A 57,671-nucleotide genomic window follows, 5' to 3' on the forward strand; every position below is an offset into this window, starting at 1 on the left:
AAAACAGCAAATATGCGTCAGAGCCAATTTTAAACGCCAATTGACACTCTTAGGCTCTGACATGGTGAAAATAACCGGTCCGTAGATGTTGATTTTCACTGAGAAGAGACCCTGGATCGGATGAGCATTAGGTTAAATTGATTGGCACTTCAGTATTAGTATAGGCATTTGGGTTTGATCTTTTTTAGATTTTCAAAGTAGCGATAAGCTCTACTGGAAATAGGATTTACCCCTTGTAGTTTTCGCCACGAAGGAGGCGGTGATTCTCGGGCTATCCTACAAACAGTGTCGACAAACTTCTCTGCACTCTTTTGGTTGGTCGTTGAGAGCATTAGAGCTAGAAAGCCCATCTCAACTGAATAGGGCAGCCTCGTTTTTTTGTTAAAAACTTTCAAAGTGAAAAGAGCCGCATCGCCAATCTCGTCAACAGAAGCATCAATAAGATATTCAAGCATTGCCATCTGGTAGAAAGTCATACCGTCAGTGGTCATGCGACCATTTCCGACAATTACTCGGCCATCCATCGCCAACTTTTTTGCTTCTGAAAACGCGCATTTGAATTTCTGACTATTAAAACAGTCAATAGCTCGATCCCATTGGCCAGCAGCTGAGGCAGAGGTTGCAAGCAAGATAAAAAGTACGCCTGTGATAAGGGATGTAAGATTAGCTCGATTACGCAAACCAGATGCTCTTTAAAGTGTGTTTGGTTGATATACAACTTTATTACGTTATACAGAACTAGTGCGCAACACGAATAGTGTCGCGGACTTGGTGTGGCCGATTGCTTGAGCCGTGAAGCCAAAACACGTAAGACTACGAAGCTCTAGAAAACAACAGCCCATTAAGAATATGCTTCACACGCAAAAGGCGGGAAATTCTCGTCTTTTGAATAACCGGTCATTGGAACGCACGGGACGAATGTCTACAAAGCCCTGTGTGGATGGCTCCCTTCTTGTAAGCCTTTTTTGTGATTGGTCGATTGTCAGAAGCAGTCTTGTGTCCTGTTAACGCAGCACACATGGCCGCTGGCCCTGATGGTTTCCAAAAACCAAGTCCCCTTCCGCGTTTCGAACAACAAGCGTTCGGGACTTTTGCCGGGTTCTCTTGGTTTTAGGACTGACATTGTTCCATCACCTCATTGGTCTTGCAATTTTTTGTTTTTGGTTGGTTCGGTTCAGATTGTTCTCACTTTGTAAGGTCTGTTATGTGTAAGCACCGCCCAAATCATTCGGGCTCTCTTGTTGGCCATGGCTATCGCAGCCAACATGCGTGGCTTGCGTAACAAGACATCAACAAACCATGGATCAAATTTCACAGGCTCTGCTTTGATCCTCCGCATGCGTACAGCTGTAGTCCCTTGCACCCAAATGCTGCATAGTGCACGAACGGCAGCTTTGACGAAGGAGCGATGCAGCAAATGACCGTCGACGAACGGCGGCTCTGGGCCGTCCTTAAATGACGAAGTAATATTGCACTAGCGAAGTCAGCATCATTCAAGGACGGCCCAGAGCCTCCTCCTAAATCCGCCATGAATCGATTCCGGGCCTGAGACATGAAACGGCTATTTATTTGCAGCTGCCTGGTCAGCGTGCCAGTCATCTCGCTTTCGATGATGCTCTCGGTCTGGGTGTTGCTGTCTGCGGTTCCATCACTCACAGAGACTGAATTGACATACCCCAGATTCTGGTACAGAGACCCGAAATATACATTCGCTTCCTCGCTTGCGGATAGCACGCTACCGTCAAATGAGACAGTCATGTCAACTTCAGACAGGCCGCAAGCGCTGGCGATTGTATCCAGTAGCAGTGAGACAGGTTTGTATGAGGCTATGCTATAATTGTGACTGCTTCCACCAGATGGGCATTGATATGCAATGTCGTAGGATGGGCTGACCGCATGAGCTGTGGAGCTGACACAGGTGATGGTTAAGGTCGCCAGAATAATGATTAAGGGATTAGATTTGGTCTTCAGTGATGGATACATTTAGGGTAGCCAATCTTAAAAAGTGATTCGTTTCAAAAACTTATGTTTTATACTGAAATAACCAAATACATTCCTTTAGCCCTCCATAATAAGTTGCATGATAAAGAATTAGTACCTATGAGGGTGTTGTGGAGACCAAAATACAACGGAGGTTTTATGCGTAGAACGTCCGGTGCCTTTTTAGGCTTTGCCTATGCGTCAGCAAGCTCGGTCGCCAGATGAGGGCTCGGAGTCGCCTAATGCATTGGGACAAACGGGGTATGTCCAGTTAGGGAAATCTGAGCTGGCGATGCAAGTGTATTTGCAGTCTGGAATGTGCCCATATTTGGCTTACAGATGCTCGGGCTGTGCGCGAGGAGACCAGACACAATCACACTTCTGCTATCGATTCCAAGATCGCCTCAGCAACAGTTCGTGGCGAGCAAACATTGAGCAAGATTGTCGTTCATGTCAGCCAATTTTGGATGCCGTTGTTATTGGCTCGCAAAAAAGACGTATTCATTGGCTATTCTCCGGCAATCAGGTACTAGCTGTAGTATATAGCTAACGCTTCAGAATCGCGCTCATCACTTTCCGACTTCTTTTGATGATGCGCCGGGTTAGCCAACGGGATTGTCAAAAGACAACGTCCTCTGCCTTTGGCCCAAATCGCAATCGAAAAATCGACGACGAATTCAAGGGGGGGAACACCTCCCGGAAATGGAACCAATATGAGCGAGCTAACCTTTGGTGTCATTGGGACATCCAAGAAGGAGGATGAGCGGCGCGTGCCAATTCATCCCGCACACTTGCCGAGACTCTCAGAAAAATACCGCAAGAAGCTGGTCTTTGAAGAAGGATATGGCCTGCCATTCGATATTTCGGATGCTGTAATCGCCGCGCAAACCGGCGGTGTCGCGCCCCGCAGCGCACTATTATCAGACCTTGGAAATGTAATTGTCGCCAAACCCACACTCGCCGATCTTCAGGATCTGCGAGTAGGAGGTATTCTTTGGGGCTACCCTCATTGCGCCCAGCAACGCGCAATCACTCAAGCTGCAATTGATCGCAAGCAGACCCTTGTCGCTTTTGAAGACATGTTTGTTTGGGCTCCGTCCGGGGAAGTCGGAAGACACACATTTTATAAAAACAACGAAATGGCAGGCTATTGTGCCATTTTGCATGCTTTGCGCCTGAAGGGCATTGATGGTCACTATGGCAATCAGCGTAAGACCATCATTTTCAGTTTTGGAGCGGTGAGCCGCGGTGCTATTTACGCCCTCAAAGCGCATGGCTTCAGAGACATCACCATTTGCATACAACGCCCTGATCATGAAGTTCGCGAAGAGGTTCTGGATTGCGACTATGTCCGCATTCGCGAAGGCTCCGAAGGAGAGGCGCGTATGCTGGTCGTCGAACATGACGGCAGCGAACGGCCGTTGACTGATCTGATCTCTGAGGCCGACATTATCGTCAACGGCACCTATCAGGACACAGATCATCCAATGGACTTCGTAACGGAAGCGGAAAAATCCTGTTTAAGGCCGGGAAGCTTGATCGTGGATGTCAGCTGCGATGAGGGTATGGGGTTCTATTTTGCCAAACCAACGACGTTCAGAGCGCCAATGTTTAAAGTTGAGAAGACCGACTATTATGCCGTGGATCACACCCCAAATTATCTTTGGGAAAGCGCGTCGCGTTCCATTTCTGCGGCGCTCATCGTGCACTTGCCTACGATGATTGATGGACGGGACTTCTGGCAGAAAAACGAAACCATTCGCCGGGCGGTGAATGTTAACTCTGGCGTTGTCGTTAAGCCGACAATCCTGTCGTTCCAAAATCGTCAAGAAGCGTATCCACACGCGGCACTTGCCTGAATTCGCACGTTGACGCCACGCCTAAATTTGACATGAATGCGAATGATTGTTGTCAATAAATATGGCATCTATGGTCTTTTAAAACCCCACCTTGTCTAAATGACAAGGTGGGGGGACCAAGCTGAAAATGCCTTGGTGGTATCTAACATGAGGCGGTGTCGTCTTTTGAATAACCCCTGGATTTGAAGACACCTTGTTCCCTAAAAATGAGGCAAGGAGACCATCATGTTCAAGGTCTACCATAATCCATGCAAGCTATTTGGCGTTGTGTGCTACAAGGGCACATCTTGCACGTGATCATGCGTGCCTGTTCCGACACTGATTGGACGTTAATAATGCAAATCCCTACTTGGACAAAACCTGCACTTTTGAGTGCGGGAGCGGGCGCTATTGCTCTTGCTGTCGTTGGGTTTAACTGGGGTGGCTGGATGACCAGCAGCTCGGCTAATGAACTTTCTGAAAAATCCACTGTGGCAGCGGTTGCCGCTGTCCTTATGCCTTACTGTTTGCAGCATTCAAAAACAGATCCCAAAGCTGTGGAAGTCATGGCTGAACTCAAAGCTGCCAGTTCTTATCAGCGCCGCGGGATTGTTGAAAAAGCTGGTTGGGCAACCCCTCTGGGTGGTGAAAAACCAGACCGTGCTCTTGCTCAGTCTTGCCAGGCCGAATTGACCAAAGATATGTAACGATTGTCGTTATGTGACCACCAATTGTTGCCTTGAGACATCGCTAGGCATGGCGAAAATAGCATATAGCCCGCTCTCACATCGATTGGGCTATATGCGATTAGAGGCGCGATATATCGCGAGCTCTCGGGATGAGCTTTCACGCTCTTGTCCTGCAATCCAGACGAAGACCTGGCCTGTGGCGACGACCACAAAGTGCAGCATCTCATTGGTTCTTCATCCGCACCATTCAGAATCGTCATTGTTTTGTCGGTGCGCCTCGTTGCCGATGCCATCGCCTCTGGTGTTTTACGTCTTGGGGTGGCCCAAAGCTTTCAATGTGACTCCAATATTGAGGCTCGTCTCGCGATCGCTAAGTCGCGGAAAATGCCCCAGTCTATGTTTCTGCGCGTATTCCTATCAGACAAATTTACCAAACTTACTCGGATTCCATTGAGTTTGATTGATCTGAGAGAGGTGCCTTAATGCCTTTCTCTACAGGTCAATATCACTCCGTCTTTGCATTCATTTGCAAAGATCAAGAAAGACAATAGAAAATAGGGAGTTACACGCCTGAAGATATCGCTCCATCGGACAATCCTATCCTGACCATTCAAGGAACGCGGGTATGCGAATAGAAATTGTAACAGCACAAAATGATTTACTCAAGGAAACCGGTTTTGGCTCTCTCAAGGCGTGTACGTCGATTATGAATTCCATCGCGGAATTGGATCACACTGCTGTGGTGACTGTTTGTTGCGATTTGGCCAACCTGAGGGAAATCGTAAATCGGCAACCATATTTCGTGGTCTTGGCAATGAAATATATTCCGTTGGAAAGTGGTCATCTGATCTGGCTATCTGAGTATTTTGAGACCCACGACATCAGCTACACAGGCTACAAAAAAGACACTCTTTATTATGATTCCAACAAAGTCGCCGCGAAGAAGCGGGTTGCCTCACAAGGCATTGCGACAGCGGATTTCTTCGTAACTTTACCAAATGAATTCAAAGCCGAACCAAACTTGCCATTTCCACTTCCCCAATTCATAAAGCCGTTGGATGCAGCAAATGGCAACGGTGTCGACAGAGCGTCCATTGCTCAAACTTTCCGACAATATGAAGAGAAAGTTGAAAAGCTTTACGCCGAGTATGGTGAGCCTGTTTCAGTGGAAGAGTATCTCGATGGAAGAGAATTCACCGTTGCGATCATCGAAGATGGTGGCCAGCTGATCGCGTCTCCGATTGAAGTCGTGCCACCTGATGAAGATGGCTATCGGCTTTTGGGTTCAAAGGTGAAATCAGAGAATACAGAATTGCTGAAACGGATTTCTGTTTTCGAAACGCATGTTGATGCTGTGAATCTTGCAAAAAAGGCCTTCATCGCGCTCGGAGCCAGAGATTTTGGGCGCATAGATGTGAAGATGGAACAATATGGAGAATGCCATTTTATCGAGGCCAATTTGGTGCCAGGCATGACAATGGGCTCGAGCTACTTTCCTCGGTCATGTGAGATCGATGCCAGCCTGAGTTACGATGAAGTGGTAAATTTAATGATACAGGGTGCTATAGCGCGACAAATTCCCAATATTGGCTTCCATTCGCCAACAGATGTGCTCGGTTCAGTTTATGGGCCGCCCATCAAACATACTCAGGTTTTCCATTGAACGATTGTCGGTTTCACACGGAACCTCGGACGAAAATTGGGATAGAATTTTGAAATACAATTTTAAACGATTTGACTACTCGCTGCACCCAGTAATTGTACTGGCACTTTTTGTTGTCGGCATCAATGCAAGCTTTGCCAAAGAAACAATGCCCGAAAATGCTCAGGAGAAGCGATATAGCGATGGATGGGAATGTGTTAATGGCTACCGCAAGAACGATAACCAATGCAAAGCCATCGTTGTACCGAGAAACGGATATTTGACGGAAAGCGCTTATGGTTCTGGCTGGGAATGCAAGCACGGCTTTGCGGAGGAAGAAATGTCTTGCAACATCATCGATGTTCCGTCCAATGCTTATCTCAAGGCGTCGGGAGACAGTTGGGAATGTAATCGCGGATATCGGGAAGCTGGGGAATCTTGCGTAATAATTAAGGTCCCCAAGAACGGATATTTGTCTGAGTATGCCAGCAAACAAGGTTGGGAATGTGAGTTTGGGTTTCGCCCCATAGGGAATGCCTGCGTTGCAATCAAGGTGCCGGTACTTGGCTTCATCACAGGTTCGTTCTATGGACTGGGATGGGAATGTGAACGTGGATATCGCGAAGAAGAAAATGATTGTGTTGCAATCCCGGTTCCTAATAATGGCTACCTTACAAACATATCTGATAGTCGGGGCTGGAAATGCAAGCACGGGTTTAGCAGAGTTGAAGAAGCCTGTGTCGCGATCAAGACACCAAAACACGGATATCAGTCGAGCTCTTCATATGGACCCGGCTGGGACTGCGAACGGGGATACAAAGCGACAGAGACTCAGTGCATTGCTGTAAAGATTCCAGAGCATGCACATATCAACCATGCTGGAAATGATTGGCAATGTGATCGCCCTTTTGAGCGTCAGCAGAATAAGTGTGTGATCAGTCGCTAGATTGGAGATCGCCGATTGTACAAAAGCTAAGCGTATAGAATACTTTTTGCTAATTTGTATTCAAAACGACCTAGCACCAATCCGCTACCATAGCCACTGCCCGGCTTTCCATTTATGACGGGCAATGGCGGGGATCGAACCGATGCGTTCTTCTGATGCATCAATGGATTCCACAACACACGTCGAAGTCACTCAGCAAGAGGAGGACTATCACCAGCCCGTCTCAAGTCACAATCCTCTGACAATGCCTGCGGAGTTAATGCGGGACAAGTTCAACTGTGTCACTTAGGTCAACTGGATCAGTGGTCATTGTTAAGCTCCTTTCATTGTGGTTGCATGTCTCCAGTTGCCCCTGAACCAGTCGAAAGCTTGTCGCTACTGAAAGTTTCATCTGGCTGCATTCTTCTCAGGAACTTGAAGAGATCGCTGTCAGTTGACAAAACGATGGTTGTCCCTTCCGAAATCATATCTTTGTAGGCCTGCATCGTCCGTGTGAATTCGTAGAACTTAACCGTCTGGGCATTTGTATTGTAGGCCCGTGCATAGATATCTGCGGCTGAGGCATCTGCCAGCCCACGAATTTCTTCAACGGCTCGGTAGGCCTCTGATTGTATTTTGTTGAGATCTCTCACCCTGTTGCCGCGAATACGGGCTGCCTCACCATTGCCTTCAGAGAGGAAACGTTCTGCAATTTGTCGTCGCTCCGATATCATGCGGTCGTAAATTTTGGGTCGGACACTCTCATTGTAATTGATCCGCTTGAATCTGATATCGAGAAGCTCTATGCCAAAGACGCGGACTTTTTCCGATGCAGCCTGAAAAATGTCCTGTTCTACAAGGGCGCGGCCCTTCTGGATGGGAACCAGAGATCCGATATCCTGAGCCAACTCATCTTCCGTCAAAAGCGTGTCTCGCAAGGGCGTGCGATCTTTTGTTGTGCGAATGATTTCGATGAGTTCATGCTTGGCGATCGCGTTGCGTGTTTCACTGCCGAGAATATCATCAAGGCGCGATTGTGCACTGCGTTCATCGCGCAGCCGCAGAAAATACTGTAGCGGATCTGTAATCCGCCAACGGGCAAAGAGATCAACCGAGATATAGAGTTTGTCCTTGGTTGGCATGTCCGATGGATTGCCGTCCCACTCAAGAACCCGACGGTCAATGGGATTGACCTCTTGAATGAAGGGAATTTTCAGCTTGAGCCCTGCCGTGGTGATGGGCTTGCCAACAGGTTTGCCAAACTGAGTGATAATGGCCTGTTCAACCTCACTTACCGTGTACAGAGCGCTTCCGGCTGAATAAGCTGCAATGATCAAAATCACTGCAAGAATACCGAATGTGATTTTCATGGCCGTGCCTCTTGTTGCTTGTCGAGATTCAACATCGGCAGAATGCTGCCGGTCGTCTCATCGACTATGATCTTGGAACGGATCGCGGGCAGAACGGCCTGCATTGTCTCAATGTAAATCCGACGCTGAGTGACCTCTGGGGCTTTTTTATATTCTGCGAACAGAGAGGTGAAGCGTGCCGCGTCTCCTTCGGCTTCATTGACACGTTTTAGCCGATACCCATCCGCTTCGCGTATGCGCTGGTCCTTCTCACCTTCAGCCAGCGGAATGACTTTATTATATTCTCGTCTTGCCTCGTTTATCAGGCTTTCCTTTTCCTGCTGTGCCTGGTTCACTTCGTTGAACGAGGATTGAACCGGACCGGGAGGATTGATATTCTTCAGCTGCACCTGATCGATGCTGATGCCCATGGCATATTTGGTTGAAAGCGCCTGCATTTTCAAAAGCGCCTCGCTTTCGATTTCCTGCCGTCCAACGGTGATGACCTCATCCACGGTCCGGTCGCCAACCACTTCGCGCATCACCGACTCCGAGACATAGCGCAGAGTTGCGCTGGGCTCGCGCACTTCAAAGAGATATTTAACCGGATCCGAGATGCGATATTGCAGCACCCATTCCACGAGCGCGGCATTGAGATCACCTGTCACCATTTCCGTCTCACGCCGTCCGTCTGTGGGGCTTTGATAGGGATCGCTGGCCCCCGGTGTTGTAAAACCGAATTCCTGCTTCAACTGGCGCTTGACTGGCACAATGGTTGCCGCGTCGATCCCGAAAGGGAGCTTGAAGTGAAGGCCCGGAGGAACTTCGGACGTATATTTCCCAAACCGCTGCATCACCGCGACTGAGTCGCTTGGAACGGTGAAGTAGGATGACCATGCAGCCAAGATCATCAAGACGACAGCTACAGCGAAGGCCATATTACGAATTGATGGCGGGCCTCCGGGAAACATGCCGCCGAATTGTGCACTTCCCTGCCGAAACAGTGCATCTATATCACCAGTGGCGGGATTTTGCTTGGAGCCCCATGGGCCCGGATCTTCAGAGCCATTGTTATGACTAGGCATGTTATTTCCTTTTATGGTGAGGTTTTGAGGGATGTCTGTGCCCATGATGTTGGTCGCAGCCACACATCCCTCAGCGAAGGGGTCCCAGAATTGGCATTCCTAGAATCTGGCAGCCTAAGCTTTGGATTTTTTGGCAGTCGGTAAAGCCTCTTTAGCCTCGGCATCGGATGTCTTGGGTTTGTCAGTTTGCTTCGCCGCCTCGTCTTGTTGCAGCTTTGTTGTTGCGGCAGCTCTGGTGGTCAGGTCCTTGAAAGACATTTGGAGTTCCTCTGATTGTTTGTTTCAGATTTTGAATTAGATCATGGTGTTTGGCTCGAAGGTTTGTGTGGGCGGTATATCTTCGGCACACCCACTAATATGCGCGCAATCAACAGCGTCTTGTTGCGAGGGGCAAAGACACTCAACTGACCGGAGAGATAACCCTCCAACCATGCCAAAAGGTCTCGGCAGCGAATGACTCTCGCTCTCCGATGTTGTTCAAATGACTAGGGCAGTGGCACGCCGGAATGCTCAGACAGCGGCAACCGCAAACACTGGGGCGTGAAACGAGACAGGCCCTGCGCCACGCCTCAGTTTGTAACGCTTGGTCACCCTAGGATCACTGAAGCGAGTTTTTCGTGTTCAATCTACCGACGACCATCGGGGGAGGACCTAGGGAGCTTTGAGATTAGATGCCGGAGTTTGGACCCAAGGTGTAATATGATTTCTTTGTTCGTTTGTAATTGCGCACTGCGGCGTCTTGAATGCGCGACCGCAAACGTTCGAAGGCTTGCCCGTAGCTAATATCCTGGCCATCTTTTCCCCCCATGAGTTGATCAATGGTGTCCGAGGACATGGTAAAGCGGATCTCCAATACACCATCGTATCCAGAAAACCGAATAGTCCCGGTATCTTCATCGATATTGCAAGTTTGATTTGGAAAGGCTAACACCATGGCGCGGCATGGCTGGCAAACCATCTCCCGAAACTGGATCCTGAGCTCATCTTGGCTACCAGAGACATCTTAATGTTCTGATGAAAACAGCTGTTCTTGTTGACTGGCGCGAGGACTTTTCCCTTCTTGCCGCAATGAAGCGCAGATCTCGCTTTTCCTTGGCAGAGTTCGTCAAGTATTTTCGACATAAATATCCCCGATGTTAAAAATTATTCTTCAATGCGGACGAGACCGCTGCCCAGTTCGACTCGTTCATGGTCAAGCCTGTTGTTTCTAATTCTGTACAGGGAACGCCCTTCAGAATTGGGAAGTTTGAGCAGGATTTTGAAACTTTTGGGCGTTGCGGGAGACAAACCTTCTCTGGATTTAAGAGAAACTGTGTCCCCTAACTGGAATTCTGTCTTGGGCATTGAAGCAAGCTTTCGATCTTTCATCTGTCCCACTCTATAATTGCAGTTAGTTCATCGGAAGCGATTGCATGCCGTTCTATTTGTGTTTTGGATGTCCCGATGGAAGGAATGTCTATGAATGTTCCTGTGCGCCGATAAGCCAACCATGAAACGCCTTCAATCAACTCGTCTTCCTGCGAAATGGTGTAGTCACCCGGCGGGCATACCTGTTTTGTTTCAGGAAGCATGAACTCGTGGTTTATATGAATGACTGATGTTATTATTTTGTTTTCCATATGTTCCTCCCGTAATTGCGTGTAATGCTAACTCGACACCCTATTTGTATTATTGAAAAATTAAACGGCCTGATTGGATCTACTCAGTTCGAATAGACCGTGACGGTATCGCCGCAGTAAAAGAAATAAGAGCAAGGATGGCGGGATTGAACGCACGTCGCCAAAGGATCTTGGTGAAAGGCATTATGCATTCCAATTGGGGTTTATTGAGGGCTCTGTTGCAAAGATTCCAAAGTTTTTGAGGAATTGTTGTATTTATTAGGCGTAGAGATGAGCTGTGACTTTAAGTAACGTCATTTTCAGGGTGAACAAATATTTAGCCTTTTTATTGGTATTGAGGTGCCCCTAGTTTCCCAGACACCCGCTGTGATTGTTTTCATAGTCAACCGGCGACAGCATTATTTGTAGAAGTTCAGACTTGATCTGACAGTTTCCACCCTCTATCGCCGTTGGCACCTGATCGGTCTAATCAACACCACGCTTGTCTGCAGCGCCGATATAGGCACTGAAGCGCAAGCTGACTATGAGACCCATGTCACACGACCACAGGCATTGATCTGAGAGCTGGTGGCACACCCGTCATCGGGCTTTTAACAGGCCCCGAGCGTGACCGGTTCAACGTCATCTGCGCTGACCGTAAGTTGGACGGCACCACACGCGCTGTTCGGGGAGTGCAGTCTGCCGGTCCGTTTATCAAAGCAATTAGCATTACCCCAAAGGCGTGACGAGGTTTAAAGAAAATCCGGACGGTTATCACACATGGACTGACTTCGAGATTGACAGGTTCGAAACACACCATGACAAAGGATCTACTGCTGTGATGGCCCTTAACCTCATGTTGTACACTGGAGCATCCCGTTAGGATGTCGCCAGAATTGGATGGCAGAACATTCGCAACAACAGGATCTCATACAGTAGGGGTAAAACTGGCCAGCTTGTCGACTTGCCCATCTTACTAGGCTTGTACGAAGCGACGGCCAACATGCCGCGCAACCAAATGCAATTCATCGGCCAAGAAAAGTCTGAAGGCGGGGGGGATACAACAGAATCATTTGGTAATTGGTTTGCTGATCGATGCACCGATGCAGGCGTGCCTGGCCGAGTTCATGGATTGAGAAAAGTTGGTGCAACGAGATTGGCCGATTCTGGGGCAACCGAATTCGAAGTCATGGCCTATTTGGGACACCGAACACAGCAAGAAGCGAAAATATGTTAAGAAAGCGAACTGGGCTAGGTTGGGAGATAGTGGCATGGCCAAGTTCGAAAACTTGTCCAACCCTGCCAATAGGTTGGACAAAAGCCCTCGCAACTAGTTAAGTTGCAAGGGCTTTTAGTAACCAATGGCATGCCCTACGGGACTCGAACCCGTGTTACCGCCGTGAAAGGGCAGCGTCCTAACCGCTAGACGAAGGGCACTCGCTATTGGTGAAGCGGTTTATAGGAAGCTTTAGAACAAAGCGCAAGGGCGGTTTTTATTGAAACTGTGAATTATCAGTCCGCCTGTGGAATAAATTCGATCCGACGCGATACAGAGCCTGTTTTCTTATCGATTTTGAGAACAGACGTCATGCCCTTTCCATCCACTAACAAAAAGACCTCACCATTCTCGACAATCATGCTGCGCACGGTTTCACCCGAATTCAACATGTGTGTAATCGGAACTATTTCCAGTTCCGCAACAGCAGGACTTTCCTTCTTGTTCACGCTCTTGTAGATAAGGACCCCAACGATGGACGAAATGCCCAAAACCATGATCATGAGCGACCAGAAAACCATCTTGCGCATTTTGCGCTGCATTTCCAGCATCTCTGGGCTCTGAAAAGGATCGTCGCCAGCCGGTTGCTGATCGATAGATTGTTGAACCATGTCTGCACCTAACGTAGAAGATGAAATCCTGAATTTCGAAGTCGATGAATACGAGATTGGCAAACGTCTTGATGCGTTGATCGCAGCCAAGGACGGTCGATACTCCCGCTCTCGCTTCAAAGTTCTGATCAAGGAAGGCCAGGTAACCCTTGCCTCCGGAGATCAGCCAGAGCGGACGATAGAGGAGCCAAATCACAGGGTCAATGTAGGAGATCGTATCAAAGTCACATTGCCCCCCCCTGAAGACCCCGTCCCCAAAGGGCAGGATATTCCGCTAGAAGTAGTTTTCGAAGACGACCATTTGATTGTCATCAACAAACCCACCGGTCTTGTTGTGCACCCTGCCGTCGGCAACTGGTCTGGCACTTTGGTCAACGCTCTCATCCATCATTGCGGCGATTCTCTGTCCGGCATAGGCGGCGTTCGCCGCCCAGGTATTGTGCACAGACTGGACAAGGAAACATCGGGTCTTTTGGTTGTTGCCAAGACGGATGCTGCCCACAAGGGTCTGTCAGAACAATTTGCAGATCACGGCCGCACAGGTCCGCTGGTGCGTGCCTATCAGGCTCTGGTCTGGGGGGCGCTGAGCAAACGCAAGGGAACCATCGACACCCAGATAGGTCGCTCCCAACACAATAGATTGAGGCAAAAAGTCCTCAAAGAAGGCGGTAGACAAGCGATCACTCACTATCAAGTCATGGAAGAATTTGGCACTGACGGCGATGTTTGTGCAACACGGGTTGAGTGCCGTTTGGAAACCGGCCGCACACACCAGATTCGCGTGCACATGGCCCATATTGGCCATCCGTTGATCGGCGATCCTGAATATGGTCAAGGGTTTAAGTCAAAGCTCAACACGTTGCCGGAAGATCTGGCCCGCAATATCGAGAAAAGAAAACGCCAAGCACTGCATGCAGGTTTACTCGGCTTTGCGCACCCGGTCACGGGTGAAGAGCTGGTTTTTGAGAGCGAAATGCCCAAAGATCTGATGAAAATAATGGAAGCTTTACAAAAAATGTAATCAAAATGGCAAGTTGGCCCTGTAATTGCCAAATTTATTTCTATATTCAAGAGACCCGCAGGCCAGTTGTGGCTGCGAAATTTGTCCTGCCTTATTGGGGGATATGAGGAAGTAACATATTATGGCAAAAGATTCTGGCAATATTCCAGTTCTCTCCAATTCAGGAGAAGGGCTCAGCAGATATTTAAGTGAGATCCGTCGGTTTCCAATGCTGGAGCCACAAGAAGAATATATGTTGGCTAAGCGCTATGTAGAACATGACGACAAGAAGGCTGCACACAAGATGGTCACCAGCCATTTGCGCCTCGTCGCCAAAATCGCCATGGGCTATCGCGGGTATGGATTGCCTGTCGGGGAAGTTGTCTCTGAGGGCAATGTGGGCCTGATGCAAGCCGTCAAACGGTTTGATCCAGAAAAAGGTTTCCGCCTTGCCACCTATGCCATGTGGTGGATTCGCGCCTCTATTCAGGAATATATCCTTCGCTCATGGTCCCTAGTCAAAATGGGCACGACGGCCAACCAGAAACGCCTTTTCTTCAACTTGCGTAAAGTAAAGGGCCAAATTCAGGCTCTTGAAGACGGCGACCTAAAGCCAGATCAAGTGGATTATATCGCAGAGAAGCTTGGTGTTTCCAACGAAGAAGTCATCTCCATGAACCGTCGCCTGTCGGGTGATTCTTCCCTCAATGCGCCACTGAAGGCAGACGGGGAAAGCGGGCAGTGGCAGGATTGGCTGGTCGACGATAGTGAAAGCCAAGAAACGGTTCTGGCCGATAAAGAAGAACACAACCACCGGATGGATTTGCTGACCGATGCTATGAACATTCTCAACGAGCGTGAGCGCCGGATTTTCGAAGCAAGACGCTTAACTGAAAAGCCCATTACGCTTGAAGAATTGTCAGAAGAATTTAACGTCAGCCGCGAGCGCATCAGGCAGATCGAAGTACGGGCTTTTGAAAAAGTTCAAAAGGAAGTCCAGACAGCTGCCGCCAAAGCACTCGGCAATCACTAGCGGTTTGAAACCTCAATTTCAAACCACCAACAACGATCATTGGTAGGATAAGATGTCCTGCGGTAGAGTGGACGGCAGCGACTGATTTGGTCATTACTGCATCGGGTGTAGTGTATGGGTCGAGCGAGAACTTTTGACGATCTAGACATCCTAGAGCGTGCCATGCGCCTGTTTTGGCGCAATGGCTACAACGGGACATCAATGCGCGATTTGATGGCAGAGACGGGTCTGGCCAAAGCCAGCATTTACAATGCCTATGGAAACAAAAAAGATCTGTTTCACTGCGCCCTGAACCATTATATCGACAAAAAACAACCCAAATCTTTGCAACTATTGACACAGGGCAGTGGACGCGATGGCTTGGAATCCTATTTTTCCAACATATTGCGCGTAACGATCGAAAACCACCAAACGCCGGGCTGTCTTTTGGTCAATACGGCAACAGAGCAGGGCATTCATGACGAAGCAATGCGCAGTATCGTCGAACGGGGCATGGAACGCGCTGAGAAGCACCTAGCCCTGACCATTGAAAGAGGCGTTGCAGACGGATCTATTGATCCTGAAACGCATCCAGAAACCGCAGCGCTCTGTTTGATCGCAACAATATTGGGTATCCGCGTCATGGCACGCAAGAGAGCCGATCCGTCAAAGGTTGAGACACTGATAAAAGCAAACCTCGACAAACACGCGCCGCGACACAAGCCTGCCGATGGCAGAAAACTCACTTTTCAGGTTTATGAAACCCGTTAGGTAGACAAGCGCACAAAATCAACGCCCCGCGTCTACCAAACAATGCGTTACTCGCTCCAAGCCTTGATGGCTTCATCAACCACACGTTCGCCGGTAACACCTTTTTCCAAAGTCAAAATACCGCGTCGACCCGTCGTATATTGGATCGGAATGTCAATCCAGCTGCGCAACGATAACAATTCCATATTATATTGAACTTCGCGTTCACCGGCAGTCAACGCAATCCAATGGAAATCATCTGCGATGCGCATGGCAGCGCCAACAAGACCTTCTCCACGGCTTTGCTCGGTAGGTTTGAGAATAAGACCCGGAATATTCGAGATCGCCTTATCAATGTCAGGATTGTCACGCACAGACGAAATCTCGATCAAATGCGATGCGGGCAATTCAGGATCTGAGTTTTTGCCAATCTTGATGGTAAAGGTCAGCCCTTGTTCAGGAATTTTGGCCGTCATCACGATCGTCGGATCAGCGGCTTCGCCTTCCAATGTCCAAAGAACCTCACCGACACTTGCCGCACCGGGTTCACCATTGGGGCCTTCTTCTTCATAAAGAATAGACCGTTGGGCAACGGAGACCGCCGCGTCGGGCTTTTCAGACACTTGCGCAGCCGGTTTGTTCTTTGTGGTTTCCGCAGCTGTATCACCGGCAGGGGAAGAACCAGGTGCCGTAACGGTTACAGTGCGAACTGGCTTGCTTTTGATTTCCTGATCTTCTCCAGTCGCTTGATCACCAGCATCAGGATCAGAAGCCTGAGAAGCTGGCTCATTTGCGGTGGTTTGTGCATCAGAAGAGAGTGTCCCCTCACCTGCATCATTGTCTGAACCCATGAAAGAACCGCGGTTCTCATAAAGCAGATAGCCACTGCCCCCAAGCACACCAGCCAACAAGAGCACACCAGCAATCATCCCAAATCTGCCTTTGGGCTCAGCGTCTTCATCCAACGCACTATCAGTCCGATGAGAACTGGGGATATCGTTGCTCGCAACGGTTCTTTGATAGGTTTTGGCGTTGGAAACCAACGTATCGCCAAGCGTTGGTTCGATTCGCGCGACATCATTATCACGCTTTTGTGCGACAGCATCACCAGCGTCTTGAGCAGATTTAACCGAAGCATTCGTCGCAGCGCCAAGCGCATTTGCGTCTCTTACCGCATTTTTCAGGACATCCTGTCCAGCCCGTCTAACCACTTTATCAGAAGAACTTGTGTCGTTTTCATCGCGCGTAATCGATGGCTGTTCACTCGCCACTGCACCATGACTAGAGCTGCCAGAACCGTCCCTATCAGGCGCAATGATTGTTACAGCAGGCGCTGCAACTTGAGGCGGAGTTGGTCCACCAGACGAGCTTCTCGCAGTCTCAGCAGCCGACTTGGAAACCTCATCAGGCGCAGATTTAGGCGATTCATCACCCTCAGGAGAAGCCGCGCTTTGCTCCGTTTCCAAACTCAAATCTCGCTCAACCACACGCACGGCTTCTTCCAAAGACATACGCTGTTTGGATATCTCGGAAGGCGCCAATGGCGGGTCCATATTTTGAAGCTGTGCCAAGAGCGCTTTACGCGCCTTGTCATAGATAGCCTGACGCCGCTCCCGACTTCCGTCCGGAAGACTGTCGACAGCACGCTTCAAAATTAAGTAATAGTCCGCCATATTCTATTCCATTAGAGCCTCTGTTAAGACGGACCCTGAACAGGCTCGTCTTAACAACGCATACCGATACCCTATCTTAGTCTTGATATGGGTCCTGAACAAGAATCGTATCATCCCGCTCTGGGCTGGTCGAGAGCAACGCAACCGGCGCACCTATCAACTCTTCGACGTGGCGGACATATTTTACAGCTTCAGCGGGCAAGTCCTTCCACGTTCGGGCACCAGCTGTCGTGCCGGTCCAGCCTTCGAGCGTTTCATAAATCGGCTCAACACGGGCCTGCGCCCCTTGTGATGCAGGCAGATAATCGATCCGTTCTCCATCCAGCATATAACCAACACAGATCTTGATTTCTTTCAATCCATCCAAAACGTCTAGCTTGGTCAAGGCTATACCTGTAATGCCCGATGTACAGACAGTCTGGCGCACCAACACAGCATCAAACCATCCACAACGGCGCTTACGCCCCGTCACCGTGCCAAATTCATGACCCTTTTCGCCCAAAAACTGACCAACTTCGTCATCCAGCTCCGTCGGAAATGGCCCTTCCCCCACGCGGGTGGTATAGGCTTTGGTGATACCCAGCACATAACCGAGCCGGCTTGGGCCAATCCCTGAACCGGCAGCGGCCTGCCCGGCTGTGGTATTGGATGATGTCACGAAAGGATATGTGCCATGGTCAACATCAAGCAAAGCACCCTGTGCCCCTTCAAATAGAATGCGTTTACCGGCTTTGCTTGCCGCATCCAGAAGGCGCCAGCTCTGATCCATGAAGGGCAAAATTTGACCCGCGACAGCCATCAACTCGTCATAGATCGCTTTAGGATCAATTTCTTCGGCACCCAAACCACGACGAAGCGGGTTATGATGGGCAAGTGCGCGATCAATTTTGGCTGGCAATGTCTGCGTGTTGGCGAGATCCATCAAACGGATGGCACGACGACCGACTTTGTCTTCATAAGCAGGACCTATGCCGCGCTTGGTGGTGCCAATTTTGGTACCAACAGCTGCAGCATTCTCGCGCATAGCATCCAATTCGCGATGCAGCGATAGAATGAGGGTCGCATTTTCTGCAATGCGCAAATTATCGCGCGACACCGTCACGCCCTGATCTGCAAGGCGCCCAATTTCGGCGACCAACGCATGAGGGTCAACAACAACACCATTGCCAATTACACCAAGTGTGCCTTCACGAACCACACCAGACGGCAAAAGGCTGAGTTTGTAGCTAACACCATCAATTACGAGCGTATGGCCCGCATTGTGACCACCTTGGAAACGGACCACAATATCGGCGCGCTCAGACAACCAATCAACGATCTTGCCTTTTCCCTCGTCGCCCCATTGCGATCCGACGACCACCACATTTGCCATCGATGCCAGCTCCTTTGATCTGTTTTTTGAAAAAGGGATCATTCCGAGTACAGATTGAGCACCCTATCCAGGTCCATGTTCAAATTGCCATGTGTCATGACATTTCGCCTATGCCTGATCCCTTCAATAAATGTGCCCTAAAAAGGCAACATACGACTCGCGCTCATGCCATTCCTCTTTAAAAGAAGACCCAGCCAAGCGCTCGGACTATAGACAATTCTATAAGGTGAAGCGAGACCGAAACCAAGCTTTCGCGCAACTCAATACAGCGGAATCGGCAATATCACCAGACCGAACATGCATAGTACCCTGACGATTGCCCCCAAACGTCAAAAAAGCCCACCCCGAACAAGCCGGAATGGGCATATCAATTCACAGATGTTAGGCGATTCTTATACCGTAAAGAGCATCGCTTTGGCTTGAACAACACCTTCCAAGGCTTCGATCTCGGAGATCACCGCATCGCTGATGACACCATCGATTTCGATCAGGGCAATTGCATCTTGACCAGCTTCTTTACGACCCAGATTGAAGGTCGCAATATTCAGCTCATGTTTACCAAGCAGACTACCAAGCCGACCAATGAAGCCCGGTTTATCCTGATTGGTGATATACAGCATGTTGGCACCCAGCTCGGCTTCCATATTGATGCCTTTGATCTGGATGATCCGCGGTTTGGCATCGCCAAACACAGTTCCAGCCACAGACCGCTCTTGACGCTCGGTCACCAGCGTAACACGGATATAGTTTTCATAGGCGCCTTGCTGCTCGCGGCGGGTTTCTTCAATTTGAATACCACGCTCTTTAGCAACAGCAGGTGCAGACACCATATTCACACTCTGGAGCAAAGGCTTGAGAACACCAGATAGAACCACGGCGGTTAACGCACGGGTATTCAGTTCGGCAACATCGCCTTCATATTCGATACGAATGCCCTTGAGGCTTGTTTCTGTCAATTGACCGGCAAAAGATCCAAGTTGATCAGCCAATTTAACAAACGGTGTCAAACGAGGTGCTTCTTCTGCGGTGATAGAAGGCATGTTGAGCGCATTGGAAACCGCACCATTGACCAAATAGTCAGCCATCTGCTCTGCCACTTGGATAGCGACATTTTCCTGGGCTTCAGACGTCGAAGCGCCAAGATGCGGCGTGCAAACGACATTGGGCAGACCGAACAGCACATTTTCCTTTGCAGGTTCTTGGGTGAAAACGTCAAACGCAGCACCGGCGACCTTACCGCTTTTGATAGCATCCGCCAGAGCAGATTCATCCACCAGACCACCGCGCGCACAGTTGATGATACGCACACCGTCTTTCATGGTGGAGATAGCTTGAGCAGAAATAATATTGCGGGTTTTATCTGTTAGAGGTGTGTGCAGAGAGATGAAATCGGCACGTTTGAACAGGTCTGCCAATTCAACTTTTTCAACACCCAACTCAACAGCGCGCTCTACCGACAGGAACGGATCGAATGCGATCACTTTCATTTTCAGCCCAACGGCGCGACTGGCAACAATGCCACCAATGTTACCACAGCCAATTATGCCCAAAACCTTACTGGTGATCTCAACACCCATAAATTTGGATTTTTCCCATTTTCCTGCCTGCGTGGACGCATCAGCGGCAGGGATCTGGCGAGCAACAGCAAACATCATCGCAATGGCATGCTCTGCCGTAGTGATGGAGTTACCGAACGGCGTGTTCATCACAATAATGCCGCGCTGGGTGGCCTGCTCGATATCAACATTATCCACGCCAATACCTGCGCGGCCGATGACTTTAAGATTATCAGCGGCGGCTATGACTTTCTCGGTCGCTTTGGTCGCAGAACGAATGGCCAGACCATCATACTGTCCAATAATTTCGAGCAACTTGTCTTTGTCCTTGCCAAGATCTGGCATGTAATCGACTTCAACGCCCTTGTCTTTAAAAACCTGAACAGCGGTCTCAGAGAGTTTGTCAGATATCAGAACTTTAGCCATGAGACTATCCTCGTCTTTTGCGGCGCGCGCTCACACGATGCAGCGCTGGCAGCCACGATAAAAGGTAATTTTGGGAATTAAGGTGGAGGCTCTGATTTACAGAGCCGCCTTTTCAGCTTCAAACGCCCAGTCGAGCCAAGCAGTCAACGCTTCCAGATCAGACGCCTCGATGGTAGCACCGGCCCAGATACGCAGGCCAGATGGAGCATCGCGGTACGCGCCAATATCAAAGGCAACGCCTTCTTTTTCCAGACGCGAAACCAACCCTTTAGCAAACTTGGCTTGAAGATCGGCATCAAGCGCGACAACTGCTTCATCAACAATCGTCATGCACACCGAAGTATTGGAGCGATTGGCTTTGTCTTTGGCAAGAAAATCAACCCATGAGGTTTTATCTGCCCACGTTTCCAAAACAGCAAGGTTGCTGTTGGCACGGTTCATCAAAGCGTCAAGACCGCCGATTTCCTTGGCCCAAGCAAGAGCATCAAGATAATCTTCGACACACAGCATCGATGGCGTATTGATGGTTTCACCAACAAACACACCCTCGATCAACTTGCCACCCTTGGTCAGGCGGAAGATTTTTGGCAGCGGCCAAGCCGGTGTGTAGCTTTCCAAGCGCTCAACAGCCCGAGGAGACAAGATCAACATGCCGTGCGCAGCTTCCCCGCCAAGCACTTTCTGCCAGCTATAGGTCACAACGTCGAGTTTGTCCCAGTCCAGATCCTGCGCAAAAGCAGCAGACGTAGCGTCGCAAATGGTCAGACCTTCTCGGTCCGCTGCGATCCAATCGCCATTTGGCACACAAACACCGGACGTCGTTCCGTTCCATGTAAAGACAACATCGCGGGAAAAATCAACGGCACCTAGATCGGGCAGATCGCCATATTCGGCTTCCATAACCCGAACATCGTCCAGCTTGAGCTGTTTGACAACGTCGGTTGCCCAACCTGCACCAAAGCTTTCCCAGACAAGAATGTCAGTGCCACGGGCACCCAGGATTGACCAAAGCGCCATTTCAACAGCGCCCGTGTCCGATGCGGGCACAATGCCAATCCGATAGTCATCAGGCACACCCAGAATCTCGCGGGTCTGATCAATAGCAGCCTTCAATTTGGCTTTACCGATTTTCGCACGGTGGGAACGGCCCAATGGCGCGTCTGACAGGTTGTCTAGAGACCAACCTGGACGCTTGGAACATGGACCAGAAGAGAATAGAGAATTGTTCGGCCGAAGGGCCGGTGTCGTAGTGTTGCTCATAAAGCTACCCTCACAGATAGTTGCCTCTCGTTGGGGAGAGGTGTCCCACTAATGGGGGTAGCCCAATTAATCCAGAGCGTCAAACGGTTTCTACCAGATGTGACGATAAATACGACCACAGATTAAGACGGCTCACCAATGGCTTCAATTAAGGGAAACAGAAAAAGGCGACCGTCATTAGACGGTCGCCTTTTTCGAGAGGATTCTCATCACAAAATAAAAACCCAAGAACCAAACCAAAACTTAGTTCAGATCGTAGCGAAGACCCACGCGGAAATCATGTGCGTAAAGATTTTCGAATTTAATCGCACTCTGTGATGAGTCAGTTGTTGGACGACCTGTCTCAGCCTTGCCCAAAGACACAAAGCGATAGTTGGCATCCAACTTCCAGCCATCTTCCAGATCCACGACACCACCGGCCATAACATTCCAGGCAAAGCTTGCCTTGCCTTTGTCCTTAAACACAAATGTGCCTGAACTGCTGGTTTCATGATCCCGAGTGTGAAGATAAGAAGCACCAACACCTGCACCAATATATGGTGTCACATATTTCCATGCAGCGAAGTCATAGTAGCCGTTAAGCATAAGGGTCGTTACGTCAAACGTACCTTGCTCATAGCTAAAACAAGTACCGCCACAATGGCCATCGACACCATAATTGAGGTTAATACGATGATCCAATGTTATATCAGCACGCCAGTTCTCGCTGAAATAATAACCGGCACCTACACCAATCACGCCACCTAAATCATATTTCTGACTTCTGAAATGCTTAGGTGTGCCGGTGTTATCCAACCAAGTCGCATCACCGCCCGAATAGGCGGCAAAACCGACGTCACCACGCAAATACCAGCCGGAGCCAATTTCAATCGGTGTCTCAGGTTCGTACTCGATGACCGGCGGAGCAGGCAGATCTGCTGCAAAAGCAGCAGTCGCTGACATGGCGGCCACGAACACACTCAAAAATACATTTCTTTTGAGGCTGCTCATCTCATTTCCCTCTCGATAGAAGTGTCGGAACACAAATTTAGAAATAAACTTAACGAGAACCATCACAGAATATCCTTAATACTGGATTAACTACGAATATTAAGCATGATTACATCAGAAAAAATGCATTTGGTAACATCGCATATATAAATTCATGCAAATTGCAAATTTTATTCTTAACAAAACATTACCAAACGCCCCATTTCTCTGATTGCATATAAGCGGTTGCTCCCCTATGTTCTGCCTCAAGCACAAAGATTGCTTCCTGCACACGCTCCTTCTTTGAATTTCAAGGGACAAATATGCCAAACCCTTCATTGCGCCATTGGCTCATGCTGGCCTTCCTTGTTTTCTCTTGGGGATCCGCCATCATTTTAACGCGAGTAGCCGTCAACGAGCTGCCCCCGCTTTGGGTAACAGCAGGGCGCTTGTGCACCGGTGCAGCTCTATTGTTTCTTTATCGTATCATTTTTGTGCGCAGGCCCTGGAGCCTCACTCGAAGACACGCACCATGGATACTCTGGCTCGCATTGCTAAGCTCCGCGATCCCCTTCTTGCTTATTGCTTGGGGCAGTCAATTCACCAGCGCTGCAATCGCAGGCATATTGATGGGCACAATTCCTCTTTCAGTATTGGGGCTTGCACACCTGTTGCTACCCGACGAGAAGTTGACGCGCAACAAAACCGTCGGTTTTCTAATCGGATTCATTGGAGTGGTACTGATCATCAAACCTGATGCATCCGCACTGGGCTCTTTCGATCAGACAGAAATGATCGGGCAGGTTGCCATTTTTCTTGCCAGCTTTTGTTATGCCCTCAACAGCGTATCAACCCGTCGCATGCCAGAGGCCGATAACATCGACAAAGCAACGGCCGTGGTGATTGTTGCGGCTATTTTGTTGCTTCTGGCATGCTTTGTGGCCGAACCATTCCCCGGCTTTGACAGTGCCCCACTGTCCAGTTGGCTGATCTTAATTTATCTGGGCTTCATTCCGACGGCTGTGGCAACACTCATACTCTTTGTCATGTTGTCACAAACCAAAGCCGGCTTTGTCGCTATGAGCAATTATCTCATTCCCGTTGTAACCGCATTGGGTGGCATCACCTTTTTGGGGGAACGCCTAGAGCCGACTGTCTGGGTCGGCTTTATTATCATCCTGATTGGCCTTGCCATAAGCGAGAGAAAAAACAAGCCTCAGCCCACCATATCCGAAACGCTTGGCTAGGATAAATGAGAAACACACAATAATAGCAATTTGAATCAAAAAGGCCGCTCATATGGAGCGGCCTTTTTGATTCAATAAATGATAAACGGATCAGGCACTGACCTTGCGCACTTCATCACAAATATCATCCACGACCTGAGCGACAAGATCGCCATCGTCCCCTTCAGCCATCACACGAATAAGCGGTTCGGTGCCTGAAGCACGAATGACCAAGCGACCGCTATTGGCCAATTTCTTTTCACCCGCTTCAATGGCCTTTTTGACAGTATCAGCCTTGAGCGGCGCGCCTCCAGTATAACGCACATTTTTGAGCAATTGAGGCACTGGCTCAAAACAACGACACACTTCGCTGACAGGTTTGTCCAACTTCTTTACCACAGCAAGAATTTGCAACGCCGCGATCAAACCGTCACCGGTGGTGCAGTAGTCACTGAGAACAATATGCCCTGACTGCTCACCGCCAACATTGTAATTGTGCTTGCGCATATGCTCGACGACATGCCGATCACCAACCTTGGTACGCACAAGCGACAAATCAATGCTGTTGAGAAAACGCTCAAGCCCAAGATTAGACATTACGGTAGCAACAATGCCAGGTGCCGTCAGACGATTATTTTTGCTCCAGCTTTGCGCAACAACAGCCAACAACTGGTCGCCATCAACTATATTGCCTTTTTCATCAACAATGATCACCCGATCAGCGTCGCCATCAAGCGCAATACCAATATCGGCCCGAACTTCCTTAACCTTGGCAACCAACGCTCCGACGGACGTGGAACCACAATTCTCATTGATATTGTAGCCATCAGGCTCAACACCGATCTTAATCACCTCGGCGCCAAGCTCCCACAGCGCATCAGGCGCAACGCGATAAGCAGCACCATTGGCACAGTCGATCACCACCCGCAACCCTTCAAGCGATAGTGCTCGCGGCATCGTGCGTTTGGCAAACTCAATATAGCGATCATAGACGCTATCAATCCTCTTGGTCCGCCCCAACCGTTTGGGTGTAACCAATTGGCTGGACATATCGGACTCAACCAGCCTTTCAATTTCAGCTTCGATCGCATCGGACAATTTATAGCCATCCGGGCCGAACAATTTGATACCATTGTCTTCAAACGGATTGTGAGATGCCGAAATCATCACGCCCAGATCAGCGCGCAAGGAACGGGTCAGCATGGCCACACCCGGCGTTGGCACGGGACCCAACAAAAACACATCCATACCCATAGCGGTCAATCCAGCAGTGAGCGCTGGTTCCAACATATAGCCGGACAAGCGCGTATCCTTACCTATCACCACCCGATGGCGGAAATCACCCCGACGAAAAATCTTGCCAGTGGCCATGCCCACTTTCATGGCAATTTCCGGTGTCATCGGAAAACTATTGGCACGTCCACGAATTCCATCGGTCCCGAAATATTTGGCCATCAGTCTCAATCAACCTTTCAAAAATGAAATCCGGCGATGACCCCGCACAAAAGAATGTGCCGGCGCTGCAATCACCCAGACGCTTCTAGTGTCACCGGCTCTGGACGGCCCTTTAACAGCGCCAATACCAAACCTATCAATTCTATTGTTATCTCTAGCGCTATTTTCTCACCAAATGTTCAACATTTGCCTCTTAGCACCTTCAAAAATTATTTCCCGTTATTACAACCAGTTGTCGCATAAGCATTGCGACCTGACACAAGAAGCATGCACCATAAAAAAAGCGCCCTCGCGGGGCGCTTTTTATAATCTCGACGCTAGTAAGTTCAGCCTTGTGGCTGCGGCTCCAAGCCATCGTCATTTTCGCCGCCTTTTTTAACAGCACCAGCGGTTGGTACTGCTGATCCTTTAGGCGCCGCAGGCTCATCATCATTTTCCCGAACGGGAGGTTTCCCGCTGATCAAATCAAGAATTTCTTTGCCTGAAAGCGTTTCATATTCAAGCAGTCCTTCAGCAATAATGATCAATTCGTCCTTATATTCGGTCAGAATTTCTTCCGCTTTTGCAAGCCCCGAATTAACGAAGCGCTTGACCTCACTGTCAACCAGCTTCTGGGTGTCGTCGGATACATGTTGCTGCCGAGCGACCGAATGGCCCAAGAACACTTCTTCTTCATTTTCAGAATAAAGCAAGGGCCCGAGCTTGTCGGACATGCCAAATTGCGTCGCCATGGCATGAGCCAGACGTGTCGCCATCTGAATGTCGCCCGATGCTCCAGATGTCACTTTGTCATAGCCAAAGATCATTTCTTCAGCGACACGCCCACCCATAGCAACAGCCAAATCGGCGTTGCACTTGGCGCGCGTCAGAGATACCTGATCTTTTTCCGGTAACCGCATCACCATACCCAACGCACGACCGCGCGGAATAATTGTGGCTTTGTGAATTGGATCAGACGCAGGCATTTTAAGAGCCACCAGCGCGTGGCCCGCCTCATGATAAGCAGTCAGTTTTTTCTCTTCATCGGTCATGACAAGGGTGCGGCGTTCGGCACCCATCATCACCTTGTCTTTGGCATCTTCAAATTCGCTCATAGATACAAGACGACGATCACGACGCGCAGCCAGAAGAGCGGCTTCATTGACAAGATTCATCAGATCAGCGCCGGAAAAACCGGGTGTCCCGCGCGCAAGCGTCTTGAGATCCACATCCGGAGCCAAAGGCACATTACGAATATGCACCTTGAGAATTTTCTCACGACCCGTGATATCTGGATTTGGCACAACGATCTGACGGTCAAAACGGCCCGGGCGCATCAAAGCAGGGTCAAGCACGTCAGGACGGTTGGTGGCAGCCACCAAAATCACGCCCTCGTTGGCTTCAAATCCATCCATCTCGACCAACAACTGGTTCAGCGTCTGCTCTCGTTCATCATTACCGCCACCAAGACCGGCGCCACGGTGACGACCGACAGCATCAATCTCATCGATAAAGATGATACAAGGGGCGTTTTTCTTGGCCTGCTCGAACATATCGCGCACGCGGGATGCACCGACACCAACGAACATTTCTACGAAATCTGATCCGGAGATCGAAAAGAATGGCACATTTGCTTCGCCCGCAATGGCTTTACCAAGAAGAGTTTTACCCGTGCCCGGAGGGCCCACAAGCAAAACACCACGCGGAATGCGACCACCAAGACGCTGGAACTTCTGCGGATCGCGCAAAAATTCAACAATTTCTTCCAAATCTTCCTTGGCTTCGTCCACCCCGGCAACATCATCAAAAACAACGCGCCCCTGTGCTTCAGTCAAAAGCTTGGCTTTTGATTTGCCAAACCCCATGGCTTTTCCACCGCCCTGCATCTGGCGCATGAAGAAAATCCAGACTGCAAGAATAAGAATCATTGGGAACCACGAAACCAGTGCGCCGAGCAATGAGAAGCTCTCGGTTAGAGGTTTTGCTGTCACCGCAACTCCGTGGTCTTTTAACAACGGAATGAGAGTGGTGTCATTTTGTGGCAGATACGTCTGGAAGTCACTGTTATCAGACAGTTGGCCAGTGACTTGCTGACCTGTGATCACAACTTCTTTGACACGCCCTTGCTCGACATCAGAAACAAACTGAGAGAAAGGAATCTCCTGAGAACTGGTGCGCTGCGTCGGGCTCTGGAATAGCTGAAAGAGTGCTACCAGCAAAAGGCCGATGATCACCCACAAAGCCAGACTGCGAAAATTCGCGTTCATATATTTTCCCTTACCTCTAACTCTTTCTGGGTCACAATCAAATTACACAAGCAGGTTCACTTGGGCACATCGCGATCCAGTTAATTCGGGCGGCCGCAAGGTTTTGCCCTGACACGGCGCCGATGGTTGTTTGAATTGAATTTAGGTTGTCAATGAAGTCTTGCCAAGGCAAGTCTTTCTCTTTCTTCCCAATTTTAGGCCCATGGTTTACATCGGCCCCCGATTAGGTACTGATCTTGTGTTTTTTTTCTCAATTTCAACCCTGACTCCCGCATAAGAAGCCACTTCTGGCCAATCAATCACATATTGTGGTCGGTTTTCCCACCAAATCGAGGGCAAGGCCTCTATCAACCCAGACGGAATCGAACCACACATAGTTGCTTTTGCAGGGAACCTTAAGCCAGCTTCGGTTAACAGAGCTCTGCCATCGGCACCAAGGTCGCGCAATTTCACCTCTAATTGTTGATCAACCTCGGGCCGATGAATTGTATACAGCCCGTGCCAATCAGTTGGATCATTGTTTTGCATCAGGATGGTTCGGGGATTGCGGCCCAGCTCGCGATAAATCCAGACACGGCCATCAGACCAGTCAAAGCAGCAGCCTCCCATAGTGCGTTTATCAAATATCTTAGTCTCTCGCATAGCCAGCAATGCAGCATCGATGGCTATCAGCTTCTCTTCGCGAGGCGGATAGGCAGGTCCCGCCACATGCACAAGCATCATGCGCAGCAGACGCAAACGAAACTCTTCTTCCAAAGACATAAAATCTGCGGGATCCATAGACAAGGCACAGCCCGGCTCCGGGCGCATATGCCGCAGGAAAAACACGGATGCCACCCCATCAAGCGCTGCGTCAGCACGTTGTAAACGACGCGCTGTCGCAGCCAATCGCGACGCATCGCCCCCTTCCTGCGCCAACTGAGGCAGCAATTTGCGCATTCGAACCCGCATATAAGCATCACTATGATTGCTGGGATCCTCAATCCATTGCAAATCACGAGCCCGCAAACTGGCAAGCAATCGAGACTTGGGAATATCAAGCAAGGGGCGAACAAGGGTCAGGTCACCAACCGGTTGCTTAACACGCATCGCGCCAAGGCCGGTCACCCCACTGCCCCGCAACAACCGCATGATGAAAGTTTCCGCCTGATCGTCACGATGGTGTGCAACGGCGATGGAACGACAACCCAATGATTTGGCATAGTCAGAAAGCAACTGATAGCGTGCATCCCGCGCCCGCGCCTGAATATTGGAAGCAGATACGTTGTTTCGCCAGGTCAGCGTTGCATGAGGCAAGCCACGCTGCGCAGCCAGTTCTGCAACAAGGGCACATTCATCCTTTGCTTCAGGGCGCAATCCATGGTCAACGCTGGCAACATATAAAGAAAGGGAAAGAGAATTTTCGATCAACCATTCATGACAAAGGATCATCAAGGCCAATGAATCGGCACCACCTGACACAGCCAGAATCAATCGGTTGAGAGGGCGTAAAACTTTAAAAGCCGTGCTCAGTTCGTGCATATCAAGAGGCCGTTCAGCCTCTTTCACAGAGTCAGCGGTCGTATCAACATTGGGCACTTTTGATCTCAGACCGTACTTTTTCGCGCACACCAGAAGACGCATTTGGAAATTTTTCCAACAATTCTTCATAAGTCGCGCAAGCGGCATCCCGCTCGTTAATTTTGCGCAGAGCCATGCCGGTTTTCAGCAACATGTCTGGAGCTTTTTGTGCATTGGGAAACTGAGAATACGCATCAAGGAACACTTCGATCGCTCCCGCATAATCCCCCTGTTGGAAGCGGCTCTCACCGATCCAATAGTGAGCATTCGGCGCTAGGCGGTCCTGAGCATAAGCGGCTACAAATTGGCGAAAAGCACTTTCTGCGGCCTTGTAGTTGCCCTGTAAAACCTGACTATAAGCAACATCATAATCTGTTGCAGGATCCCCCGTCAAAGAGGAACTTTGTCCCAAATTATCCGGTTGAGCCGGACCGGAAACAGATCCTCCCAGCATAGAGGACAGATCGATAGGGCCAGACTCGGGCTGGATAAGCGTAGGATCGTTACCAGCCAATCCTTGATCGGCGGGTAACTGATTTTGATTGAGACTGCCCAACGTCTGAGGAGGCGTGCCAAGCTGCTCGAATTGCTGCGTAGCAGGTTTGTTCACATCCGTATTGCTCGAGCTTTTGCGACGCGTTTTGCCTTTTTCTAAATCCTGAAAGCGGAATTCTGAATCTTCTTGAAAACGCCGTAGCTGTTCTTGGAGCTGACGAATATGAAAATTCAACTCTTCCACTTGCCCGTTATACTGACGCATCTGCGCCTCTAAACGGTCCACCCGAACAGCCAGGTCCGAAGCAGATTGAGCGACTTGGAGCCGTTCTTCAGCTGCGGGGATAGGCATAGGTGGAAGGGGCAATCCCCGTTTCTGGGCTTGATATTCCAGTGTATCCACCCGCGCAGCCATTTCGGAAAGCGAGGCGGGACTGGAGGCATGGGCCACGCTGATTACGCACCAGAATAGCGCAAACGTTGTGGTCAGAAGTTTGATCATAAAAATCCTCATTTGGTCGACAATAAGGAAGTCGGCAACCTAGGCGTCCCGACCCGAACCAGCTTAACGGATTCTGTGTTCTCTGAAAGCCTTTTGCACGCAATTCACGGCAAAATTGTGAAAGAACGCAAGCAACAGCGTATCATCCAGTCAAAAAGGGACCGGCAATGCCGATCCCTTTCATTTTTCAGATCTTGGTTCTGAACCAAACGCTTGCGTTTAATTGGTCAGCGCTGTCACAGCACGACGGTTCTGTGACCAGCAAGAAATGTCATTGCAGACAGCAACCGGACGTTCCTTACCAAAGGATCGGGTAGACATGCGATTGGCGCTAATGCCTTTGGAAACCAAATAATTGCGGACCGCATTGGCGCGACGCGCACCAAGCGCGATGTTATACTCGCGCGTACCGCGCTCATCCGCATGGCCTTCAATAGCAACACGATAGTTGGCATATTGCTGCAACCAGACAGCCTGTTTATCCAATGTCGCCTGAGACGTCACATTGACATCGGAACTGTCCGTATCAAAGAACACGCGGTCACCAACATTGACCACAAAATCTTGAGCAGACCCTGGAGCAGCAGACGACAAAGAAGAATTGGTCAGCTTATCAGGGGTGGAAGAACAGGCCGCAAGCGCGGTTAGGAGGGCGACGGCAAGCGCGGCGCGAAGTGGGGATTTTGCACGATTTGACATCTAGTTTGTCCTTCGGGTGCTGTAAGTGTTCGGCACGATATTTCGGACAGTATCCGAAATTTTGGTTAACCCGCAGTTTGCAAGGATGGTTAACTCTTTATTACCAGCCGATATATGTTGATCATTCCGCTCCACATTCCCCCAAAAGGTGGCCAGACTGAGGCAATTCAGCCTTTTGTCTGGATTTTTGCTATTTGATCACCGATTCAAAATCAATCTACCAATGGCGACCAAGCGGGGTCTGACCCAAAGGCTGGCGTCGGCACGCGATATTCATTGCGGCCGGTCAAATCAATCGAATAAAGCTGAGGGCCACCGTTGGCACCGCGGCTTTCACGAAAGAACATCAGAACCCGACCATTAGGAGCCCATGTCGGTCCCTCATTGTGGTAGCCATCGGCTAGAATGCGTTCCCGCGAACCGTCCGTTTGCATCACACCAATCTGGAACTGACCTTTATAATGCTTGGTAAAAGCAATCAGATCCCCGCGAGGCGACCATACAGGTGTAGAGTAGCTGCCGTTGCCAAAACTGATACGTTGCACACCCGAGCCGTCAGCATTCATCACATAGATCTGTTGTTTACCGCCACGGTCACTTTCAAAGGTGATCTTGTTGCCATCGGGTGAGAAGCTGGGGCTGGTATCAATGGAAGCGGAATTGGTAAGACGGGTTATCTTGCCAGTACGCAAATCCATCCTGTAGATGTTAGCATCCCCACCCTGCTGCAAACTCAATACGATGCTTTGCCCATCAGGTGAAAAACGAGACGAAAAACTCATGCCAGGAAACTCACCAACATTGGATCGTTGGCCGGTCTCAATATTGAGCAAATAGGCACGCGGCTTGCCATTCTCAAGCGCCATATAGGTGATTTCTTGCTTGGTTGGAGAAAATCGTGGGGTCAAAACCAAATCCCGACCATCGGTTAGATAACGCACATTAGCGCCATCTTGATCCATAATAGCCAAGCGCTTGACACGACTGGCTTTTGGGCCGCTCTCATCGACAAACACAATGCGCGTATCGAAATAGCCCTTCTCGCCCGTTAGTCTTTCATAGATTGCATCAGATATGATATGTGCGACCCGACGCCAGTTTTTGGGTGCTGTAAAAAACTGCTGACCTGTCATTTGCTTACCTGCATAAACATCCCAGAGACGGAACTCGGCTTTCAAACGGCCGTCCGATTCCTGCGTCACTGTACCCGAGACCAAGGCTTGTGCATTAATCACAGTCCAGTTGGCAAAAGACGGCACAGTCGAAGATGACAAGTCTTTTTGTAAATAAGTATTGCGATCAAGCGGGGCAAACAAACCAGAACGCTTCAAATCAGCTTCGATGACACGAGAAATCTCGACACCTTGCGGCACGCCGGAAAAATCGGTAATGGCTATCGGCATCGGTTGGATATTGCCTTGCCGAATGTCGATCTCGATCAACGCGTGACTGGGTGCCACCATCACAAGGGATGCCATCACGGCGATGGTAAGCAACAGCAAGCGGGACACCAAGCGCTCAGCCTGACGAAAGAGCGAACGCGTAAACCGGAAGGATGCATCGGGGCGGTGCTGTCTCATCTCAATTGTCTTTCTGTCTTATCCAGACCGCGCACGGTCATCAAATCTAAAACATTTCCTGTGGATCAAAGGTGATCCGAACACGACTCCAGGCATCATATTTGTCCGCAGGCAAACTGTAAGGAGCACAGCGCCGGACCGCGCGCATGGCGCTTTCAGAGGCTGCGACACCAAACTTGCTTGCCGGAAACTCTATCGGCTCGGGGCCTGAAACTACATTGCCTTGCCGATCAAGTCCAAATTCTATTCTGACACGCAATTGTGACGCATCCGCGGCGCCCGCTGGTGGTGACCAGCATTGTGCCACTTGAGCGCGCAAAGCATCAAGCTCACTTTGTGTCATCGCCGCAGTCTGGTTGCCGGTACGGGACCCCAACGAGGCCTGTTGATCGTCCGTACCGCTCACCGTAGGCGAAGCCTGTTCCGCTTTGTTGGCCAATGCTTTCAGGGCGCTGGTATCAAAAGAACGTTTTTTGACGGGTTCTTGTTCCACGATCTTTTTAGGGGCCTTGGGTTTTGCTGGTGGTTTGGGTTTGAGCTTGGGCAGAGCCGCAATCGCTTGTGGTACTATTTCCTTTGGCTCTTCCACTTTCGCTTCAGGTTCGGATTCTGGCTCTGGAGCAACCGCAGGTTCCGGCTTTGGTACAGGCACGGGTTTGGGCTCAGGTTCCACTTTGGGTGGCGCAGGTTCGGGTTGCTTTTCTGGCGTGGGTTCCTTCGGCTTAGGCACTTCAACAGGATCCGGCTTGGGTTCGGGTTTTTTAGGTTCCGGCTCTTTGGGCTCAGGTGCTTTTTTGGTTGTTTCTTTAACCACGTCAGCAGGCTTGCCTTTGGCTTCGCCCTTGCGCACATCAGTCACATCAGAAATGGAAACCAATTCAATCGGCAATATTTCCAGTTCGGTAACGTCATGCGTCTTGGGTGCAGGCAGGCTAATAAGCCCCACCCCAAAGATGGCCGCATGCGCAATCACAGATGAAATTAAACCGACATTCTTCAAGGCTATTGAAGCTCCTCGGTGCTAACCAGCCCGATTTTCTTAAAGCCGGCGCGGTTCATCGCCCCCATCACCTTCATGATGGACCCATAATCAACATCCCGATCACCACGCACAAAAATGCGCTCGTCATAACCGTTTTGGGCCACGCCAAGCAGTGTCTGTACCAAGGCATCAAACTCTACGGGCTGATCCTGCAGATGAATTGAACCATCCTTTTTGATCGAAAGTGTCAACGGCTCGGTCTGGCTAGACAAAGGTTTGGCAGTTGTCTCTGGCAAATCCAGCGGCACACCGACCGTCATCATCGGCGCAGAGACCATAAAGATGATCAAAAGCACCAGCATAACATCCACCAAAGGCGTGACGTTGATTTCTGCAACTGGTCTGTGACGCATGGCACGCCGTGCACCACGTCGGCGAGATCCACCTGGAGATCCCATTGAGCCCATACCCATGTCTTAACCCCTTTCATCCATTAGGCGAGACAGAATAGCGGAAAACTCATCCGCAAATCCTTCCAGTCGCAATGCATGTTGAGAGGCCATAGACGCAAGTTTGTTATAGGCAATCACGGCAGGAATCGCAGCCAACAAGCCAATGGCCGTGGCGAACAATGCCTCGGCAATCCCGGGAGCAACAACCGCCAGAGATGTGCTTTTGGAAGCTGCAATGCCCTGAAATGAATTCATAATGCCCCATACCGTACCGAACAGACCTACAAATGGCGCTGCCGATCCGACTGTTGCCAAAAACAAGAGTCGTTTTTCCAATCTGTCCACTTCGCGCGCCAGCGTTACATCAAGCACTTTTTCAATGCGGGCAGGCAAACCGGCTACAGAACGGGCTTGACCTTCAAACGACCGTTTCCACTCTCGCATCGCAGAGACAAAAAGAGCGGCCATGGCATGATTTGGTCGGCCCGACAGCGTCTGATACAGCTCTTCCAGCGATTGACCCGACCAGAAAACCTTTTCAAAACGATCCATTTGTCTTTTGGTGCGTGCATAAAGCATTGTCTTGTCGATAATAATCGCCCACGACCAAACGGAGGCCATCATCAAACCGATCATTACAATCTTGACCACTATATGGGCCTGAAGGAACAACGAGATCAGCGACAGTTCAACATCAGCGCTGGCGAGGGCTGTTTGAACAACCTCATTGGGCATGGGACTTAGTCCTTTCTCGACCGAAACGTATAAACCAAGCGACCGGCCATCGCTTTGACAATCTGCGCACGGTGTGTCAGCAGAATTTGTCAAAACTACGGTCAATGCTTTGGTCTTCTCACCCGAGAAGGCACGATTATGGTTAATGAAAGATTAATCAACGGAAAAAGGAGCTATGAGAACAGTACTTACTGCTCCCTTGAATACAGTTACAGCCCGAATGCCGTGCGTAAAGTGTCTGGCAAACGACGCGGTCGCCCGTCACGGGTAATCACGACCACGGTCACCCGAGCGGTGAACAACAGATCGTCCCCCCTCAGGATCCTTTGATCCATAAAAATGCGCGCACCTTTAACTTCGCCCACGCGGCTTTCAACGGTCAGGATGTCATCAATGCGAGCGGATTTGATGAAATTGATATCCATATGCCGAACAGCCAGCGCCAACCGCTCACCGCTCTCTCCCGAGTCCAGAGCGCTATGATGCACACCAAGCTGGCGAATAAAATCCGAACGCCCTCGCTCAATGAATTTCAAATAATTTGCGTGATAAACAATGCCAGAAAAATCGGTGTCTTCGTAATAGACCCGTATTTTTTGTTGGTGGCCAAATTCAGTCATTCGCCCATCAAGGTCAGACCACTCCGGTTCATTGTTACGGTCATGTTCAGTGTCAACCATCGTCGGTTCCTTCTGCAAACAAGCCCATTTGAGGAGCAGTGTCTTTGGAAGGCACAGCCAATCCCAAATGCGCAAAAGCCTTTACTGTCAGCATGCGCCCACGCGGTGTGCGTTGGATAAATCCTTGCTGTATCTGGTAAGGCTCAATGATTTCTTCAATAGCGTCTCGTGGTTCGGAAAGCCCTGCGGCAATGGTCTCAATGCCGACAGGCCCCCCGCCAAACGACGTGGCGATCAAATTCAAATAGCGTCGGTCAAGCGCATCAAGGCCTTCATTGTCAACCTCAAGCATCAGCAGAGCCCTGTCTGCCAATTCCCGACTGATCTCACCATTGGCCTGCACAATCGCAACGTCCCGCACCCGGCGTAACAACCGCCCTGCAATACGCGGTGTGCCACGCGAACGGCGGGCAATCTCGACAGCACCGTCTTTGGTGATGGATACCCCCATCAGACGCGCTCCACGAGTGACGATATATTCAAGTTCATCGACTGTATAAAAATTAAGCCGAACGGGAATTCCAAACCGGTCCCTGAGAGGCGTAGTCAGCAAACCCAGACGTGTCGTCGCAGCCACCAGCGTAAATTTAGCCAGATCAATCTTCACAGAGCGGGCCGCGGGTCCCTCGCCGATGATCAAATCGAGTTGAAAATCCTCCATCGCCGGGTAAAGAATTTCTTCCACGGCAGGATTCAGGCGATGGATCTCGTCAATGAAGAGCACGTCATTCTCTTCCAGATTGGTCAACAGCGCAGCAAGATCCCCTGCCTTGGCAATCACGGGACCGGAGGTCGATTTGAAATTCACCCCCAATTCGCGGCTGACAATCTGGGCCAATGTGGTTTTGCCCAAGCCGGGCGGGCCAACAAACAACACATGATCGAGTGCTTCTTTTCGTGTCCGTGCTGCCTCAATGAAAATAGACAAGTTAGCTCGCGCTTGTGCCTGACCGACAAAATCGCCCAGCATTTGCGGCCGCAAAGCGTGATCCGTTTCTTCTTCCTTGGGAACAGCAGAAACCAGACGATCATCATTCTCGATCATTGTGACAGCTCCTTAAGGGCCAACCGAATGAGCGCCGCTGTGCCAAGCGCGTCGCCGTCCCGTTTAACCACGGTTGCCACTGCCGCATTGGCCTGCATAGGTGCATACCCCAGATTAGTCAGAGCCGAAACAGCTTCGGCCATCGCTTTTGGCGCGCCTGCCAATTCAATCTCGGCCTGCAAATTGGCCACAGCACTGTCGGTCGCTGACAGACTTGGTGTTTTATCTTTCAATTCAGAAACGATCCGCTGCGCCACTTTGGGGCCCACACCGGGTGTGCGTGCAACCATAACCTTATCTTGCAAAGCTATAGCGGAAGTCAGCTCGGAAATCTTCAAGGTAGACAGAATTGCCAGCGCTACTTTTTGCCCCACCCCTTGCACTGTGGTGAGCAAACGGAACCAATCACGCTCCAGAGCCGTTGCAAAGCCAAACAGCTTGATCTGATCTTCCCGCACGTGGGTTTCAATTAGAACAGTCGCCGCTTCTCCCACCGAAGGGAGCGCCTGCAAGGTTTGGTTTGAGCAATAAACCTCATACCCGACGCCACCGACATCGACAATCACGTAGTTGTCTGCATATTCGTCGATCAAACCCTTGAGCTTGCCAATCATAGGCTCACCATTCCCTCATCTATCCATCAAGCTATCTTATAGGCCTTCGCCCCACGCTGATGTGCGTGACAAATGGCAATCGCCAAAGCATCTGCTGCATCTTCGCTGTCAAACGTGGCCTTGGGCAAAAGCATTTTGACCATCGTCTGGACTTGTTTCTTGTCCGCGTGGCCGACGCCAACCACCGTCTTTTTAACCGCGTTGGGCGCATATTCAGAGACAGGCAAGCCGCGTTGTGCCGGTGCCAACAAAGAAATTGCCCGTGCCTGCCCCAACTTCAGGGTCGCAACCGCATCCTTATTGACAAAAGTCTGCTCAACCGACACTTCCTGCGGCTCATATTTCTCCAGCACTCCCATCACGCCGCAATGCAGCTGTAACAGGCGCGTCGCCAGATCGACATTATTGTCAGATGTAATCAAGCCGGAGCCAACAAAGATCAGCCTGTTGCTGATCACATCAATCGCGCCCCAGCCGGTGCGGCGCAATCCCGGATCAAACCCTACGATTCGTATTGGATGTTCTTTCATGACTCATCCATAGCTCGGAAATATGAACAATACCAGAACAAACAGAATACCGACCTCAAAACCCACAAGCACAAAGCAACAAAAAACCCCGCTTGGATACACCAGCGGGGCTCAAATTTTCTCATTGATAGTATGAAAGCTTACTCTGCCAGCGAGGCCAACACTTCATCGCTCATGGTGAAGTTGGAATAGACATTCTGTACGTCGTCATCATCTTCCAGCGCGTTCATCAGCTTCATGATGGTGCCCGCTTTTTCAGCATCCACATCAATTTCATTCTGAGGCTTCCAAATGGCTTTCTCAGACTCAGGTGACTGCCCGAAAGCCTCTTCAAGAGCCTTACTCACGTCAGTCATATCTTCAAACGCGGTGTAGATGGTGTGGCCATCTTCATCGGACTGCACATCATCGGCACCCGCTTCGATGCCAGCTTCCATCACGCTGTCTTCATCACCGACTCCGATCGGAAACACCAATTCTCCCACCCGATCAAACATGAAAGCGACAGAGCCTGATTCACCAAGAGTGCCACCATTTTTGGTGAAGGCAGCACGCACGTTGGATGCGGTGCGGTTGCGGTTGTCCGTTAAAGCTTCCACCACAACAGCGGTACCACCCGGACCATAGCCCTCATACCGCACTTCATCATAGTTGCCTTCATCACCGGCTTCGGCCTTCTTGATGGCGCGATCAATATTGTCTTTAGGCATGGATTGGCCACGAGCATTCTGAATAGCCAAACGCAGACGCGCATTGGCGTCAGGGTCGGGACCACCCATTTTAGCAGCAACGGTAATCTCTTTGGAGAGCTTGGAGAACAACTTGGAGCGCTTGGCGTCCTGTGCGCCCTTGCGATACATGATGTTCTTAAATTTTGAATGGCCTGCCATGTCGTAAGATCCATTTGTCTTTGGGTATTTGCGCGTCCCGCGCCTGATATATTTGGCACAGGTGATGCCACAGGAAGGCAGCAAAGATCAAGGGACCTGATCACAAACGCCACGTATGAAGGGTTTAATTGCCGCCGTTTTCCCAAAAAGACGGAATATGCCGGGATAGATGACCACCGATTCGCAAAGGCTCGACATCAACAGCCAATCCTGTCCGATCATCAGTGTCCACTGCAACACCACACAAAGTCGGCTCGCCTAGGGCCGGAGTGAACCGCCCGCCGTGCACTTTGCGCAAAAAGCGCTGAACCGGCTCTTCTTTGTCCATGCCCAAAACAGAGTCATAATCGCCAGTCATGCCCGCATCGGACATATAGGCCGTGCCGCCGGGCAAAAGGCGATAGTCAGATGTGGGAACATGTGTATGCGTGCCAACGACTAACGACACACGCCCATCGAGGAAATGCCCCATCGCCTGTTTCTCGGACGTGGCCTCGGCATGGAAGTCCAACACGATGGCGTCGACAAACTCACCCATTGGGCAAGCATCCAGCTCTTTATCGACCGCAGCAAACGGACAATCCAGCGCGTCCATATACACCCGCCCCATGGCATTCATCACCAGAACATTGGCACCATTACGGGCTGAATACATATTGGCGCCCTTGCCGGGCACCCCGGAAGGATAGTTGACCGGTCGCAAAAAGGCAGGCTGCCGCTCGCAATAGACCAAAGCGTCGCGCTGATCCCAAGCGTGGTTGCCAGTGGTAATCACGTCACCGCCAGCATCCAAAAGATCCTGTACGATTGCCTCGGTAATACCGAAACCCGCTGCAGCATTTTCGCCGTTGATAATAACAAAATCGAGATTATAGCGTTCAACCAAACCGGGCAGTTTTGACTGCACAATGGCTCGGCCCGCACGCCCAACGATATCGCCGATGAATAATAGTCGCATACTGTCCTGCCTGGCTCGCCTGTCTCATGATGCAAGAGGATTGAAACGAACCGCCGCTGATTCTGTAATCAGCGATGAAGCTAGGGTGTGTAGACGCCCCTTTCCGTCACAATCATATCCAAGGGCAGGTCATAGCTTCCAACGGGGACCTTGTCCAGTTTCTGAAAGGAGAAAGCCAATCCGATCAATTGCGGTTTCCGCCCTTCGATAATCCGTTCGGAAATATAACGGTCATAGTGACCTGCCCCATAACCGAGACGATCTCCCCGTGCATCAAACGCCAACAAGGGCATAATCAGGCAATCGGGAATAAGTTCTTCAGCCGTTTTTTCAGGCCCCACCGTACCAAAGCCAGCATCAACCAACGGAGCATCACGCTCCCAGGCCCGAAAGATCATACCTGTTCGCCCAATTGGTACAGGCAGCGCCAACCTGGCGCCTCGCTCCCGCAGTGGCTCAACAAGCATCGAAGCATTGATTTCTGATTTTATGGGGAGAAACAGTCCAATGACCTGACCTTGCGCAACGGCTAGGCGATCCAAGAGTTGCTGGCAGGCTTGCGTACTTTGCCTTTCACGCTCTCCAATAGGCAATTCATCGCGCAATCTTGTCATTTCGCGGCGCGTCGTCGCTTTGTGTTCTTTGAGCGCGGTAGAATCCACGTCCTATCCTCCCAACCACCTATACCAACACCACAGATGAAAAGAGCGGCTTCCCCAAAAAGGAAAGTCGCTCTGAAAGAGATGCCGCAACGACCGTTGATGCTTTATAGATCCTGGGACACCTGTTTTTCAGGGGGGGGCCGGTTAAAGAGGACCACGGTCCTTATCAGCGCCAGCTCCCATTCGGATCGTTAAGGCCCCAAGGAAAAGTTGCTTCTAACGAGAAGTGCAGCAATCCATATATAGAGGACCCGACTGCAAATTTCCAGACCACATATGAAAAGGGAAGCCTTTGTACAATCAAAATTAGGTTTCGAGCAGAACTTTGGACAACCGTTCAATTTGCTCTGCCGCTTTGTCGATCCTGAGGGCAATCGCATCCTGATCGCCGACATTTTTCTCTTGAACAGCGGAACGCGCATCACGCAACGCTGCGACTTCCTCACTCAAACTGGCGACCTTACTATCCATTTCAACAAGTTGATCCATTGCCATAATGCCAGCCATGACGGTCAATCGTTGATCACCAATTTCGCCAAAATCACCCTTCAGCTGATTAATCAAGTCGTCGAATCGACGTGCCAGAGCAAGCAGATGATCTTCCTGACCATCTTCACAGGCCATGCGATAAGCACGTCCATTAATACTGACACTGACCTGAACCATTAGCTTCTCCGGTCAAACCTCTTCATTTATCCACCATGCTGTTCAAGCACTGCACGAACAGATTCCATGGCGGCACCCAGACGTCTGGATACTTCTTCATTCGCCCCTTCAAGCTTCTCAGAACGGGCTTTTACGCTTTCTAGCGAGCTGGTCAAATCGGACCTCTCAACGCTCATCCGCTTCAAGTCACCTTGTAAGGCCTTCATCGAGAGCCCTTTGTCCCGACGTTTGTCAACGGCAAGTTCCAAACTCAAAAGGGCACGATCCAGCCGCGCCAAAGCCCCAGAAACATCTGGCTTGTCACCCATAAGACCCCCAATCCAAAAGCGACAGCGCGCTAGACTTGCGGCAACGTGTCGGCACAAGGCAACATGATTGTTCCACCCATTGCCCGCATGAGCCCATTGGCTCATGTACAAACATTTCCAGTGAGACCAACTGCAACCACATTTCGCCCCTTTCAAGGCGACTGTGCTTGCAAATATCCCTTAACGAAAACGAGTCGAATGGATGAATCACGCGATAATTCATACTCACCATGAGTCTAGGAGACATCATAGAACTTCGTCAATGGCACCGGTTCGTCAACAGCTCCAGTCCACAGGGGATTGCATATTGGCCTGTTTGCCGCAGATTCTGGCGAGAAAAGACAGGTTCAGATTGACTCTCGCTGTATCAATGCTAAATGTCACAACGTTTGTATCAGCCTCTGTCTGCCGGGCTTGCATCGTGGCAAGGCAGTTCCTGTGTAACCTGATCGAGTTCGATTGCTGAAACGGCGGTGGGTATGCCACGTATTTTCCTGACGCTAGCAACTTCGAAAAATCCCAGAAACAGAGTTCATGAACAACATGGATAAACAAACCCGCATGGCACATGCGATCCGCTTTCTTTCAATGGACGCCGTTGAGAAAGCAAATTCGGGACACCCCGGCCTGCCTATGGGCGCAGCCGATATTGCGACGGTCCTTTTCACCAAGTTTATGAAGTTTGATCCTACTGCGCCAAAATGGGCAGATAGAGATCGCTTTGTTCTTTCCGCCGGCCACGGTTCAATGCTGCTCTATTCCCTGCTGCACCTGCTGGGCTATGAGGACATGTCAGTCGAGGATCTGGCCAATTTCCGTCAACTCGGCTCCAAAACAGCAGGCCACCCTGAAGTGGGACATGCCAGTGGCATCGAGACTACGACAGGCCCTCTGGGGCAAGGTCTGGCCAACGGCGTTGGTATGGCCATTGCCGAAAAACTGATGGCCAGCAAATTTGGCTCAGAGCTTGTCGATCACTATACTTATGTGCTCGCAGGCGACGGCTGTCTGATGGAAGGCATCAGTCAGGAGGCTCTCGCACTTGCGGGCCATCTGAAACTGAACAAACTGATTCTCCTTTGGGACGACAACAACATCACCATCGACGGCAACGTCAATGTGTCGGATTCCACGGATCAGCTGGCCCGTTTCCGTGCTTCAGGCTGGAACACGGACGCAGTAGACGGCCACGATCAAGCAGCTATTGCACTCGCCATCGAAGCGGCACGCGGTAGTGACAAGCCAACCATCATTGCTTGTAAAACCACCATTGGTTTTGGCTCTCCCAACAAGGCTGGCACGAACAAAGTGCATGGTGCTCCTCTCGGAGCCGAAGAAATTGCCGCCACGCGCGCTGCGCTGGGTTGGGAAAACGAGCCTTTTGATATCCCTTCTGATATCCGCGACGCATGGCGCATCGCAGGCCTCAATGCAGCCCACGGCCACAAAGAATGGCAAAAACGTCTTGACGCTGCGGATCCCGAGCTTCGTGCTGAATTTGAGCGTCGCATGCGGGGCGACCTGCCTGCCGGCTTTGAAGACGCCATGGTGGCTTATAAAAAGTCTCTCGCAGCAGACCCTAAAAATGTGGCCACCCGCAAAGCTTCTGAAATGGCGCTTACCGTCATCAACGAAGTCGTGCCCGAAACCATTGGTGGCTCAGCCGACCTGACCGGCTCCAACAACACCAAAACCCCGGCAACTGTTTCTGTCACCGCAGATGATTTCTCTGGGCGTTACATGAACTGGGGTATCCGTGAGCATTTGATGGGCTCTGCCATGAATGGCATGGCTCTGCATGGTGGGGTGATTCCTTACGGCGGCACCTTCTTGGTCTTTGCTGACTATATGCGTGGCGCAATGCGTTTGTCCGCACTGATGGAACAGCGCGTCATTTACGTCTTGACCCATGATTCCATTGGTCTGGGCGAAGATGGACCAACCCATCAGCCGGTCGAAACCCTTGCCTCTTTGCGTGCGATTCCAAATATGCAGGTATTCCGCCCTGCCGATGCAATGGAAACTGCAGAATGTTGGGAGCTGTCCATCAAGTCGGACCATGCCCCTAGTGTTCATGCCCTGACACGTCAGGGGCTGACTCCATACCGCACCGAATATTCTGAAGAGAATCTCTGCGCACGCGGTGCCTATGTTCTTTCCGATTGCGATGGAGACGCAGACGTTTCCATCTTCGCGTCTGGGTCAGAAGTGGAAATCGCGATGTCAGCGCAATCGACTTTGGCAGAACAGGACATTAAAGTTCGCGTTGTTTCAGTCCCTTGTTTTGAGCTGTTCGAAGCACAATCTGACGAATATAAGAAGGCCACCTTGGGTGCAGCAAAGGTCAATGTGGGCATCGAAGCCGCGCTTCGCATGGGATGGGATCGTTTCATCGGAACGGATGGCATCTTTGTAGGCATGAATTCTTTTGGCGCCTCTGGCCCTTATAAAGAACTCTACGAGAAATTTGGCATCACTGCCGAAAATGTTGTTACACAGGTAACCGAACGTCTAAAAACGGCGTAAAGCACATAAAATGATGCAAATTGGCAGGTAAATTCACTTTTCCCTGCCAATTCGCTTGGCAGGGATGTCAAATTGTCATACGACAAAAGTATATTACCGTTTTAAAATGAGATTGATCAACGCGCGGCAAACTACCCTCGGTTATCTAGCGCTTATCAACTTGGTCAAAGTACAAGACCGGCCCCCAATCGGTAATAATCACGGGCTGGCGTAAATTCAGGAGAAGGTCATGACTGTAAAAGTGGCGATCAATGGTTTCGGACGCATCGGACGGAACGTACTGCGGGCTATCGTTGAATCAGGTCGCACCGACATCGAAGTTGTTGCAATCAACGATCTGGGTCCAGTTGAAACCAACGCTCACCTTGTGCGTTACGATTCTGTACACGGCCGTTTCCCCGGCACTGTTACTGTTGACGGCGACACCATTGACGTAGGTCGTGGTCCTATCAAGGTTACAGCAATCCGCAACCCAGAAGAACTTCCTTGGGGCGAGCTGGGTGTTGACATTGCAATGGAATGCACCGGCATTTTCACTGCAAAAGAAAAAGCTTCTATGCACCTTAAAGCAGGCGCAAAACGCGTTCTGATTTCTGCTCCTGGCGCAAATGCTGACAAAACCATCGTTTACGGTGTAAACCACGACACATTGACATCAGATGACTTGATCGTTTCCAACGCATCATGCACCACCAACTGCCTGTCACCAGTGGTTTATGTTCTGGACAAACTGCTCGGTATCGAAAAAGGCTACATGACCACCATCCACGCTTACACAGGTGATCAGCCAACACTCGATACGATGCACTCCGATCCATATCGCGGTCGTGCTGCTGCCATGTCCATGATCCCAACCTCCACCGGCGCTGCAAAAGCAGTTGGTCTGGTTCTGCCACAACTGGCTGGTAAACTGGATGGTTCTGCGATCCGCGTGCCGACTGCAAACGTTTCTGTGGTTGACCTCAAGTTCATCGCAAAACGCGACACCACCATTGAAGAAGTCAATGCAGCTATCAAAGCTGCAGCTGAAGGCGAACTCAAAGGCATCCTCGCTTACTCCGAAGAGCCACTGGTATCCATTGACTTCAACCATGATGCGCATTCTTCCAGCTTTGCTGCTCCACAGACCAAAGTAATGGGCGGCACAATGGTTCGCATCATGACTTGGTATGACAATGAGTGGGGCTTCTCCAACCGCATGAACGACACAGCGGTTGCTATGGCTAAACTTATCTAATTGGCTTAACGCCTTCCCGGTCAGAGGTCACTCCGACCGGGATTTATGATTTAAAGGCGCTGTTCGCGAGACAAAACCGGCCACGGTTTTTGGTCCGGACAGCGCTTTTTTTGTAACAGACCATCATTTCCCGACATCAAGTCGGACAGATTGCAGGATTATCCAATGGCTGCTAGCACCTTCAAAACCCTCGACGACGTAGAACTCCAAGGCAAACGTGTTCTGGTACGCGTTGATTTGAACGTTCCAATGAAAGACGGCAAAGTCACGGACGCGACCCGTATCACACGCATCGTGCCAACCCTTTCAGAGATCTCCGAAAAAGGCGGGAAAGTCATCATTCTGGCCCACTTTGGTCGTCCCAAGGGTGAAAAGAACCCTGAAATGTCACTCATACAGGTTGTCCCGGCGCTTTCAGAAGCTCTCAAACGCCCCGTTGGTTTTGCTGAAGACTGCATTGGCCCTATTGCCAAAGCGGCCATCGACAACATGGCGGCTGGCGACATTCTGGTGTTGGAAAACACCCGCTTTTATAAAGGCGAAGAAAAGAACGATCCAGAGTTTGCAGCCCAGTTAGGCGAAAATGGCGACTTGCTTGTGGCCGACGCCTTCTCTGTATCCCACCGCGCCCATGTGTCTACCGAAGGTCTAGCCCATCATATGCCAGCCGTCGCAGGACGCACCATGCAGCAGGAGCTTGAAGCGCTGAATTCTGCATTAGGCACACCAAATCGTCCGGTTCTGGCCGTGGTTGGCGGCGCCAAAGTCTCCACCAAAATTGACCTTCTGGAAAATCTGGTGACCAAAGTGGACGGACTGGTTATCGGTGGCGGCATGGCCAACACCTTCCTTGCTGCACAGGGCAAAGACGTTGGCAAATCCCTTTGCGAGCATGATCTAGCCGAAACTGCCAAGCGCATTCTAGTCGCAGCAGAAAAAGCCAACTGTGAAATCATCCTACCGACCGATGCATTGGTCGCCAAAGAATTTGCTGCCAACGCACCTTACGAAGTGCTTGATGTGGACCACATTCCAGCTGACGGCATGATGCTAGACATCGGGCCCAAATCTGTTGAAGCCGTGTCTGCATGGATCAAAAAGGCCAACACAGTTGTTTGGAACGGCCCGCTTGGCGCTTTCGAAATTGCTCCGTTTGACACAGCAACCGTTGCTGCCGCCAAAGAAGCTGCTAGCGAAACAAAAGCCGGTAGATTGACATCTGTTGCAGGCGGTGGCGACACCGTTGCTGCACTGAATCACGCTGGCGTCTATGATGATTTTTCCTACATCTCCACTGCAGGCGGGGCCTTCCTTGAATGGATGGAAGGCAAAGCCTTGCCGGGTGTAGAAGTCCTCAAAGCCTAATTCAACTGCGAATTATGCAACAAACACGTGCGCCGATAAGCTTATCGGCGCATTTTTTGCTCTTCACCTCCTTCTTGCCTTGCAAGACAGTGAATTTTGCGAGATATCAGACCAAAGCGTACTCACCCCAACCGCAGAACAGGTCACGCCCATGGAGCCCTGCCAGATTTATCTCGTCACCCCCAGACATATCGACCTGGAAAGTTTTCCGGCACAATTGGCCGCGGCTATTGACGGCGGCAACATTGCGGCCCTGTTGATTGATTGTGACGCCGAGCATGACACTGAACTGCAACTGATCGCCCAGACGATTGCCCCGATGGCGCAAAAAAAGGACATAGCGGTTGTCCTTCGCGGTGATTCCCGCATTGCTGGACGCACCAAATGCGATGGTTTGCATCTGAATGGTGATTTGCCCGAAATCGCGTCCGGCGTTGAAGATTATTCTGATCGTTTCATGTTGGGGGCAGAAGGCGGCAACAAACGTCATTCAGCCATGGAGATCGGCGAAAGCGGCATTGATTACATCATGTTCGGCCGCTTGGATGCCCCGACCACCCCAATCATTCACGATAAATCATTCGAAATGGCAGATTGGTGGTCCGGATTGTTTGAAGTCCCCACCGTAATCATCAGTGGTTCAGACTTGTCCGAATGCAGCCGCGTTGGCGCAACCAACATCGAATTCATAGCTCTACGCGAAGCAATTTGGGATCACGAAGAAGGCCCCAAAACTGCAGTCCAGAAAGCCTGCGCCTTGCTACACCAAGCGGCACACAGCACACGCTAACGAACGGGTACAACCATTCTAGCACCGAAACGGGTCAATGAAACGGATCACAGAAAGGTCCCATTTTTAAATTATGGTCGGTGTAGACACACAGCGTGTCTGAAGAATAATTCGGTTGCAAGGAATCCAAACAATTGACACCTCTGTTTTCTGGTTTTTTAGCCGCCTATCGATATCTTCCCAATCGTTTATGGCGCACAGGTTCATTGCTGAGCATCGCCATTGTGGCCGCTCCTCTCTATATATCATCAAATTTTGCAATGGCACAGCAATCAACCGAGGTCACAAAACCTGAGGCACCAAAAGCCAACACTGCAAACGACAGCACGCAATCGCAACAGACAGCCGAAAAAGACCAAACAATCAAAGATCAACCAGATAAAGTCATTTTGCCGACGACAACATCCAACCCTTTTAGCATTCCCCAATTTGAATTGCCCTCCAGCGCTGCTTTTTCAGCCTATCAACGCGGTTATTATTTAACGGCGTTTGATTTGGCTACCAAATTGGCTGGGATGGGTGAAGTTTCAGCGCAAACTCTCTTGGGCGCACTCTATCTGCATGGCCAAGGTGTCCCCAAAGACCCAAAGCTAGCCGCAGACTGGTTCTCCATCGCAGCAGAAAAAGGAGACCCCGAGGCACAATTTGCTCTCGGTTTACTCTACACCCAAGGCAATGGAGTGGAAAAAGACTATAAAAAAGCCATCCCTCTGTTTGAAAAAGCCGCGCAAAAAAACCAAAAGAATGCGCAATTTAATCTAGCGTTGCTTTATCTGCAAGGCCAGCTGGTTAGGCAGGATGTGACCAAAGCCATGGATTTGTTTACCAAATCGGCCAGCCAAGGATTGCCTGACGCACAATATGCGCTGGCCAACCTTTATATGTCAGATCTCTTTCCAACACCGAATGTGGAACAAGCCAGCTATTGGATGCGGGAAGCAGCCAAAGGTGGATTTGCCGATGCCCAATTGGAGTTTGGCCTGATGGTCCTCAAGGGTCAGGGTGTCCAACAAGACTACGCAGCCGCCCGTTCTTGGATAGAGCAAGCCGCAACCGCTGGACATGTTCTGGCGCAAAACCGCCTTGCGCGCATTCTAGCCCGCGGCTTTGGAGCACCACCCGAGCCGGTTAAGGCGGCGCAGTTTTATCTGCTCTCCAAGAAGGCCGGCAAAAAAGATGATTGGCTGGAAGATTATTTCCAAAAGCTACCAAATAGCGACAAGGAAAAAGCGCTAACGGCATTAAATGAAAAGTCTGTTTGGTAGAATAAAGCCTAAAAACCGGCACAACAAAGACGCAGGGTTTGTCACAGCAAGCCGTGATTGACTAATTTTGAGCTGGAAAAATGCCAAAAGCCTTGCAAAAGCGCCATGAATGTGGTCCTACAGAGCACCCGTGTCGAGCGATTATTACGATAAGTTCTATCGGCGCGAACATCCTTTTATATGAAGCAGGATCGCAGCTGCCAATGTGTCACGCATCCTGCCAGCAAGATGGCTAGTTATGAAAATCAATGGTAACGAAATCCGTCCTGGCAATGTGATCGAGCATCAGGGCACCATTTGGGTCGCAGTTAAAGTCAATGCAGTGAAACCAGGCAAAGGCGGAGCGTTTGCTCAGGTTGAATTCAAAAATCTGATCGACGGACGCAAGCTCAACGAACGTTTTCGCGCATCTGAAACCGTGGAACGCATCCGCCTTGAACAGAAGGATTTCACCTTTCTGTATGAAGAAGGTGAAAATCTTGTTTTCATGGACACCGTTAACTACGACCAACTAGAACTGAACAAGGAATTTGTTGGCGAACGTGCAGCTTTCCTTCAGGACGGCATGGCTGTGGTCGTTGAACTGCACGAAGAACGTCCGATCGGCATTCAATTGCCGGACCAGGTGACCTTGGAAGTGACAGAAACCGAGCCCACCATCAAAGGCCAGACGCAGTCGTCGTCCTATAAGCCTGCGATGTTGAGCAATGGTGTGCGGTGCATGGTGCCGCCGTTTATCGCTGTCGGCGAGAATATCGTGGTAGACACCAACGAGATCATCTACGTAAAACGCGCTGACTAACACAGCGACGCAAGACCGCTGCACGCATCTCCATTGGGATTGATGCGTGCTTTTGTTGTGACGGGCATACAATCCAGATCGTCGTCACATTCGACACATAAATTTGCGCTCGCCTATGATCTGACAGATAGATAAGGCAGCGCCAGTCACCTAGGACGCACAGAAAATGGCTCGTTCCGCTCTTCTCAATGTCATGGTCCAAGCCGCTCTTAAGGCTGGACGCCGCTTATCTCGTGATTTCGGCGAATTGGAAAACCTTCAGGTTTCCCGCAAGGGGCCAGGCGATTTTGTTTCCAGCGCAGACCTTCAGGCCGAACAAACCATCAAGGAAGAGCTGCAAAAAGCCCGCCCGAATTTCGGCTTCCTGATGGAAGAAAGCGGTGAACACGAAGGGGCGGATAAAAGCCATCGCTGGATCATAGACCCTCTCGATGGCACGACCAACTTCTTGCACGGCATACCCATGTTTGCCATTTCCATTGCACTGGAACACGAAGGCCGCATCGTCGCCGGTATCATCTACAATCCGGCAACCGATGATCTGTTCACAGCAGAACGTGGCCGTGGTGCTTTTTATAATGATCGCCGCATGCGCGTTGCTGCCCGTGACGACTTCCACGATTGTGTCATTGCCACAGGCGTACCACACCTTGGCCGCGGCAGACACAAACCTTACCTCGACCAACTGGAAACCATCATGGCCGATGTGTCCGGCCTGCGCAGTACCGGCTCGGCTGCCCTCGACATGGCCTATGTCGCAACTGGCCGTTTTGACGGATATTGGGAAGAATTTCTATACCCTTGGGACGTTGCTGCGGGCATTTTGTTGGTACGCGAAGCAGGTGGTTTTGTCACCGACATTAACGGTGGAGACGACATGTTCAAGAGCGGCTCAGTCATCGCTGCCAATGAAGCCATTCGTCGCCATATCCAGCATGGCCTAAAAAAAGCACAAAACAAATGACATCATTGGTGATCTGACACCCGGCCAGATCACATCTTTCTGGCCATCAACGTAAAAAAATCTATAATACCCCTTTTCCTCAGCGAGGAAATTGGGCAATGTCTTTAGGCTTGGATGAAACAAATCATTCGGGCCATTTTGGCCTGCTCCCACGCAACCAGAAAAGACGGACGATGACCAGCGAGTTGGATCCATATAAGCTAGCAAGTCCACAACGTTACCTGTGGCGTATGCTCATTTTCATTGGCGCAGCTGCGTTTATTCCCCTCATACTCTATCGCCAGATTCTCGAAGCCTTCTGGAGCAACCCGCTCCTAAATGCGATGATTTTCTTTGTCCTGGCGGTCGGCATCTTTCTGGCAATGCGTCAGGTTGTACGCCTGTTCCGTGAGGTCAAATGGGTGAATAATTTTCGCCTCGGTGATCCGGGGCTGGAAGTCTCACGACCACCGATCCTACTGGCACCAATGGCCACTCTATTGGGTGACCGTGTTGGCCGTATGGCGATCAATACCTCAACGATGCGCTCCATTCTTGAATCAGTCGGCATGCGCCTCGATGAAGCCCGAGATATTTCCCGATATTTGACGGGCCTCTTGGTGTTTCTCGGTCTACTGGGCACTTTTTGGGGTTTGCTGCAAACCGTAAGCTCCGTTGGCGACGTCATTCGCTCCCTGTCTGTGGCATCCACAGATGTCGGTGTGATCTTTGAAGATTTAAAAGCCGGTTTAGAAGCCCCGTTGAAGGGCATGGGCACAGCCTTTTCATCCTCTCTTTTTGGTCTTTCCGGCTCACTGGTACTTGGGTTCCTAGATTTGCAAGCGGGTCAGGCACAGACCCGTTTCTTTACCAATCTGGAAGACTGGCTTTCCACCGTCACCGACATTCGTGTCGAAGATCTCGAGGCTGGCTATGGCGAAGCATTGGGCAACGGCAACAACCAACAGCTTGTCTCAGTGCTTGAACAACTGTCCCGTAAAATCGATGGCGTGAATGCAGATGGCAGTGCCAATTCTGGCCGCACAGCAACCACCGCTATGGCCAATTTGGCCGAAGGCATTCAAGGACTTGTTCAACATTTGCGCTCAGAACAGCAATTGATGCGTGAGTGGGCTGACCAGCAATCCACCCAGCAAGAAGAAATCAAGCAGGTGCTGACAAAACTAAACACCGTTCTATCGTCGGCCGACTCGTCCAGCGAAAACAAATAGACGAACCAAGAGTACCGCAATCCGATACATTGCTTTCGGCCTGCACAAAAATCATGAGGATGTCAGATGGGTCTGTCCCGCAATCGCCGCAATGAACCTAGAGCCGACTACTGGCCTGGTTTTGTCGACGCCATGGCGACCTTGCTGCTGGTGCTCATCTTCTTGCTAACCGTATTCATGGTTGCACAGTTTTTCCTCAGTCAGGAAATTTCTGGCAAGGACACTGCACTGAACAAACTCAACAACCAAATCGCTGAATTGACCGAGCTGTTGGCTCTGGAACGCGCTGGAAAACAAGATTTGGAGAGCTCTATTCTGAGCTTGCAAGCCGGGCTTGAAAGCACTGAGGCTTCCCGAGACCGATTGTTGCTGCAGTTGGATTCTCAAGCGGGTGATAAAGACAGCGCAGGCGGACAGATCGCGTCCCTGACCAAGACCCTCGAAAATGAAAAAGTCATTTCACAACGAGCTCTAGCCCAAGTGGAACTCCTCAACCAACAGATCTCAGCTTTGCGCCGCCAGATTGCTGCGCTTGAGGACGCGCTAGATGCCTCTGAAAACAGAGACAGGGAAAGCCAGACCAAAATTGCCAGCCTTGGCAAACGCCTCAACATCGCTTTGGCCCAACGGGTACAAGAGTTGTCTCGTTACCGGTCAGATTTTTTCGGTCGCCTGAGAGAAATCCTATCCCAGCGCTCCGATATACGCGTGGTGGGTGATCGCTTTGTTTTTCAATCCGAAGTGCTGTTCCCGTCTGGTGGCGAGCGCATGAAAGAAGAAGGCACCGGAGAACTGGATCGCCTTGCCGAAGCCATTCTGGAATTGAGTCAAGATATTCCTGAGGAAATCGATTGGGTGCTGCGTATTGACGGCCACACCGACAATCGCCCGATCAACAGCGCCCGCTTCCCATCCAACTGGGAATTATCCGCCGCCCGAGCCATCTCAGTGGTCAAGTATCTCATATCCAAAGGCGTCCCGCCCAAGCGATTGGTCGCAGCTGGTTTTGGCGAATTTCAGCCCCTTGAGGACGGAGACGACGACGAGACACTGCGCAAGAACCGCCGCATCGAGCTAAAACTCACCCAACGCTAATCGCGACTCGATCACACCTCTAGGTCGTCACCAAATTGCAGGCTTGCGAGCCGCGCGTAGAGACCCTTTTGCGCCACCAAACTGTCATGGTTGCCTTGCTCGACCACCTGTCCCTTTTTGAGAACAAGTATGCGGTCCGCTTTTTTCACCGTCGCCAAGCGGTGAGCAATAACGATTGTCGTGCGTCCAACCATCATGTCGTCCAACGCAGCCTGAACCAGAGTCTCGCTTTCAGCATCCAACGCGCTCGTGGCTTCATCCAACAGCAGAATCGGCGCGTCTTTGAGAATCGCACGTGCGATCGCCAACCGCTGTCGTTGACCGCCAGATAAGGTCACGCCGCGCTCACCAATCAGCGAATCATAACCATCGGACATGTCGCAAATAAACCCATGCGCATGCGCTGATTTGGCGGCCTTTATAATATCTTCCCGGCTGGCTCCATCCCGACCCATGGCGATATTATCTGCCACAGACATGGCAAAAATTACGGGTTCTTGTGGCACCAAGGCCATCGCACTGCGCAAGTCGTGCAGCGACACCTGATCAATCGGTTGACCACCAAGCAGCAAACGACCTTTTTCGGTATCGTAGAAGCGCATCAACAGCTGAAATATGGTCGTTTTTCCTGCACCGGAAGGCCCCACAATAGCAACCGTTTCTCCAGCCTGGATTTCAAAAGACAGATCCTCAAGAACAGGGCTCTTCTCTGCATTAGGGTAATGAAAACAAACCTGATCAAAAGTCACAGAAAGCGCAGCAGCGGCTGGCAAAGGCAGCGGATTGGTCACCGACTGGACATCAACGTCTTCGTCCATCAACTCCATCAATCGCTCAGCCGAACCGGACGCTTGGGATATCTCGCCCCACACTTCGCTCAAGCCGCCAAGGCCCGCAGCAGCCATGGTAGAATAGATAACGAATTGACTGAGCGCGCCAGCCGAGAGGGTTCCGGCGGTAACATCCTGCGCTGCATACCAAAGCACGCCGACAATGGACGCGAAAATGAAGAACATAGCAAAGGCAGTCAGCAAAGCGCGGGCCCGTACCGAGTGACGGGCAGCGCCAAAAGCTTGCTCAATTGACTCGCCAAAGAACCCGTTAACGCGCTTTTCCTGCGTGAAGGACTGTAGCACTCGCATGGCCCCTATAGCCTCTGTGGCAAAAGCGGAGCTGTCAGCCAGCCTATCCTGTGCAAAGCGTTGTTTCTTGCGCACCCATCGCCCCAGCCCCACCAAAGGCAAAACAATGAAGGGGATCGCTCCCAATACAAGCAGAGACATCTCAGGGCTGGTGATCACCATCATCACAGCTGCGCCAATAAACAGCACAAAGTTCCTCAATGCCAAGGAGGCACTCGCTCCCACCGCCGATTTGATCTGGGTAGCATCTGCTGTCAAGCGAGAGACAATTTCACCACTGCGCACCCGATCGAAAAACTCGGGCGATAAAACCGTCAGCTTGGCAAAGACATCACGGCGCAAATCATTGACAACCCGCTCGCCGAGGATAATGACAAAATAATAGCGGCTCGCACTGGCCAGAGCCAAAAACAACACTGCAACAATCAACCACCCCGTATAGTGATCCACCATTGCAACATTGTCCTCAGACAATCCTTTATCAACCAAGCCGCGCATCAACAACGGCAGCGACAAAGTAGCGAAAGAAGCAACCAAAAGCGAAGCCAATGCGGCCGCTACCGCACCGCGATACCGCATGGCATAGGGTGCAAGGCGGACCAGTGGCTGCAGGCGAAAGGAAGATGCGACATCGGATTCGGCCATGGATACTCCAAAACTATAAGCTGCGCCCAACGCGCCATGCAAAGGCAGGCAAATTTGATAAATGCACGGCCCAAATTTCTATTCACCAGACATAATCTGATTTTTGCACTTTATGAGACCCCATTTCGCTTCGGGTCTGCATTTTTCCCTCTCTACATAGGTATCAGGCTTGTATATCTCAACACACTGCGCTATAGGAACCCACGAATTATCTCTACGGCTGCGTGGCCTAATCCGCCCCGCAGCTTAACTTGTTGGATCTCGCAGATCGTCCAGCAGCATCGCTGCGGCATCGCGATCCGAATGAACATCGCCAAAAGTCCCCTTGGTTTTTTGGATCACGATGTGCATCAAACAAATTTTGGAGCATTTTTCGTCATTGATAGGAATGCGAAAAACACTCTAGTGCTAAGGACGTTCTAAAATGAAAAAAGATATCCATCCAGAATATCACATGATCAAAGTTGTCATGACAGACGGCAGCGAATTCACAACCCGGTCCACTTATGGTTCTGAAGGCGCGACCCTCAACCTGGACATTGATCCAACCTCCCATCCTGCATGGACTGGCAACACCAACCAGCTGCTGGACCGTGGTGGACGCGTTTCACGCTTTAAAGACAAATTCTCCGGTTTCTTGGGCTCTTAATAGCCAAACGATTTTGTCTCAAAACGATCAGACCCGGTGCACCGCACCGGGTTTTTTCATGCCCTCCGTTTAGATGCAGATGCATTCAAATGAGCAAGCCATTTCCAGCCACAAAAAAAGGCGCCCAAAGGCACCTTTTCTCTCACAATAGTTCTAAAGATCAACGACCGAACAATCGCCTCGTAGCCCGCAGCTTCAAGCCGATGTCATTGCTCTGCTGTTTTGGCGGCAAAGGCATTGGCAATCAATCCAATTTGGTCCCCAACAGGATTGGCTTGCTCTACACTTTCCTCTGGTTCGAGCGATCTTTTCGAATAAATCACTTCATCCAGATGACGAATGCGTTTCTGCAAATGCAAAGATTGTTCGATCAAGGCGCGCAATCGAAGAGGCAACTCGTCCCAACCCGGTCCGTCCTTGGGCGTGGTCAGTCCGTGCAATCGAACTTTGTTCTTTTCCTGTCCCGCTTGCTCCAAGCTCATTTCGCCTTCGTTAACGGCACGCTGCAACAACAACCAAGAGGCCATTTGCATCAGACGAGTGGTCAGACGCATGGATTCGGTCGCATAGGCAAGCGACGCGACGCGCGGCAGGCTCTTGGCTTCAGCACGCCCATCACCGTCTAGATAATCTGCAGCTTCTTCTACCAAAGACATCCCGTCCCGAAACAAAGCTTTGAAACTGTCTGAGTCGGCCAACTTGGCACCGAAGGAGACTGGAGTAGTATTTAAATTCTGACTACGCTTGTCGTTCATATGACCTCCAACTGTCTGGTACTGCCTAGCATGACCGATGTGTCAGATTCAAACAGGCAATTCATCAATGTGTCACTTACGAGGATATCAAGCACAAACTGTGCCAATAGACCAAACCGGTCTTGACAGCCATTTGAGCACGCAAAGACGAGACAGATGACACGGCCCCAAAAATCAAGTTAGCAGAAGGCACCCTATGCTATCAACGCTTCTTGGATCGGAGGGGCCTATATTTGCTCACATCATCGCTTGATCACAGATCAGCCACGACATTGGGGCGAAAGCATGGCTGAATTATGAACCATTGCCCTTATTGTCGCATCGCGGATAGCAAGTTTTACACATTCAAAATCAAATTAACATAAATGAAACAAACACTTAAATAAAGATCCTATAGATGAAAACCAAGAATAGGCTCAAAATTGAATGCTAAATTGCCACACCTGATACAAAGAAAAAAAGAGCCGTAAAGAACGGCTCTTAGGTGTTGACAGGGAGGCGTCAAACAAAGTGACAGGAGGCACTCGTCATCCAAATAAAAAGGATACTATTCATTAACGTTTAATTTGGTTACCAAATAGTTAATACGCAGGTAAAGAAAAATTAAATCCCATAATGAAGCAACAAACACAAAATCGTTTCAATTGAAGACTTTGGTACAAAACACATTATATATTCATTAACTATAAATACTTGCGGTAGAAGACACACCCCATCATTCCCGTACGCCCTTAAATCCCCAATTCACACCTTTGGTCATAGAGCCCATTTCCCAAACGGCACCGATAGGCTAAAACTGCATGCAACAACAAGGGAGATGCCCCATGCCACAGCACACCGAAATGAATGCCATCATCGCACCAGAACCCGGCGGCCCCGACGCTCTCGAGATCACCCGCCGCCAGGTGCCACACCCCTCAGATGACCAAGTTTTGATCAAAGTAAAGGCTGCTGGTGTTAACCGGCCTGATTGCATTCAACGAGCAGGGCACTATCCCCCACCTCCCGGAGCCTCGGATATCTTTGGCCTAGAGATAGCAGGAGAAGTCGTTGCACTCGGCGCCAATGTTAAAGACTGGGCCATAGGGGACAAAACAGCGGCTTTGGTATCTGGTGGCGGCTATGCTGACTATTGCCTAGCACATAAGGGGAGCCTGCTCCCCGTCCCAGACGGCTGGAGTTTTGTAGAAGCCGCAAGCTTGCCCGAAACCTACATAACTGTCTGGCACAATGTATTTCAACGTGGGGTGTTGCAACCCAACGAACGCCTTTTGGTCCACGGCGGATCGTCCGGCATTGGCATGACGGCCATCCAGTTGGCCAAGGCCTTCGGTTCACAGGTTGCGATCACCGCAGGCAATCAAGAAAAATGCGATGCTTGCCTGGCGCTCGGCGCAGACTTGGCAATCAATTACCGTGAGCAGGACTTTGTCACGGAAATCAAAAGCTGGACCAACAAGAAGGGCGTTGATGTCATCCTCGATATGGTCGGCGGCGATTATATTTCAAAAAACTATGTCATAGCCGCTCAAGATGGGCGCATTGTACAGATCGCCTTCTTAAAGGGGGGAGTCGCAGAAGCCGATTTTCGTCGCTTAATGATGAAGCGACTGGTTCACACCGGATCAACCCTGCGCGCCCGTTCCGATGAATTCAAAGCGACCATTGTCGATGAATTGAAACAAAAGGTCTGGCCTCTCTTCGCTGAAGGTGGGTTGAAACCACAGATATTCAAAACCTTCCCGCTAGACCAAGCAGCCCAAGCCCATCACTTGATGGAAAGCTCCAACCACATCGGAAAAATCATGCTGACTTTGGAATAGCCCTGAATATTCAGGCAATGCATTAAAGGTTTGTTCACCCATGCAGGAGGAATACAGGGCATTTGCGACGATTAGTGCAATTTTGAAATAAATTAGTAAGGCTCAT

52 protein-coding genes, 1 tRNA gene, 1 other RNA gene and 1 pseudogene are annotated in these 57,671 nt (G+C 50.4%); 19 read left to right on the plus strand and 36 right to left on the minus strand.

Annotation, left to right across the window (positions count from 1 at the left end; all coding sequences use genetic code 11):
• Positions 1-155 precede the first annotated feature (155 nt).
• Both C0081_RS20430 and C0081_RS23910 read right to left on the minus strand, forming a co-directional pair.
• Positions 156-680, minus strand: a complete 525-nt coding sequence (locus C0081_RS20430) for a hypothetical protein (RefSeq protein ID WP_146006506.1) — start codon at positions 678-680, stop codon at positions 156-158.
• A 494-nt stretch (positions 681-1,174) separates the two neighbouring features.
• Positions 1,175-1,285 (minus strand): annotated as a pseudogene (locus tag C0081_RS23910) (IS110 family transposase); the annotation flags it as partial.
• Between the two features lie 1,408 nt (positions 1,286-2,693).
• Here C0081_RS23910 and C0081_RS20445 point away from each other — a divergent pair.
• The 4 genes from C0081_RS20445 (at position 2,694) to C0081_RS20465 (ending at position 7,095) form a co-directional block, all read left to right on the plus strand.
• Positions 2,694-3,839, plus strand: a complete 1,146-nt coding sequence (locus C0081_RS20445) for a N(5)-(carboxyethyl)ornithine synthase (RefSeq protein ID WP_101535600.1) — start codon at positions 2,694-2,696, stop codon at positions 3,837-3,839.
• 335 nt (positions 3,840-4,174) lie between these two features.
• Positions 4,175-4,525 (plus strand): hypothetical protein, encoded by a 351-nt coding sequence (locus C0081_RS20450; protein ID WP_101535698.1) that lies wholly within the window; start codon positions 4,175-4,177, stop codon positions 4,523-4,525.
• 607 nt (positions 4,526-5,132) lie between these two features.
• Entirely contained in the window at positions 5,133-6,170 is a 1,038-nt protein-coding gene (locus C0081_RS20460) for a D-alanine--D-alanine ligase family protein (protein WP_210200581.1), read from the plus strand.
• A 49-nt stretch (positions 6,171-6,219) separates the two neighbouring features.
• Positions 6,220-7,095 carry a hypothetical protein gene (locus tag C0081_RS20465; RefSeq protein ID WP_101535602.1) on the plus strand — a complete coding sequence of 292 codons (876 nt, stop codon included), beginning with the start codon at positions 6,220-6,222 and terminating at the stop codon, positions 7,093-7,095.
• A 323-nt stretch (positions 7,096-7,418) separates the two neighbouring features.
• Here the strand turns inward: C0081_RS20465 and hflC are convergent, their stop codons facing one another.
• From hflC to C0081_RS20505, 8 genes are all read right to left on the minus strand, one after another.
• Positions 7,419-8,444: a protease modulator HflC gene (hflC, locus tag C0081_RS20470; RefSeq protein ID WP_101535603.1), complete on the minus strand. Its 1,026-nt coding sequence runs from the start codon at positions 8,442-8,444 to the stop codon at positions 7,419-7,421.
• Positions 8,441-9,508 carry an FtsH protease activity modulator HflK gene (gene hflK, locus C0081_RS20475; RefSeq protein ID WP_101535604.1) on the minus strand — a complete coding sequence of 356 codons (1,068 nt, stop codon included), beginning with the start codon at positions 9,506-9,508 and terminating at the stop codon, positions 8,441-8,443. Before hflK ends, hflC begins: the two co-directional genes overlap by 4 nt.
• 114 nt (positions 9,509-9,622) lie before the next feature.
• Positions 9,623-9,766, minus strand: a complete 144-nt coding sequence (locus tag C0081_RS23305) for a hypothetical protein (RefSeq protein WP_180966983.1) — start codon at positions 9,764-9,766, stop codon at positions 9,623-9,625.
• 409 nt (positions 9,767-10,175) lie between these two features.
• Positions 10,176-10,466 carry a DUF1488 family protein gene (locus tag C0081_RS23915; protein WP_101535605.1) on the minus strand — a complete coding sequence of 97 codons (291 nt, stop codon included), beginning with the start codon at positions 10,464-10,466 and terminating at the stop codon, positions 10,176-10,178.
• Between the two features lie 185 nt (positions 10,467-10,651).
• Positions 10,652-10,876, minus strand: coding sequence for a hypothetical protein (locus C0081_RS20485; protein WP_245418010.1), 225 nt, complete (start codon positions 10,874-10,876; stop codon positions 10,652-10,654).
• On the minus strand, positions 10,873-11,127 hold the full coding sequence (locus tag C0081_RS20490) for a hypothetical protein (RefSeq protein WP_101535606.1): 255 nt from the start codon (positions 11,125-11,127) through the stop codon (positions 10,873-10,875). The genes C0081_RS20485 and C0081_RS20490 overlap by 4 nt, the downstream gene beginning before the upstream one ends.
• 1,341 nt (positions 11,128-12,468) lie before the next feature.
• Positions 12,469-12,543: transfer RNA gene (locus C0081_RS20500), tRNA-Glu, on the minus strand.
• A 75-nt stretch (positions 12,544-12,618) separates the two neighbouring features.
• A complete protein-coding gene (locus tag C0081_RS20505; protein WP_101535608.1) occupies positions 12,619-12,993 on the minus strand; it encodes a hypothetical protein in 375 nt (124 codons plus the stop codon).
• Between C0081_RS20505 and C0081_RS20510 the strand changes: the two genes are divergently transcribed.
• The 3 genes from C0081_RS20510 to C0081_RS20520 all read left to right on the plus strand — a co-directional run bounded on the left by C0081_RS20510 (position 12,992) and on the right by C0081_RS20520 (position 15,776).
• Positions 12,992-14,014 carry an RluA family pseudouridine synthase gene (locus C0081_RS20510; RefSeq protein ID WP_101535609.1) on the plus strand — a complete coding sequence of 341 codons (1,023 nt, stop codon included), beginning with the start codon at positions 12,992-12,994 and terminating at the stop codon, positions 14,012-14,014. The two genes, C0081_RS20505 and C0081_RS20510, sit on opposite strands and share 2 nt — an antisense overlap.
• Before the next feature lie 121 nt (positions 14,015-14,135).
• Complete coding sequence (gene rpoH / locus C0081_RS20515; RefSeq protein WP_101535610.1) at positions 14,136-15,026, plus strand: RNA polymerase sigma factor RpoH; 891 nt, start codon at positions 14,136-14,138, stop codon at positions 15,024-15,026.
• 114 nt (positions 15,027-15,140) lie between these two features.
• A complete protein-coding gene (locus tag C0081_RS20520; RefSeq protein ID WP_101535611.1) occupies positions 15,141-15,776 on the plus strand; it encodes a TetR/AcrR family transcriptional regulator in 636 nt (211 codons plus the stop codon).
• 47 nt (positions 15,777-15,823) lie between these two features.
• Here the strand turns inward: C0081_RS20520 and C0081_RS20525 are convergent, their stop codons facing one another.
• The 5 genes from C0081_RS20525 to C0081_RS20545 form a co-directional block, all read right to left on the minus strand.
• Positions 15,824-17,428, minus strand: a complete 1,605-nt coding sequence (locus C0081_RS20525) for a hypothetical protein (protein WP_101535612.1) — start codon at positions 17,426-17,428, stop codon at positions 15,824-15,826.
• Positions 17,429-17,504: 76 nt separating this feature from the next.
• Complete coding sequence (locus C0081_RS20530) at positions 17,505-18,800, minus strand: adenylosuccinate synthase (RefSeq protein ID WP_101535613.1); 1,296 nt, start codon at positions 18,798-18,800, stop codon at positions 17,505-17,507.
• Positions 18,801-19,192: 392 nt separating this feature from the next.
• Positions 19,193-20,782: a phosphoglycerate dehydrogenase gene (gene serA / locus C0081_RS20535; RefSeq protein ID WP_101535614.1), complete on the minus strand. Its 1,590-nt coding sequence runs from the start codon at positions 20,780-20,782 to the stop codon at positions 19,193-19,195.
• Between the two features lie 96 nt (positions 20,783-20,878).
• A complete protein-coding gene (locus C0081_RS20540; RefSeq protein ID WP_101535615.1) occupies positions 20,879-22,042 on the minus strand; it encodes a phosphoserine transaminase in 1,164 nt (387 codons plus the stop codon).
• Between the two features lie 243 nt (positions 22,043-22,285).
• The gene (locus tag C0081_RS20545) at positions 22,286-23,032 is read right to left on the minus strand and encodes an outer membrane protein (RefSeq protein ID WP_180966985.1); all 747 of its coding nucleotides are present in this window, start codon (positions 23,030-23,032) and stop codon (positions 22,286-22,288) included.
• A 302-nt stretch (positions 23,033-23,334) separates the two neighbouring features.
• On the opposite strand from C0081_RS20545, the gene C0081_RS20550 reads away from it, so the two are divergent.
• The gene (locus tag C0081_RS20550; protein ID WP_101535617.1) at positions 23,335-24,258 is read left to right on the plus strand and encodes a DMT family transporter; all 924 of its coding nucleotides are present in this window, start codon (positions 23,335-23,337) and stop codon (positions 24,256-24,258) included.
• Positions 24,259-24,348: 90 nt separating this feature from the next.
• On the opposite strand, the gene glmM is transcribed toward C0081_RS20550, so the two are convergent.
• The 19 genes from glmM to C0081_RS20650 form a co-directional block, all read right to left on the minus strand.
• On the minus strand, positions 24,349-25,692 hold the full coding sequence (gene glmM, locus C0081_RS20555; protein WP_180966986.1) for a phosphoglucosamine mutase: 1,344 nt from the start codon (positions 25,690-25,692) through the stop codon (positions 24,349-24,351).
• 326 nt (positions 25,693-26,018) lie between these two features.
• Entirely contained in the window at positions 26,019-27,938 is a 1,920-nt protein-coding gene (gene ftsH / locus C0081_RS20560) for an ATP-dependent zinc metalloprotease FtsH (RefSeq protein WP_101535618.1), read from the minus strand.
• 207 nt (positions 27,939-28,145) lie between these two features.
• Entirely contained in the window at positions 28,146-29,516 is a 1,371-nt protein-coding gene (tilS, locus tag C0081_RS20565) for a tRNA lysidine(34) synthetase TilS (RefSeq protein ID WP_180966987.1), read from the minus strand.
• Positions 29,503-30,495, minus strand: coding sequence for a tol-pal system protein YbgF (gene ybgF / locus C0081_RS20570; protein ID WP_180966988.1), 993 nt, complete (start codon positions 30,493-30,495; stop codon positions 29,503-29,505). The genes tilS and ybgF overlap by 14 nt, the downstream gene beginning before the upstream one ends.
• A 219-nt stretch (positions 30,496-30,714) precedes the next feature.
• Positions 30,715-31,194 carry a peptidoglycan-associated lipoprotein Pal gene (gene pal / locus C0081_RS20575; protein ID WP_101535621.1) on the minus strand — a complete coding sequence of 160 codons (480 nt, stop codon included), beginning with the start codon at positions 31,192-31,194 and terminating at the stop codon, positions 30,715-30,717.
• 212 nt (positions 31,195-31,406) lie between these two features.
• Positions 31,407-32,672 carry a Tol-Pal system beta propeller repeat protein TolB gene (tolB, locus tag C0081_RS20580; RefSeq protein WP_245418013.1) on the minus strand — a complete coding sequence of 422 codons (1,266 nt, stop codon included), beginning with the start codon at positions 32,670-32,672 and terminating at the stop codon, positions 31,407-31,409.
• A 148-nt stretch (positions 32,673-32,820) separates the two neighbouring features.
• A complete protein-coding gene (locus tag C0081_RS23310) occupies positions 32,821-33,774 on the minus strand; it encodes a cell envelope biogenesis protein TolA (protein WP_180966989.1) in 954 nt (317 codons plus the stop codon).
• A gap of 2 nt (positions 33,775-33,776) precedes the next feature.
• The gene (gene tolR / locus C0081_RS20595) at positions 33,777-34,229 is read right to left on the minus strand and encodes a protein TolR (RefSeq protein WP_101535624.1); all 453 of its coding nucleotides are present in this window, start codon (positions 34,227-34,229) and stop codon (positions 33,777-33,779) included.
• A gap of 3 nt (positions 34,230-34,232) precedes the next feature.
• Positions 34,233-34,943, minus strand: coding sequence for a protein TolQ (gene tolQ / locus C0081_RS20600; RefSeq protein WP_101535625.1), 711 nt, complete (start codon positions 34,941-34,943; stop codon positions 34,233-34,235).
• Positions 34,944-35,152: 209 nt separating this feature from the next.
• A complete protein-coding gene (gene ybgC / locus C0081_RS20605; protein ID WP_101535626.1) occupies positions 35,153-35,623 on the minus strand; it encodes a tol-pal system-associated acyl-CoA thioesterase in 471 nt (156 codons plus the stop codon).
• Positions 35,616-36,668 carry a Holliday junction branch migration DNA helicase RuvB gene (gene ruvB / locus C0081_RS20610; RefSeq protein WP_101535627.1) on the minus strand — a complete coding sequence of 351 codons (1,053 nt, stop codon included), beginning with the start codon at positions 36,666-36,668 and terminating at the stop codon, positions 35,616-35,618. The genes ybgC and ruvB overlap by 8 nt, the downstream gene beginning before the upstream one ends.
• Positions 36,665-37,282: a Holliday junction branch migration protein RuvA gene (gene ruvA / locus C0081_RS20615; RefSeq protein ID WP_101535628.1), complete on the minus strand. Its 618-nt coding sequence runs from the start codon at positions 37,280-37,282 to the stop codon at positions 36,665-36,667. The genes ruvB and ruvA overlap by 4 nt, the downstream gene beginning before the upstream one ends.
• A 26-nt stretch (positions 37,283-37,308) precedes the next feature.
• Complete coding sequence (gene ruvC / locus C0081_RS20620) at positions 37,309-37,812, minus strand: crossover junction endodeoxyribonuclease RuvC (protein ID WP_101535629.1); 504 nt, start codon at positions 37,810-37,812, stop codon at positions 37,309-37,311.
• Between the two features lie 140 nt (positions 37,813-37,952).
• The gene (locus C0081_RS20625) at positions 37,953-38,702 is read right to left on the minus strand and encodes a YebC/PmpR family DNA-binding transcriptional regulator (RefSeq protein ID WP_101535630.1); all 750 of its coding nucleotides are present in this window, start codon (positions 38,700-38,702) and stop codon (positions 37,953-37,955) included.
• 124 nt (positions 38,703-38,826) lie between these two features.
• The gene (locus C0081_RS20630) at positions 38,827-39,660 is read right to left on the minus strand and encodes a TIGR00282 family metallophosphoesterase (protein WP_101535631.1); all 834 of its coding nucleotides are present in this window, start codon (positions 39,658-39,660) and stop codon (positions 38,827-38,829) included.
• A gap of 80 nt (positions 39,661-39,740) precedes the next feature.
• A complete protein-coding gene (locus C0081_RS20635; RefSeq protein ID WP_101535632.1) occupies positions 39,741-40,322 on the minus strand; it encodes a 5-formyltetrahydrofolate cyclo-ligase in 582 nt (193 codons plus the stop codon).
• A 77-nt stretch (positions 40,323-40,399) separates the two neighbouring features.
• Positions 40,400-40,560: non-coding RNA, 6S RNA (ssrS, locus tag C0081_RS20640), on the minus strand.
• 68 nt (positions 40,561-40,628) lie between these two features.
• Positions 40,629-40,988, minus strand: a complete 360-nt coding sequence (locus tag C0081_RS20645; RefSeq protein WP_101535633.1) for a cell division protein ZapA — start codon at positions 40,986-40,988, stop codon at positions 40,629-40,631.
• Between the two features lie 26 nt (positions 40,989-41,014).
• Positions 41,015-41,296, minus strand: a complete 282-nt coding sequence (locus tag C0081_RS20650; protein ID WP_101535702.1) for a DUF4164 family protein — start codon at positions 41,294-41,296, stop codon at positions 41,015-41,017.
• A 534-nt stretch (positions 41,297-41,830) separates the two neighbouring features.
• On the opposite strand from C0081_RS20650, the gene tkt reads away from it, so the two are divergent.
• The 9 genes from tkt (at position 41,831) to C0081_RS20695 (ending at position 52,551) form a co-directional block, all read left to right on the plus strand.
• The gene (gene tkt, locus C0081_RS20655) at positions 41,831-43,822 is read left to right on the plus strand and encodes a transketolase (RefSeq protein WP_101535634.1); all 1,992 of its coding nucleotides are present in this window, start codon (positions 41,831-41,833) and stop codon (positions 43,820-43,822) included.
• Between the two features lie 229 nt (positions 43,823-44,051).
• The gene (gap, locus tag C0081_RS20660; protein ID WP_101535635.1) at positions 44,052-45,059 is read left to right on the plus strand and encodes a type I glyceraldehyde-3-phosphate dehydrogenase; all 1,008 of its coding nucleotides are present in this window, start codon (positions 44,052-44,054) and stop codon (positions 45,057-45,059) included.
• Between the two features lie 165 nt (positions 45,060-45,224).
• Complete coding sequence (locus tag C0081_RS20665) at positions 45,225-46,424, plus strand: phosphoglycerate kinase (protein ID WP_101535636.1); 1,200 nt, start codon at positions 45,225-45,227, stop codon at positions 46,422-46,424.
• 151 nt (positions 46,425-46,575) lie between these two features.
• On the plus strand, positions 46,576-47,214 hold the full coding sequence (locus C0081_RS20670; protein ID WP_101535637.1) for a thiamine phosphate synthase: 639 nt from the start codon (positions 46,576-46,578) through the stop codon (positions 47,212-47,214).
• Positions 47,215-47,348: 134 nt separating this feature from the next.
• A complete protein-coding gene (locus C0081_RS20675; protein WP_101535638.1) occupies positions 47,349-48,479 on the plus strand; it encodes a tetratricopeptide repeat protein in 1,131 nt (376 codons plus the stop codon).
• Positions 48,480-48,717: 238 nt separating this feature from the next.
• Positions 48,718-49,281 (plus strand): elongation factor P, encoded by a 564-nt coding sequence (gene efp, locus C0081_RS20680; protein ID WP_101535639.1) that lies wholly within the window; start codon positions 48,718-48,720, stop codon positions 49,279-49,281.
• Positions 49,282-49,447: 166 nt separating this feature from the next.
• Positions 49,448-50,245: an inositol monophosphatase family protein gene (locus C0081_RS20685; protein ID WP_101535640.1), complete on the plus strand. Its 798-nt coding sequence runs from the start codon at positions 49,448-49,450 to the stop codon at positions 50,243-50,245.
• A gap of 173 nt (positions 50,246-50,418) precedes the next feature.
• Positions 50,419-51,456 (plus strand): flagellar motor protein MotA, encoded by a 1,038-nt coding sequence (locus tag C0081_RS20690; RefSeq protein WP_101535703.1) that lies wholly within the window; start codon positions 50,419-50,421, stop codon positions 51,454-51,456.
• Between the two features lie 66 nt (positions 51,457-51,522).
• Positions 51,523-52,551, plus strand: a complete 1,029-nt coding sequence (locus C0081_RS20695; RefSeq protein ID WP_101535641.1) for a peptidoglycan -binding protein — start codon at positions 51,523-51,525, stop codon at positions 52,549-52,551.
• A gap of 11 nt (positions 52,552-52,562) precedes the next feature.
• Here the strand turns inward: C0081_RS20695 and C0081_RS20700 are convergent, their stop codons facing one another.
• Positions 52,563-54,338 carry an ABC transporter transmembrane domain-containing protein gene (locus C0081_RS20700; protein WP_101535642.1) on the minus strand — a complete coding sequence of 592 codons (1,776 nt, stop codon included), beginning with the start codon at positions 54,336-54,338 and terminating at the stop codon, positions 52,563-52,565.
• A 424-nt stretch (positions 54,339-54,762) separates the two neighbouring features.
• On the opposite strand from C0081_RS20700, the gene rpmE reads away from it, so the two are divergent.
• Positions 54,763-54,987, plus strand: a complete 225-nt coding sequence (gene rpmE / locus C0081_RS20705) for a 50S ribosomal protein L31 (RefSeq protein ID WP_101535643.1) — start codon at positions 54,763-54,765, stop codon at positions 54,985-54,987.
• Between the two features lie 206 nt (positions 54,988-55,193).
• Here the strand turns inward: rpmE and rcdA are convergent, their stop codons facing one another.
• Positions 55,194-55,742 (minus strand): protease adaptor protein RcdA, encoded by a 549-nt coding sequence (rcdA, locus tag C0081_RS20710; protein ID WP_101535644.1) that lies wholly within the window; start codon positions 55,740-55,742, stop codon positions 55,194-55,196.
• 824 nt (positions 55,743-56,566) lie between these two features.
• Here rcdA and C0081_RS20715 point away from each other — a divergent pair.
• Positions 56,567-57,565 (plus strand): NAD(P)H-quinone oxidoreductase, encoded by a 999-nt coding sequence (locus tag C0081_RS20715; RefSeq protein WP_101535645.1) that lies wholly within the window; start codon positions 56,567-56,569, stop codon positions 57,563-57,565.
• The last annotated feature ends 106 nt before the right edge of the window (positions 57,566-57,671 follow it).

The organism is Cohaesibacter celericrescens (assembly GCF_002866925.1).
In the GTDB taxonomy this organism is placed as follows: Bacteria; Pseudomonadota; Alphaproteobacteria; order Rhizobiales; family Cohaesibacteraceae; genus Cohaesibacter; species Cohaesibacter celericrescens.

Excerpts from the sequence above, each read along its gene's own strand:
- C0081_RS20490 (WP_101535606.1), bottom strand. The coding sequence starts at position 11,127 with ATGGAAAACAAAATAATAACATCAGTCATTCATATAAACCACGAGTTC.
- C0081_RS20685 (WP_101535640.1), top strand. The coding sequence starts at position 49,448 with ATGGCTCGTTCCGCTCTTCTCAATGTCATGGTCCAAGCCGCTCTTAAG.
- ruvB (WP_101535627.1), bottom strand. The coding sequence starts at position 36,668 with ATGATCGAGAATGATGATCGTCTGGTTTCTGCTGTTCCCAAGGAAGAA.
- C0081_RS23915 (WP_101535605.1), bottom strand. The coding sequence starts at position 10,466 with ATGGTTTGCCAGCCATGCCGCGCCATGGTGTTAGCCTTTCCAAATCAA.
- ftsH (WP_101535618.1), bottom strand. The coding sequence starts at position 27,938 with ATGAACGCGAATTTTCGCAGTCTGGCTTTGTGGGTGATCATCGGCCTT.
- C0081_RS20550 (WP_101535617.1), top strand. The coding sequence starts at position 23,335 with ATGCCAAACCCTTCATTGCGCCATTGGCTCATGCTGGCCTTCCTTGTT.
- C0081_RS20520 (WP_101535611.1), top strand. The coding sequence starts at position 15,141 with ATGGGTCGAGCGAGAACTTTTGACGATCTAGACATCCTAGAGCGTGCC.
- C0081_RS20460 (WP_210200581.1), top strand. The coding sequence starts at position 5,133 with ATGCGAATAGAAATTGTAACAGCACAAAATGATTTACTCAAGGAAACC.
- C0081_RS20485 (WP_245418010.1), bottom strand. The coding sequence starts at position 10,876 with ATGAAAGATCGAAAGCTTGCTTCAATGCCCAAGACAGAATTCCAGTTA.
- C0081_RS23305 (WP_180966983.1), bottom strand. The coding sequence starts at position 9,766 with ATGTCTTTCAAGGACCTGACCACCAGAGCTGCCGCAACAACAAAGCTG.
- rpmE (WP_101535643.1), top strand. The coding sequence starts at position 54,763 with ATGAAAAAAGATATCCATCCAGAATATCACATGATCAAAGTTGTCATG.
- ybgF (WP_180966988.1), bottom strand. The coding sequence starts at position 30,495 with ATGATCAAACTTCTGACCACAACGTTTGCGCTATTCTGGTGCGTAATC.
- C0081_RS20505 (WP_101535608.1), bottom strand. The coding sequence starts at position 12,993 with ATGGTTCAACAATCTATCGATCAGCAACCGGCTGGCGACGATCCTTTT.
- C0081_RS20510 (WP_101535609.1), top strand. The coding sequence starts at position 12,992 with ATGTCTGCACCTAACGTAGAAGATGAAATCCTGAATTTCGAAGTCGAT.
- C0081_RS20625 (WP_101535630.1), bottom strand. The coding sequence starts at position 38,702 with ATGGCAGGCCATTCAAAATTTAAGAACATCATGTATCGCAAGGGCGCA.
- C0081_RS20545 (WP_180966985.1), bottom strand. The coding sequence starts at position 23,032 with ATGAGCAGCCTCAAAAGAAATGTATTTTTGAGTGTGTTCGTGGCCGCC.
- rcdA (WP_101535644.1), bottom strand. The coding sequence starts at position 55,742 with ATGAACGACAAGCGTAGTCAGAATTTAAATACTACTCCAGTCTCCTTC.
- pal (WP_101535621.1), bottom strand. The coding sequence starts at position 31,194 with ATGTCAAATCGTGCAAAATCCCCACTTCGCGCCGCGCTTGCCGTCGCC.
- tkt (WP_101535634.1), top strand. The coding sequence starts at position 41,831 with ATGAACAACATGGATAAACAAACCCGCATGGCACATGCGATCCGCTTT.
- hflK (WP_101535604.1), bottom strand. The coding sequence starts at position 9,508 with ATGCCTAGTCATAACAATGGCTCTGAAGATCCGGGCCCATGGGGCTCC.
- rpoH (WP_101535610.1), top strand. The coding sequence starts at position 14,136 with ATGGCAAAAGATTCTGGCAATATTCCAGTTCTCTCCAATTCAGGAGAA.
- C0081_RS20525 (WP_101535612.1), bottom strand. The coding sequence starts at position 17,428 with ATGGCGGACTATTACTTAATTTTGAAGCGTGCTGTCGACAGTCTTCCG.
- tolB (WP_245418013.1), bottom strand. The coding sequence starts at position 32,672 with ATGGCATCCCTTGTGATGGTGGCACCCAGTCACGCGTTGATCGAGATC.
- C0081_RS20715 (WP_101535645.1), top strand. The coding sequence starts at position 56,567 with ATGCCACAGCACACCGAAATGAATGCCATCATCGCACCAGAACCCGGC.
- serA (WP_101535614.1), bottom strand. The coding sequence starts at position 20,782 with ATGGCTAAAGTTCTGATATCTGACAAACTCTCTGAGACCGCTGTTCAG.
- ruvA (WP_101535628.1), bottom strand. The coding sequence starts at position 37,282 with ATGATTGGCAAGCTCAAGGGTTTGATCGACGAATATGCAGACAACTAC.
- C0081_RS20665 (WP_101535636.1), top strand. The coding sequence starts at position 45,225 with ATGGCTGCTAGCACCTTCAAAACCCTCGACGACGTAGAACTCCAAGGC.
- hflC (WP_101535603.1), bottom strand. The coding sequence starts at position 8,444 with ATGAAAATCACATTCGGTATTCTTGCAGTGATTTTGATCATTGCAGCT.
- C0081_RS20695 (WP_101535641.1), top strand. The coding sequence starts at position 51,523 with ATGGGTCTGTCCCGCAATCGCCGCAATGAACCTAGAGCCGACTACTGG.
- efp (WP_101535639.1), top strand. The coding sequence starts at position 48,718 with ATGAAAATCAATGGTAACGAAATCCGTCCTGGCAATGTGATCGAGCAT.
- C0081_RS20650 (WP_101535702.1), bottom strand. The coding sequence starts at position 41,296 with ATGGGTGACAAGCCAGATGTTTCTGGGGCTTTGGCGCGGCTGGATCGT.
- glmM (WP_180966986.1), bottom strand. The coding sequence starts at position 25,692 with ATGGCCAAATATTTCGGGACCGATGGAATTCGTGGACGTGCCAATAGT.
- C0081_RS20690 (WP_101535703.1), top strand. The coding sequence starts at position 50,419 with ATGACCAGCGAGTTGGATCCATATAAGCTAGCAAGTCCACAACGTTAC.
- C0081_RS20530 (WP_101535613.1), bottom strand. The coding sequence starts at position 18,800 with ATGGCAAATGTGGTGGTCGTCGGATCGCAATGGGGCGACGAGGGAAAA.
- C0081_RS20450 (WP_101535698.1), top strand. The coding sequence starts at position 4,175 with ATGCAAATCCCTACTTGGACAAAACCTGCACTTTTGAGTGCGGGAGCG.
- C0081_RS20540 (WP_101535615.1), bottom strand. The coding sequence starts at position 22,042 with ATGAGCAACACTACGACACCGGCCCTTCGGCCGAACAATTCTCTATTC.
- C0081_RS20445 (WP_101535600.1), top strand. The coding sequence starts at position 2,694 with ATGAGCGAGCTAACCTTTGGTGTCATTGGGACATCCAAGAAGGAGGAT.
- ruvC (WP_101535629.1), bottom strand. The coding sequence starts at position 37,812 with ATGAAAGAACATCCAATACGAATCGTAGGGTTTGATCCGGGATTGCGC.
- tolQ (WP_101535625.1), bottom strand. The coding sequence starts at position 34,943 with ATGCCCAATGAGGTTGTTCAAACAGCCCTCGCCAGCGCTGATGTTGAA.
- C0081_RS20670 (WP_101535637.1), top strand. The coding sequence starts at position 46,576 with ATGGAGCCCTGCCAGATTTATCTCGTCACCCCCAGACATATCGACCTG.
- C0081_RS20630 (WP_101535631.1), bottom strand. The coding sequence starts at position 39,660 with ATGCGACTATTATTCATCGGCGATATCGTTGGGCGTGCGGGCCGAGCC.
- C0081_RS20700 (WP_101535642.1), bottom strand. The coding sequence starts at position 54,338 with ATGGCCGAATCCGATGTCGCATCTTCCTTTCGCCTGCAGCCACTGGTC.
- ybgC (WP_101535626.1), bottom strand. The coding sequence starts at position 35,623 with ATGGTTGACACTGAACATGACCGTAACAATGAACCGGAGTGGTCTGAC.
- tolR (WP_101535624.1), bottom strand. The coding sequence starts at position 34,229 with ATGGGTATGGGCTCAATGGGATCTCCAGGTGGATCTCGCCGACGTGGT.
- gap (WP_101535635.1), top strand. The coding sequence starts at position 44,052 with ATGACTGTAAAAGTGGCGATCAATGGTTTCGGACGCATCGGACGGAAC.
- C0081_RS20645 (WP_101535633.1), bottom strand. The coding sequence starts at position 40,988 with ATGGTTCAGGTCAGTGTCAGTATTAATGGACGTGCTTATCGCATGGCC.